Annotated in this window: 47 protein-coding genes and 1 pseudogene (2 of these 48 running past the window's edge); 20 read left to right on the top strand and 28 right to left on the bottom strand. The window is 65.0% G+C overall.

Features of this window, described 5'->3' with window-relative positions:
* From AB4Y35_RS35675 to AB4Y35_RS35665, 3 genes are all read right to left on the bottom strand, one after another.
* Positions 1-363: the 5' end (the start) of a class II aldolase/adducin family protein gene (locus AB4Y35_RS35675; protein ID WP_368708106.1), read on the bottom strand. 420 nt of this gene lie to the left of the window's left edge; only the first 363 of its 783 coding nucleotides appear in the window; its start codon is at positions 361-363; its stop codon lies off the left edge, out of view.
* A 78-nt stretch (positions 364-441) separates the two neighbouring features.
* Positions 442-1374, bottom strand: a complete 933-nt coding sequence (locus tag AB4Y35_RS35670; protein ID WP_368708105.1) for an electron transfer flavoprotein subunit alpha/FixB family protein — start codon at positions 1372-1374, stop codon at positions 442-444.
* 15 nt (positions 1375-1389) lie between these two features.
* Entirely contained in the window at positions 1390-2139 is a 750-nt protein-coding gene (locus tag AB4Y35_RS35665; protein ID WP_368708207.1) for an electron transfer flavoprotein subunit beta/FixA family protein, read from the bottom strand.
* A gap of 513 nt (positions 2140-2652) precedes the next feature.
* On the opposite strand from AB4Y35_RS35665, the gene AB4Y35_RS35660 reads away from it, so the two are divergent.
* From AB4Y35_RS35660 to AB4Y35_RS35630, 7 genes are all read left to right on the top strand, one after another.
* Positions 2653-4764 (top strand): hydantoinase/oxoprolinase family protein, encoded by a 2112-nt coding sequence (locus AB4Y35_RS35660; RefSeq protein ID WP_368708104.1) that lies wholly within the window; start codon positions 2653-2655, stop codon positions 4762-4764.
* Between the two features lie 3 nt (positions 4765-4767).
* Positions 4768-6450, top strand: coding sequence for a hydantoinase B/oxoprolinase family protein (locus AB4Y35_RS35655; RefSeq protein ID WP_133184981.1), 1683 nt, complete (start codon positions 4768-4770; stop codon positions 6448-6450).
* Between the two features lie 10 nt (positions 6451-6460).
* Positions 6461-7291, top strand: coding sequence for an NAD-dependent epimerase/dehydratase family protein (locus AB4Y35_RS35650; RefSeq protein ID WP_368708103.1), 831 nt, complete (start codon positions 6461-6463; stop codon positions 7289-7291).
* Positions 7292-7329: 38 nt separating this feature from the next.
* Positions 7330-8526, top strand: coding sequence for an NAD(P)/FAD-dependent oxidoreductase (locus AB4Y35_RS35645; protein WP_368708102.1), 1197 nt, complete (start codon positions 7330-7332; stop codon positions 8524-8526).
* Between the two features lie 33 nt (positions 8527-8559).
* The gene (locus AB4Y35_RS35640) at positions 8560-9300 is read left to right on the top strand and encodes an SDR family oxidoreductase (RefSeq protein WP_368708101.1); all 741 of its coding nucleotides are present in this window, start codon (positions 8560-8562) and stop codon (positions 9298-9300) included.
* 32 nt (positions 9301-9332) lie between these two features.
* Positions 9333-10085 (top strand): SDR family NAD(P)-dependent oxidoreductase, encoded by a 753-nt coding sequence (locus AB4Y35_RS35635; RefSeq protein ID WP_368708100.1) that lies wholly within the window; start codon positions 9333-9335, stop codon positions 10083-10085.
* 178 nt (positions 10086-10263) lie between these two features.
* Complete coding sequence (locus tag AB4Y35_RS35630; protein ID WP_133184976.1) at positions 10264-11016, top strand: FadR/GntR family transcriptional regulator; 753 nt, start codon at positions 10264-10266, stop codon at positions 11014-11016.
* Positions 11017-11141: 125 nt separating this feature from the next.
* Here AB4Y35_RS35630 and AB4Y35_RS35625 read toward each other — a convergent pair whose 3' ends face one another.
* On the bottom strand, positions 11142-12314 hold the full coding sequence (locus AB4Y35_RS35625) for a branched-chain amino acid ABC transporter substrate-binding protein (RefSeq protein WP_368708099.1): 1173 nt from the start codon (positions 12312-12314) through the stop codon (positions 11142-11144).
* A 312-nt stretch (positions 12315-12626) separates the two neighbouring features.
* Here AB4Y35_RS35625 and AB4Y35_RS35620 point away from each other — a divergent pair.
* A pseudogene (locus tag AB4Y35_RS35620) lies at positions 12627-12913 on the top strand (SDR family oxidoreductase); the annotation flags it as partial.
* Between the two features lie 79 nt (positions 12914-12992).
* Here AB4Y35_RS35620 and ligK read toward each other — a convergent pair.
* From ligK to AB4Y35_RS35590, 6 genes are all read right to left on the bottom strand, one after another.
* Positions 12993-13676 carry a 4-carboxy-4-hydroxy-2-oxoadipate aldolase/oxaloacetate decarboxylase gene (gene ligK, locus AB4Y35_RS35615; protein WP_368708098.1) on the bottom strand — a complete coding sequence of 228 codons (684 nt, stop codon included), beginning with the start codon at positions 13674-13676 and terminating at the stop codon, positions 12993-12995.
* A gap of 2 nt (positions 13677-13678) precedes the next feature.
* On the bottom strand, positions 13679-14704 hold the full coding sequence (locus tag AB4Y35_RS35610) for an amidohydrolase family protein (RefSeq protein ID WP_368708097.1): 1026 nt from the start codon (positions 14702-14704) through the stop codon (positions 13679-13681).
* Between the two features lie 64 nt (positions 14705-14768).
* Positions 14769-15800: a porin gene (locus tag AB4Y35_RS35605; protein WP_368708096.1), complete on the bottom strand. Its 1032-nt coding sequence runs from the start codon at positions 15798-15800 to the stop codon at positions 14769-14771.
* Positions 15801-15968: 168 nt separating this feature from the next.
* On the bottom strand, positions 15969-17327 hold the full coding sequence (gene dctA / locus AB4Y35_RS35600; RefSeq protein WP_368708095.1) for a C4-dicarboxylate transporter DctA: 1359 nt from the start codon (positions 17325-17327) through the stop codon (positions 15969-15971).
* Between the two features lie 68 nt (positions 17328-17395).
* Positions 17396-18307 (bottom strand): hypothetical protein, encoded by a 912-nt coding sequence (locus AB4Y35_RS35595; protein WP_368708094.1) that lies wholly within the window; start codon positions 18305-18307, stop codon positions 17396-17398.
* 48 nt (positions 18308-18355) lie between these two features.
* A complete protein-coding gene (locus AB4Y35_RS35590) occupies positions 18356-19207 on the bottom strand; it encodes an amidohydrolase (protein ID WP_368708093.1) in 852 nt (283 codons plus the stop codon).
* 143 nt (positions 19208-19350) lie between these two features.
* Between AB4Y35_RS35590 and AB4Y35_RS35585 the strand changes: the two genes are divergently transcribed.
* Positions 19351-20586, top strand: a complete 1236-nt coding sequence (locus tag AB4Y35_RS35585; protein WP_368708092.1) for a LysR family transcriptional regulator — start codon at positions 19351-19353, stop codon at positions 20584-20586.
* Positions 20587-20620: 34 nt separating this feature from the next.
* Here the strand turns inward: AB4Y35_RS35585 and AB4Y35_RS35580 are convergent, their stop codons facing one another.
* Positions 20621-21481, bottom strand: a complete 861-nt coding sequence (locus AB4Y35_RS35580; protein WP_324160377.1) for a LysR substrate-binding domain-containing protein — start codon at positions 21479-21481, stop codon at positions 20621-20623.
* Between the two features lie 120 nt (positions 21482-21601).
* Between AB4Y35_RS35580 and mdtD the strand changes: the two genes are divergently transcribed.
* Complete coding sequence (mdtD, locus tag AB4Y35_RS35575; protein ID WP_368708206.1) at positions 21602-23032, top strand: multidrug transporter subunit MdtD; 1431 nt, start codon at positions 21602-21604, stop codon at positions 23030-23032.
* An 8-nt stretch (positions 23033-23040) separates the two neighbouring features.
* Here mdtD and AB4Y35_RS35570 read toward each other — a convergent pair whose 3' ends face one another.
* Genes AB4Y35_RS35570 through AB4Y35_RS35560 form a run of 3 tightly spaced genes read right to left on the bottom strand, consistent with a single transcriptional unit; the run spans position 23041 to position 25710 of the window.
* Positions 23041-23778 (bottom strand): ABC transporter ATP-binding protein, encoded by a 738-nt coding sequence (locus AB4Y35_RS35570; RefSeq protein ID WP_368687763.1) that lies wholly within the window; start codon positions 23776-23778, stop codon positions 23041-23043.
* Positions 23779-23814: 36 nt separating this feature from the next.
* Positions 23815-24834 carry an ABC transporter substrate-binding protein gene (locus AB4Y35_RS35565; RefSeq protein WP_368708091.1) on the bottom strand — a complete coding sequence of 340 codons (1020 nt, stop codon included), beginning with the start codon at positions 24832-24834 and terminating at the stop codon, positions 23815-23817.
* Positions 24835-24858: 24 nt separating this feature from the next.
* On the bottom strand, positions 24859-25710 hold the full coding sequence (locus AB4Y35_RS35560; protein WP_368708090.1) for an ABC transporter permease: 852 nt from the start codon (positions 25708-25710) through the stop codon (positions 24859-24861).
* Between the two features lie 542 nt (positions 25711-26252).
* Here AB4Y35_RS35560 and AB4Y35_RS35555 point away from each other — a divergent pair.
* The 5 genes from AB4Y35_RS35555 to AB4Y35_RS35535 all read left to right on the top strand — a co-directional run bounded on the left by AB4Y35_RS35555 (position 26253) and on the right by AB4Y35_RS35535 (position 32302).
* On the top strand, positions 26253-27803 hold the full coding sequence (locus AB4Y35_RS35555; protein WP_368708089.1) for a PLP-dependent aminotransferase family protein: 1551 nt from the start codon (positions 26253-26255) through the stop codon (positions 27801-27803).
* 151 nt (positions 27804-27954) lie between these two features.
* The gene (locus AB4Y35_RS35550; protein WP_368708088.1) at positions 27955-28359 is read left to right on the top strand and encodes a nuclear transport factor 2 family protein; all 405 of its coding nucleotides are present in this window, start codon (positions 27955-27957) and stop codon (positions 28357-28359) included.
* 166 nt (positions 28360-28525) lie between these two features.
* Positions 28526-30337: a sulfoacetaldehyde acetyltransferase gene (gene xsc, locus AB4Y35_RS35545; RefSeq protein ID WP_368708087.1), complete on the top strand. Its 1812-nt coding sequence runs from the start codon at positions 28526-28528 to the stop codon at positions 30335-30337.
* Positions 30338-30503: 166 nt separating this feature from the next.
* A complete protein-coding gene (gene pta / locus AB4Y35_RS35540) occupies positions 30504-31544 on the top strand; it encodes a phosphate acetyltransferase (RefSeq protein WP_368708086.1) in 1041 nt (346 codons plus the stop codon).
* Entirely contained in the window at positions 31541-32302 is a 762-nt protein-coding gene (locus AB4Y35_RS35535; protein ID WP_368708085.1) for a sulfite exporter TauE/SafE family protein, read from the top strand. The genes pta and AB4Y35_RS35535 overlap by 4 nt, the downstream gene beginning before the upstream one ends.
* 60 nt (positions 32303-32362) lie before the next feature.
* Here the strand turns inward: AB4Y35_RS35535 and AB4Y35_RS35530 are convergent, their stop codons facing one another.
* The 4 genes from AB4Y35_RS35530 to AB4Y35_RS35515 all read right to left on the bottom strand — a co-directional run bounded on the left by AB4Y35_RS35530 (position 32363) and on the right by AB4Y35_RS35515 (position 38166).
* Positions 32363-34090, bottom strand: coding sequence for a cobalt chelatase (locus AB4Y35_RS35530; protein ID WP_368708084.1), 1728 nt, complete (start codon positions 34088-34090; stop codon positions 32363-32365).
* Positions 34087-35076 carry an AAA family ATPase gene (locus tag AB4Y35_RS35525; RefSeq protein WP_368708205.1) on the bottom strand — a complete coding sequence of 330 codons (990 nt, stop codon included), beginning with the start codon at positions 35074-35076 and terminating at the stop codon, positions 34087-34089. The genes AB4Y35_RS35530 and AB4Y35_RS35525 overlap by 4 nt, the downstream gene beginning before the upstream one ends.
* A 62-nt stretch (positions 35077-35138) precedes the next feature.
* Positions 35139-36608 (bottom strand): amino acid permease, encoded by a 1470-nt coding sequence (locus AB4Y35_RS35520; protein WP_368708083.1) that lies wholly within the window; start codon positions 36606-36608, stop codon positions 35139-35141.
* A gap of 142 nt (positions 36609-36750) precedes the next feature.
* On the bottom strand, positions 36751-38166 hold the full coding sequence (locus AB4Y35_RS35515) for an NAD(P)/FAD-dependent oxidoreductase (RefSeq protein WP_368708082.1): 1416 nt from the start codon (positions 38164-38166) through the stop codon (positions 36751-36753).
* Positions 38167-38547: 381 nt separating this feature from the next.
* Here AB4Y35_RS35515 and AB4Y35_RS35510 point away from each other — a divergent pair, with 381 nt between their 5' ends.
* From AB4Y35_RS35510 to AB4Y35_RS35500, 3 genes are all read left to right on the top strand, one after another.
* The gene (locus tag AB4Y35_RS35510; protein ID WP_368708081.1) at positions 38548-39411 is read left to right on the top strand and encodes an IclR family transcriptional regulator; all 864 of its coding nucleotides are present in this window, start codon (positions 38548-38550) and stop codon (positions 39409-39411) included.
* 197 nt (positions 39412-39608) lie between these two features.
* Positions 39609-41246 carry a GMC family oxidoreductase gene (locus AB4Y35_RS35505; protein ID WP_368708080.1) on the top strand — a complete coding sequence of 546 codons (1638 nt, stop codon included), beginning with the start codon at positions 39609-39611 and terminating at the stop codon, positions 41244-41246.
* Positions 41247-41384: 138 nt separating this feature from the next.
* On the top strand, positions 41385-42704 hold the full coding sequence (locus AB4Y35_RS35500) for an MFS transporter (RefSeq protein WP_342922356.1): 1320 nt from the start codon (positions 41385-41387) through the stop codon (positions 42702-42704).
* Between the two features lie 39 nt (positions 42705-42743).
* Here the strand turns inward: AB4Y35_RS35500 and AB4Y35_RS35495 are convergent, their stop codons facing one another.
* The 4 genes from AB4Y35_RS35495 to AB4Y35_RS35480 all read right to left on the bottom strand — a co-directional run bounded on the left by AB4Y35_RS35495 (position 42744) and on the right by AB4Y35_RS35480 (position 47127).
* Positions 42744-43751 carry a GTP-binding protein gene (locus AB4Y35_RS35495; protein WP_368708079.1) on the bottom strand — a complete coding sequence of 336 codons (1008 nt, stop codon included), beginning with the start codon at positions 43749-43751 and terminating at the stop codon, positions 42744-42746.
* Positions 43748-45424 carry an amidohydrolase gene (locus AB4Y35_RS35490; protein WP_368708078.1) on the bottom strand — a complete coding sequence of 559 codons (1677 nt, stop codon included), beginning with the start codon at positions 45422-45424 and terminating at the stop codon, positions 43748-43750. The genes AB4Y35_RS35495 and AB4Y35_RS35490 overlap by 4 nt, the downstream gene beginning before the upstream one ends.
* A 14-nt stretch (positions 45425-45438) precedes the next feature.
* Positions 45439-46851 carry a sodium:solute symporter gene (locus tag AB4Y35_RS35485; RefSeq protein ID WP_368708077.1) on the bottom strand — a complete coding sequence of 471 codons (1413 nt, stop codon included), beginning with the start codon at positions 46849-46851 and terminating at the stop codon, positions 45439-45441.
* Between the two features lie 72 nt (positions 46852-46923).
* On the bottom strand, positions 46924-47127 hold the full coding sequence (locus tag AB4Y35_RS35480; RefSeq protein ID WP_324157821.1) for a DUF3311 domain-containing protein: 204 nt from the start codon (positions 47125-47127) through the stop codon (positions 46924-46926).
* Positions 47128-47380: 253 nt separating this feature from the next.
* On the opposite strand from AB4Y35_RS35480, the gene AB4Y35_RS35475 reads away from it, so the two are divergent.
* A complete protein-coding gene (locus AB4Y35_RS35475) occupies positions 47381-48298 on the top strand; it encodes an NAD(P)-dependent oxidoreductase (protein WP_368708076.1) in 918 nt (305 codons plus the stop codon).
* 98 nt (positions 48299-48396) lie between these two features.
* On the opposite strand, the gene AB4Y35_RS35470 is transcribed toward AB4Y35_RS35475, so the two are convergent.
* From AB4Y35_RS35470 to AB4Y35_RS35460, 3 genes are all read right to left on the bottom strand, one after another.
* Positions 48397-49779: an MFS transporter gene (locus AB4Y35_RS35470; protein WP_368708075.1), complete on the bottom strand. Its 1383-nt coding sequence runs from the start codon at positions 49777-49779 to the stop codon at positions 48397-48399.
* 75 nt (positions 49780-49854) lie between these two features.
* A complete protein-coding gene (locus AB4Y35_RS35465) occupies positions 49855-51522 on the bottom strand; it encodes an AMP-binding protein (RefSeq protein WP_368708074.1) in 1668 nt (555 codons plus the stop codon).
* The gene (locus AB4Y35_RS35460) at positions 51519-52973 is read right to left on the bottom strand and encodes an aldehyde dehydrogenase family protein (protein ID WP_368708073.1); all 1455 of its coding nucleotides are present in this window, start codon (positions 52971-52973) and stop codon (positions 51519-51521) included. The genes AB4Y35_RS35465 and AB4Y35_RS35460 overlap by 4 nt, the downstream gene beginning before the upstream one ends.
* A gap of 217 nt (positions 52974-53190) precedes the next feature.
* Here AB4Y35_RS35460 and AB4Y35_RS35455 point away from each other — a divergent pair, with 217 nt between their 5' ends.
* Positions 53191-53955, top strand: a complete 765-nt coding sequence (locus AB4Y35_RS35455) for an IclR family transcriptional regulator (protein ID WP_246089173.1) — start codon at positions 53191-53193, stop codon at positions 53953-53955.
* A gap of 50 nt (positions 53956-54005) precedes the next feature.
* On the opposite strand, the gene AB4Y35_RS35450 is transcribed toward AB4Y35_RS35455, so the two are convergent.
* The 3 genes in view from AB4Y35_RS35450 to AB4Y35_RS35440 are tightly spaced (at most 52 nt apart) and all read right to left on the bottom strand, a layout consistent with a single transcriptional unit that may run on beyond the window.
* Positions 54006-54959: a dimethyl sulfoxide reductase anchor subunit family protein gene (locus tag AB4Y35_RS35450; protein ID WP_368708072.1), complete on the bottom strand. Its 954-nt coding sequence runs from the start codon at positions 54957-54959 to the stop codon at positions 54006-54008.
* A 52-nt stretch (positions 54960-55011) separates the two neighbouring features.
* Positions 55012-55746 (bottom strand): 4Fe-4S dicluster domain-containing protein, encoded by a 735-nt coding sequence (locus AB4Y35_RS35445; RefSeq protein WP_368694930.1) that lies wholly within the window; start codon positions 55744-55746, stop codon positions 55012-55014.
* 15 nt (positions 55747-55761) lie between these two features.
* Positions 55762-57671, bottom strand: partial view of a molybdopterin oxidoreductase family protein gene (locus tag AB4Y35_RS35440; protein ID WP_368708071.1) — the 3' portion only. The gene runs 1030 nt beyond the window's last position; only the last 1910 of its 2940 coding nucleotides appear in the window; its start codon lies beyond the right edge, outside the window; its stop codon occupies positions 55762-55764.

Raw genomic sequence — 57671 nt, 5'->3', positions numbered from 1 at the left:
GCCGTAGGTCGTGTGCAGATGCACCACGCACTCCACGTCGTGACGCGCCTGGTGAAGCGCGCTGTGAATGGTGAAGCCCGCTGCGTTGACTTCGAAGCGGTCGTCGTCGACGGGATGTCCATTCACATCGATCTTCACCAGCGAGGACGCGGTGATCTCGTCGAAGAACCAGCCGTGCGGGTTGATGAGAAACTGATCGTGCGTACCCGGAACGCGCGCGGAAATATGCGTGTAGATCAGATCGGTGAGCTGGAACTTCGCGGCCAGGCGATATGCAGCCGCCACCTGGACGCGCGCATCCCATTCGGCATCCGAAATATTTCTCGGTTTGCGATTGATGTGTGGGTCGGTCGTCGAAATCATGTTTGAATTGCTCCGCTGATAAGAGTGAAAATGGTTTTCTTTCGGTCGGCTCGCACTGGCGAGCCTTGCGGGAATGTGTCAGAGAGTGGAGATCAAGGCGGGAACGGCTCCGAACAGATCGTCCACCAGACCGTAATCGGCCACGCTGAATATCGGTGCTTCTTCGTCCTTGTTGATCGCGACGATGACCTTCGAGTCCTTCATGCCGGCGAGGTGCTGGATCGCACCCGAGATGCCCACCGCCACGTACAGTTGCGGCGCGACGATCTTGCCGGTTTGACCGACCTGGTAGTCGTTCGGCACGTAACCCGCGTCGACGGCTGCGCGCGAGGCGCCGAGTGCGGCATTGAGCTTGTCCGCGAGCGGCTCCAGCACCTTCGTGTAGTTCTCGCCGCTGCCCAGACCCCGGCCACCCGAGACGATGACCTTCGCGCTCGTGAGTTCCGGACGGTCGAGCTTCGTGACTTCACGGCCGACGAACTGCGTGAGACCGCTGTCCGCTGCGGCTTCGATCTTCTCGACTGCCGCGCTGCCGCCATCGGCCGCGACCGGGTCGAATCCCGTCGTACGGACAGTGATGACCTTGATCGGATCGATCGATTGAACGATCGCGATCGCATTGCCCGCGTAGATCGGACGCTCGAACGTGTCCGGCGAATCCACGGCGGTGATGTCGCTGATCTGTGCGACGTCGAGCTTCGCGGCGATACGCGGCGTGACGTTCTTGCCCGCTGCCGTTGCCGGGGCGAGGATGTGCGTGTAGTTCTTCGCAATAGCGAGGACCGTCGCTTCGACGTTCTCGGCGAGACCCTGCTCGAGTTGCGGCGCGTCGGCCAGCAGCACCTTTGCAACGCCTGCGATCTTCGCGGCGGCATCCGCTGCGGCTTGTGCGTTGTGACCCGCGACCAGCACGTGCACGTCGCCACCAATTTTCTGTGCTGCGGCGACCGTGTTCAGCGTCGCGGCCTTGATCGACTGATTGTCGTGTTCGGCAATAACCAGATTCGTCATTTTGTTTCGCTCCCCTTACAGCACCTTGGCTTCCGTCTTCAGCTTCTCGACCAGCGTCTTCACGTCCGGCACCTTCACGCCTGCGCTACGCTTCGGCGGCTCGGCAACCTTCAGCGTCTTCAGACGCGGCGTGACATCGACGCCCAGGTCTTCCGGCTTCACGATTTCCAGCGGCTTCTTCTTCGCCTTCATGATGTTCGGCAGCGTGACGTAGCGCGGCTCGTTCAGGCGCAGATCCGTCGTCACGACCGCGGGCAGCTTGAGCGACAGCGTTTCCGCACCGCCGTCCACTTCACGCGACACGGTAGCCTTGCCGTCGGCCAGAACCACCTTCGAGGCGAACGTGGCCTGCGGCAGGTTCGCCAGCGCGGCGAGCATCTGGCCGGTCTGGTTCGAATCGTCGTCGATGGCCTGCTTGCCGAGGATGACCAACTGCGGCTGTTCCTTGTCGACCAGCGCCTTCAGCAGCCTGGCCACAGCCAGCGGCTGGAGGTCTTCGTTCGACTCGATGAGGATCGCGCGATCCGCGCCGATGGCCAGCGCCGTGCGCAGCGTTTCCTGCGCTTGCGTCACGCCCGCCGAAACGGCGATGACTTCCGTTGCCACGCCCGCTTCCTTCAGACGCACCGCTTCTTCCACGGCGATCTCGTCGAACGGGTTCATCGACATCTTCACGTTGGCGATGTCGACGCCCGTGCCATCCGACTTCACACGAACCTTCACGTTGTAGTCAACGACCCGTTTCACTGCTACCAGAACTTTCATCATTGTTCCCTTTCGTCCTACCCTTTCACGTCGACCGCAAGATGCACACGGTGCGGCGACACGAATATTTCATTGTCCTAATTCATGCATCTTTCATAGAAACACGCGACTGCTACAGGTGGTGTCGCCGTCCGCCTTAAAATTCCACGAAAAGTTAATTTTTTACGCGACTACAACCTATCAGTGTTTACGCTGAGAACGCCGTCAAAACGAGTCTTCTTTGATGCCGGCGCACGACAAATAATCTATAAAAAACAATGAGCTGCGGAAGTTGTGAGAGACAGCAAGAAACCGTAAAACATGAAAATCTTTTTGTTCGTGTTGACAGCACTGTAAGACGTCACTCATCATATGTCAACGAGCAAAAAATAACGTTCGGAGACGCCAGACACGCATCAACGAGCACGCGAAAATCGAGGTGCGGCACGCACGCCGGCGCCCCTCACAAGGATCGTCAACAGCAGTTCGCGGAACCCGTATTCCGCATACGTTTAGGCTTTGAACAGGAGAGTCATGGTGGCCAGTCACGACAAGGCACGGGTAGGTGTAGATATCGGCGGAACGTTCACCGATGTCGCGCTGGAACTGGGTGGAGAACTTTTTTCCACCAAGGTCCTCACGGATTACACGGCGCCCGAGCGCGCAATCATCAAGGGCGTGGGCATCGTCGCCGCGAAGGCTGGCATCGCGTTGAAGGACATTGGCGTCATCATTCACGGCACCACGCTCGCGACCAACGCACTGATCGAGCGCCGCGGCGCGAAGACGGCCTTCATTACCACGGAGGGTTTCCGCGACACCATCGAGATGCGCACGGAAAACCGCTTCGAACAGTACGATCTGAACATCAAGCTGCCGCCGCCCCTCATCGAGCGCTGCGATCGCTTCACGCTCGCCGAGCGTATCGACGCGCAAGGCGGCGTGCTGCTCGCCCCCGCCGAAGCGCAGATCGAAGCCATCGCGGCTCGCATCGAGCAAGGCGGTTATGAAAGCGTCGCCGTCGGCTTCATTCACGCGTACGTGAACGGCGTGCACGAGCGCATGATGCGCGACGCACTCGAAAAGCGTCTGCCGCACGTGTCGGTGTCGATCTCCAGCGAAGTGTCGCCGCAGATCCGCGAGTTCGAGCGCTTCAACACCGTTTGCGCGAACGCCTACGTTCGCCCGATCATGAAGTCGTATCTCGACCGCCTGGTCGGCGAGGTGCGCGCGGCGGGCGCCGTTTGCCCCATCTTCATCATTCACTCGGGCGGCGGCATCGTCTCGATCGAAAGCGCGTCGGAGTTTCCGGTGCGCCTCGTCGAATCGGGTCCGGCAGGCGGCGCGATCTTCGCGGCGCATATCGCGGCGCGCTACGATCTCAACACGGTGCTCTCGTTCGACATGGGCGGCACCACGGCCAAGATCTGCCTGATCGACGACCTCACGCCGAAAACAGCCAACACGTTCGAAGTCGCACGTACGTATCGCTTCAAGAAAGGCAGCGGGATGCCGATTTCGATTCCCGTCGTGGAGATGGTGGAAATCGGCGCGGGCGGCGGCTCGATCGCTTCGCTCGACGTGATGCGGCAGATTCGCGTGGGCCCGCATAGCGCGGCTTCGGAGCCTGGCCCCGCGTGTTATCAGCGCGGCGGCGTGCAGCCCACCGTCACCGACGCAGACCTGCTGCTCGGCCGCCTCGATCCCGCGAACTTTGCGGGCGGCAGCATCGTGCTCTCCATCGACAAGGCAGCGAGCGCGATGGTCGAACAGGTCGGCGGCGCGATCAATCTGAGCCCCGATGAAACGGCGTATGGCGTCGCCGAAGTCGTGGACGAGAACATGAGCAACGCGGCGCGCGTGCATGCCGTGGAAAGCGGCAAGGATATCGGCGACTACACGATGATCACGTTCGGCGGCGCGGGTCCGCTGCACGCCGCGCGCCTGTGCGAAAAGAGCGGCATCAAGAAGTTCATCGTGCCGCCGGGTGCCGGCGTAGGTTCCGCCATCGGCTTCCTGCGCGCGCCCTTCGGCTACGAAAGCGTGCGCAGTGCAACCATGCGCTTCAACGACTTCGACGCAGCGGTGCTCAATGACATCGTCGGCGAGCTGAGCGAAGAAGCCCTGCGCTTCGCGCGCCAGGGTTCGGGCGACGCCGAGCCCGAAGTCGAAGTCAAGGCGTTCATGCGCTATGTCGGCCAGGGCTGGGAGATTCCCGTTGCGTTCCCGTATCGCAAGTTCACCGCCGAAGATCGCGACGCATTCACGCAAGCGTTCACGCGCGCCTACACGCAATATTTCGGCCGCCCGATCGATGGCCTCGATATCGAAATCGTCAGCTGGGCCGTGAAGGCCAGCTCCCCGCTTCCGCCGGTCGAGCGTTTGAAGCTGCTCACGTCGCGCGACGCCGTGGTGCCGCCGAAGACGCGCAAGATCTTCGACGCCGCGCTGCATCGCTTCGTTGAGGCGGCCATCGTCGAGCGCGCAGCGCTGAAGGTCGGCGAAAGCGTGACGGGTCCGGCGATCATCGTCGAGCCGGAAACGTCGACGCTCGTCACCTCCTCCTTCGACGCCATGGTTCAGCCCGATGGCTGCCTGCTCGTCGTCGCCAAAGAACTGAATGCCGCCAAGGCCAATCAGGAGTAAAGCATGTCGCTCAGCAATCTCGATACGATCCACATGCAGGTCATGTGGAACCGCCTGATTTCCGTCGTGGAAGAACAGGCCATGGCGCTCATCCGCACCGCGTTCAGCACCAGCGTGCGCGAAGCCGGCGATCTATCAGCGGGAATTTTCGACAAGCGCGGCCGCATGCTCGCGCAGGCCGTCACGGGCACGCCCGGTCACGTGAATACGATGGCCGAAGCCGTCGAGCATTTCATGAACGACATCGGCGTCGAGCGCATGTACGAAGGCGACGTGTACCTCACGAACGATCCGTGGAAAGGCACCGGCCACCTGCACGATTTCACCGTGGTTTCGCCCTCTTTTCACAATGGTGAACTGATCGGCTACTTCGCGAGCACCGCGCACGTGGTCGATATCGGCGGGCGCGGCTTCGGTCCCGACTCGCGCGAGATCTACGAAGAAGGTCTGTTCGTGCCGATCATGAAGCTGATCGAGCGCGGCGAAGTGAATCGCGATCTCGTGAACATCCTGCGCAACAACGTGCGCGAAGCCGACAAGGTGGTCGGCGATCTCTACGCCCTCGCCTCGTGCAACGAGACGGGCCACAAGCGCCTGATTGAAATGCTCAAGGAGTTCGAGCTCAAGGACGTGGAAGGCATCGGCGAATTCATTCTTGCGCGCAGCCGCGAAGCGACGCTCGAGCGCATTGCCGCGCTGCCGAAGCAAACGCAGACGAACGAGATGACGCTCGACGGCTACGATACGCCGGTCAAGCTCAACGTCACGCTCACGGTTTCCGACGATCACCTGCTCGCGGACTTCGCGGGCACGTCGCCTTCGAGCCCGTTCGGCATCAACGTACCGCTGCTGTATGCGAAGGCCTACGCGTGCTACGGCCTCAAGTGCATCATCGCGCCAGAAGTGCCGAACAATGCGGCCTCGCTCGAACCGTTCCGCGTGCAGGCGCCTGAAGGCTGCATTCTCAACGCGCAGCGGCCGAGCCCGGTTGCCGTGCGCCATGTACTCGGCCACTTCGTGCCGGACCTCGTGCTCGGCGCGCTCAACAAGATCCTGCCGAACCGCGTGCCGGCCGAAGGCGCGGGCGCGCTCTGGAATCTGCACGTGAGCGCGCGGGCCGCGCAGGAAGGCTCGGGGCTCAAGGGCAGCGAAATCCTCATGTTCAACAGCGGCGGCACCGGTGCGCGCGCCGAACTCGACGGTCTTTCGGCGACGGCGTTTCCGAGCGGCGTGCACGCGATGTCGGTCGAAGCCACCGAGCAGGTCGGCCCGATTGTCGTGTGGCGCAAGGAAATGCGCTCGGGCTCGGGCGGCGCCGGGCAGTATCGCGGCGGCCTCGGCCAGATCGTCGAAATCGGACCGCGCGAAGGCTACCAGTTCCGCTTCAACGCGATGTTCGATCGTATCGATCATCCGGCAAGCGGCCGCTCGGGCGGTAAGGAAGGCGCGGCCGGACAGGTCACGCTTTCCGATGGCACGCGCATGAAGGGCAAGGGTACGCAGTTCGTCGCTGAGCACGAGCGCGTCACGCTCTCGCTGCCGGGCGGCGGCGGCGTAGGCGCACCGGCGCAACGCGATCGCGAAGCGCTGCTGCGCGACATCCGCAATGAGTACATCTCCGAAGCGCAACTGCGCGACGACTACGGCCTCACGCTCGACGCGCTCACGGCGTCGAACCCACAGTAAGGAGTAACGCATGACCGACATCACCAAGCCGCCGTTCAAGAACATCCTGATCACGGGCGCGGGCGGCGCGCTGGGCTCCGTGCTGCGCGAAAGCCTGCGCCCCTATGCACAGACGCTGAGCCTCAATGGGCGTCAGTCGCTGGGCGAAGTGCGCGAGAACGAAAAGCACTTCATATGCGATCTCGCCGATCGCGACGCCGTGTTCGACATGCTCAAGGGCGTGGACATGGTCATCCATATGGGCGGCGCGCCGCGCGAGAACACGTTCCAGGTCATTCTCGACTCGAATATCGTCGGCAGCTACAACATTTACGAAGGCGCGCGCCAGGCCGGTGTGAAGCGCGTGATCTACGCGAGTTCGGTGCACGCCATCGGCTTTTACGAATGCACGCAGACGATCGACGCGCATTCGCCCCAGCGCCCGGACAGTCTCTACGGCGTGAGCAAGACCTTCGTTGAAAACCTCTCGCGCTATTACTTCGACAAATTCGGCATCGAGTCGGTGTGTCTGCGCATCGGTTCGTGCTTCCCGAAGCCGGTCGATCGCCGCATGCTCGCGACGTGGCTTTCGTATGACGACTTCTCGCACCTGTGCGTGCAATCGATCATGACGCCGAGCGTCGGCCATATGATCGTGTACGGCAACTCGAACAACAGCGCGAACTTCTGGGACAACACGCAGGCCGCGTACCTCGGTTACCGACCGAAGGACTCCGCCGATGCCTATCGCGCCGAAGTCTATGCGAACACGGAAGTGGGCGATCCGCGCAACCCGGCTGTGCGCTTTCAAGGCGGCCAGTTCGCGGCGGATGGCCATTTCGAAGACCCGAAGGATAACTGAGCCCCGCTTCCCCACCGATCTATCTGGAACACACTGAGATGGCACAGCATGCACTCAAGCCCCACTATGACGTGGTGATCGTGGGCGGCGCGGTCGTGGGAAGCGCGACTGCGTATTTCCTCGCGGAGAATCCCGACTTCAACGGCTCGGTTCTCGTGATCGAACGCGACTGGACCTATGCGAAGTCGGCGACCGCGTTGTCGAGCGCGTCGATCCGGCATCAATTCTCGAATCCGCTGAACATCCAGATCTCGCAGTTCGGCACGGAGTTCATCCGCGACTTTCATGCGCGCGTCGCCGTGAATGGCGATGCGCCCGAACTCGGTTTCAAGGAAAACGGCTACCTGTATCTCGGCGACGCGAACGGCGCGCCGATGTTCGAGCGCAATTGCGCCACGCAGCAGGAATGCGGCGCCGACGTGGTACTGCTCGATCCGGACCAGCTGAAGACCCGCTTTCCGTGGCTCAACACCGAAGGGCTCGTCAATGGTGTCTACGGCCAGTCGGGCGAAGGCTGGTTCGACAGCTACGGTCTGCTGCAAGGTATGCGCCGCAAAGCGCGCTCGCTCGGCATCGAATACATCGAAAACGAAGTGGTCGACGTGCTGCGCGAAGGTTCGACCATCACGGGCGTGGTGCTCAAGAGCGGCGAGACGATCGGCTGCGGCGTGATGGTCAACGCGGCGGGCACGCGCGGCCCGGCTATGGCGCGCCTTGCCGGGCTGGACATTCCCGTCGAACCGCGCAAGCGCTGCCTGTTCGTATTCGATTGCCGCACGCCGCTGGAAGGCGTCGTGCCGCTCACCATCGACACGACCGGCATCTTCTTCCGCCCCGAAGGCAAGTACTACCTCACCGGCTGCTACCCCGACCCGGACCCGCTCGCCGATGTCGACGACTTCGACGTGATTCATTCGGAATTCGAAGAAGTCATCTGGCCCGCGCTCGCCGAACGCATTCCCGCATTCGAGGCGATCAAGGTCGTGAATTCGTGGGCCGGCCATTACGACTTCTGCATGCTCGATCACAATGCGATCGTCGGGCCGCACTCCGAGGTTTCGAACTTTCTCTTTGCGAATGGCTTCAGTGGCCACGGTTTGCAGCAGTCGCCCGCAGTCGGACGGGGCTTGAGCGAGTTGATCGTGTACGGCGGCTATCGCTCGCTCGATCTCGCGCCGCTCGGTTATGCGCGCGTGGTCGAGAACAAGCCGTTTCTCGAAGAAGGCGTGATCTGATGCCCTCCCCATTCTTCCACGAAGGCTTTTGACATGAGTTCCCATTCGTATCAAACCGCGTTGATTACCGGGGCGTCGAGCGGCATCGGCCGCGCGATTGCCGAGCGCCTCGTCAAGGACGGCATGAAGGTCTATGCGCTAGGCCGCGATGGCAAAGCGCTCGACGCGCTAGCGAGCGCGTGCGGCGTCACGCCCATCGCGATCGATCTGCACGATATCGCGCCACTGCGTGCGTTGTTCGAACGTGAAGCGATCGACGTCGTCGTGAACAATGCCGGGCTGCTGCCCGCTATCGCGAAGTTCGGCGAAACAGCCCCCGCCGATATCGACAGCATGATCGATATTAATCTGCGCGCGCCGCTGCATATTGCACAACTCGCGCTCGACGGCATGGTGCGGCGCAAGCGCGGCCATCTGTTCTTCATCGGTTCGAGCGCGGGCCGTTTTCCGCATCCAAATACCGCGGTTTATGGTGCGACCAAGGCCGCTGTGAGCATGTTCTGCGATTCGCTGCGCTGCGACCTGCTCGGCACGAAGGTGCGCGTCACCGAAATCGCGCCGGGCCGCGTGCAGACGAATCTCTATCGTACGGCGCTCGGCGAGCAAGGCGCGAACGAAAAGCTCTACGAAGCCTATCGCTCGATCCAGCCCGAAAACATCGCGGAATTGATCGCGACGGCGCTCGCACTGCCCGAAGCGGTAGACGTCTCGCGCATGGAAGTCTTCCCCACCGACCAGGCAGCCGGCGGCTCGCAAATCGTCACGGTCGACTGAAACCCTGCTTCAAAACCGGATATCTACGCATCATGAAAAATCAACGAGTGGTGATCGTCGGCGGCGCCTCGGGTCTCGGCCTTGCTGTCGCCAAACTGATGCTCGCCGATGGCGCGCACAGCATCGCGCTGATCGACAAGAACGGCCCATTGCTCGAGGAAACCGTGGGCACCTTGAAGGCGGAAGGCCATACGGTGTTCGGCGCCGAAGGCGATATCACGCGCAAGGAAACCGCGCACGCCGTCTTCGCGAAGGCGCTGGACGCGCTCGGGCGCGTGGATTGCCTCGTCAACAGCGCGGCGATCTATCCGCGCCGCCCTATTCTCGAAATCAGCGACGACGAGTGGGACCTGGAGAACGCGGTCAACATCAAAGGCACGTACCACATGATGGTCGCGGCTATCGAGCACATGCGCGGCCGCGCGAAGGTCGAAGCGCACGTGGCCGGGCGCATCGTGAACATCACGTCCGTGGACGCGTTCAAGGCGCACCCGCAAAACGCGCATTATGCGGCGACCAAAGCCGCGGTCGTGAGCCTCACGAAGTCGTTCGCGCAGGAAGTCGCGAAGGACGGCATTCTCGTGAACTCGGTCGCGCCGGCGGGATTCGCGACGGACCGCGCGAAGAAGCTCGGCTTCCTCGGCGAACTCGCGAGCGCCAATCCGCTGGGCCGTGCCGCCGGACCCGAAGAGATCGCGCAGTGGGTCGTCATGATGGCCAGCGAGCGCAACACCTACGCGACCGGTGAGAACGTGATCGTGAGCGGCGGCTACATCTACGCTTGATGAAAATCAATCCCCGCTTCGGCCGCAACGGCCGGCGGGAGGGGCCTGCGCCGGACTGTGTTACAGTCATAGTATGTCATACGGCGCAGGTCAGACGCGACTAGCAACTGCCGCGCCACGCGGTACGTCTGCATCCGTGAATTGCAGCGCTCTCCTGATCCGGTGTGGAGCACTCGGGATGACTCTGGACGCTGAAACCCTACTGAAGAATGCTGCGAGTTCCGGCAAGCGGCGCAGCCTGACTGAACTCGTCATCCAGGCACTGAACGACAAGATCGACCGGGGCGAATACCCGCCGGGCGGCAAATTGCCGACCGAGCCGGAATTGTGCGAAGAATTCGGCGTGAGCCGCACCGTGGTACGGGAAGCCGTTGCCTCGCTCAAGCTCGGCCGCCGCCTGATCGCGCGGCACGGCGTGGGCGTGTTCGTTTCCGAAGCCACGAATCAACCGGCGAGCCCGGATTTCATCGACGGAACCACGCTCAACAATTCGATGCACGTGCTCGAATTGCGCATTGGCGTGGAAACGGAATCCGCGGCCTACGCGGCGCAGCGCCGGTCCGAAGCGCACCTGCGCGCGCTCAAGGAAGTCTATGCACGCATGGAGATCGTCTCCGTGGAAGACGACGCCGAATGCGCGCGTGCCGATTTCGAATTCCACCTCGCCGTCGCGACGTGCTCGGAGAACCCGCATTTCACGTCTATATTGCGCACGCTGGGTCAGGAAATCACCATCGACCTGCGTCTCAAACATGCGAAAGCGAATGCGAAGGAGCGCAAGACCTATATCCGGCGCATCCAGCGCGAACATGCGGATATTCTCGACGCCATCGAGAAGCAGGACGTGGCGGCCGCGCGCCGCGCCATGCGCCGCCATCTGAACGAGAGCCTCGAGCGGTATCACAATCTGTCGAGTACGCGCGCCGAGTAAACATGTGTGCGGAACGAACGCTCCGCGCACATGCGCCAGTTCGATAGATGGCGAAGCGGGTGTCGAGCCTTCATCTGTATTCCTGATTAATATGACGATAATCAGGCACGACACCCGCTACGCGATCAGTTCTGCAGCGCCGAGACCTTTTCGCCGTACGCGACCGCCTGCGGCACCCACTTCCCGTCGATCACCTTGTAGAACGTCGCAGCCGGGTCTTTCATGTCGCCGTTGGGCATAAAGGCGATGTTGCCCGAAATCCCCGTGAACGCGACCGACTTGATGAACGGGCCGTAGACCTTCGGGTCGGTCGAATTTGCCTTCTTCATCGCGTTGACGAGCACCCATGTCGCGTCATACGCCGCGGGCGCATAGGCCACGACACCCTCGCCGTACTTCGCCTTCATCTTGCTGTCGAATTCCTTGCCTTGCTTCATTTTCGACAGCGGCACGCCGTAGTCCCACGACACTGAACCGTTCGCGCTCTCGCCGGCGACACTGAGGAAGGTTTCGTTCTCGAAGCTGCCGCCGCCCAGCAGCGTTGCGCGCATGCCTAGCTGGCGCATCTGTTTGACGAGCATGCCCGCCTGTTGATCGAGCCCGCCCCAGAACACCACGTCGGGATTGAATGACTTCATGCGGGTCAACTGCGCCTTGAAGTCGACGGCTTTGTCCGTGGCAAACTCGCGATCCACGATCTTGCCGCCCGCCTGGGTCACGCCTTTGACGAACTCGTCGGACATGCCCTGGCCGAATGCCGTCCGGTCGTCGATCACGGCAATGCTCTTGCCCTTGAGCGCCTGCACCGCCGAGTGGCCCGCCAGTTGGCCCATCTGCGCGTCCGAGTTCACCACGCGAAAGACGTTGCCGAAACCCTGCGAGGTCAGCGTGGGGTTGGTCGCCGTGGGCGAGACCATCGGAATGCCCGCCGTGTTGTAGATGCGCGAAGCCGGGATCGTGGTGCCCGAATTGAAGTGCCCCACCACGCCCGCCACCTTCGCGTCCACCATCTTCTGCGCCACCTGCGAGCCCACGCGCGGGTCGGCCTGATCGTCTTCCGCGTCGAGCACGAAATGCACGGGCTGCCCGCCGATGACGAGCTTCTGTGCATTGGCGTCGTCGAGCGCCAGTTCCGCGCCGCGCTTCAGATCGATGCCGTAGTGCGCCGATCCGCCGGTCAGCGGCGCGGCGAAGCCGATCACTACGTCTCCGGCGAAGGCGGCTGCGCTGAACGACGCGGCGCCCGCCGCCACGGCAACGGCGAGCGCGACGCGCTTGTATGCAAACGGTACTTTCATGGGAAACCTCAACGTGTTGTGGTCAGGGAGAACTATTCGGTCGAACCGCTTTTGCCAGACAAAACCGGCTCGCCAGCTCCAGATGACCTGGACGTGCGCTGACCTTCCAGAGAAGCACGAGGTCTGCGGCGACCGCCGTCATCGAGTCGGCTTAGTCGTCAAGGTATTAGGTGAGACGTCATATGTCAATCGGTCAAAAAGAGCCCGCTCACCAGGGATTTCATGGGGTGTCTGCGCCCCTCTGTTCGCCCGCGGAATCTGACGGCGTCGTCAAAATATTGATCGAATCGATCATTTCGAGGGTTTTCCCGTAGTTGTATTGGCGCGATTGACGGACTCGTGCACGCGGCTGGTCTCATGAAAACGGCGCCCATTGGGAACACGACGCAGCGAGCGGCGAGGCGATGTGGCGTCCACACGCCACCGCCACGCCCATGTTGAACGACCCGAAGCGCACGTCCAGCGCGCCGGTCATGCCGCCGATCGGGCGCTACGTGACGGTGGAGGAAGTGGCCTCGATGGTCGCGTACCTGCTCGACCCGCAAGCCGGCGCGATCACAGGGCAGCAGATCATGATCTGCGGGGGGAGTTCGCTGTAGTGCGCGCGTGGGTGCGTTGGCAATCTCGCCGCGCATAGCTAACAGCGAAGGTGACAGGCGCACCTGATCGCGGCGCGAGTCAGTCTATGTAGCGCAGTCCCAGTTTCTCCAGCGGCTCACGCATCTGGTACATGTCGAGCCCCAGTACGCCCGAGGCAAGCAGCGCACGCTTCTGACCTTCGTTCGCCTCGCGCTTGCGGGCGCTTTCCAGCGTTCGCGCCGCCATGGCCTGCGGCACCACGACCACGCCGTCGTGATCCGCCACGACGACATCGCCGGGCGTGACCAGCGCCCCCGCGCAAACCACCGGCACATTGACCGAACCCAGCGTCGCCTTGATCGTGCCTTTCGACGAGATCGCCCTGCTCCAGACCGGGAAGCGCATGTCGGAGAGTACGCTGACGTCGCGCACGCCCGCATCGATAATCAGCCCCCGCGCACCACGCGCCTTGAAACTGGTGGCGAGCAGATCGCCAAAGTAGCCATCCGTGCAATCGGCGGTCACCGCGGCCACGACGATGTCGCCGGGCTGAATCTGTTCGGCGGCGACATGGAGCATCCAGTTGTCGCCGGGGTGCAAAAGCACCGTGACGGCCGTGCCCGATGCGCTCGCGCCGGCATAGATCGGCCGCATATAAGGCTTGAGCAAGCCGGTGCGCCCCATTGCTTCGTGCACGGTGGCGCTGCCGAACGCGCCGAGCGAGTCGGCAAGACGGCCATCGGCGCGCATGATGTTGCGATATACCACGCCAAGCTCATACATGTTCAACGTCCTTGCGCAGTGAGTGCAGCGTCCAGTCGCGGATAGACACGGCGGGCGTTGCCTTCGTAGATCTTGAGCCGCTGATCGGGGTTCATGTCCGCGGCTTCGATATAGCGTTTCGTGTCGTCGAAATAGTGCTGCGTGTATGGATCGATGCCGCGCACCGCGCCGATCATCTCGCTCGCGAACAGGATGTTGTCGACGGGAATCACTTCGGTTAGCAAATCGATGCCGGGCTGGTGATAAACGCAGGTATCGAAAAACACGTTGTTGAGCAGATGCTGTTCCAGCGGCGGCTTTTTCATTTCCTGCGCGAGGCCGCGAAAGCGTCCCCAGTGATACGGCACCGCACCGCCGCCATGCGGAATCACGAAGCGCAGCGTGGGAAAATCGTGAAACAGATCCGACGTCAGGCACTGCATGAACGCCGTCGTATCCGCGTTGAGGTAATGCGCACCGGTCGTGTGAAAACACGCGTTGCAGCTCGTGCTCACGTGAATCATGGCCGGCACGTCGTATTCGACCATCTTCTCGTAGATGGGATACCAGTAGCGGTCGGAAAGCGGCGGGCTCGTCCAGTGCCCGCCGGAGGGATCGGGATTCAGGTTGATGGCGACGTTGCCGTACTGCTCGACGCATTTCACGAGTTCGGGGATGCAGGTCGCCGTATCGACACCGGGACTCTGCGGCAACATGGCGGCGGGAATGAAATGCTGCGGAAACAACTGGCTCACGCGGTAGCACAGCTCGTTGCAGATCGCCGCCCAGGTGCTGGACACCTCGAAGTCGCCGATGTGATGTGCCATGAAACTCGCGCGCGGGCTGAACACGGTGAGATCGAGCCCGCGTTCGCGCATCAGGCGTAGCTGGTTGGTCTCGATCGATTCGCGCAGCTCGTCGTCGCTGATATTCAGCCCGGAAGCGCTCGGGCCGCGCGACGGTTGACCGATCGCTGCGATCTGCCGGTTGCGCCAGTTTTCCAGCGCTTTGGGCGCCGTCGTATAGTGGCCGTGGATGTCGATGATCATGATGGGCTCCTGGGTAGTTCGGCGCGTGCATCGCTCACGCGCGTCAAGCTGTGTATGCGGGCGGCTAGAACAGCACGTCCAGGCCGACGGTCACGGCGGTCTGGCTCGACGCGCCGGCCGGGTTCAGCGTACTGACCACCGCGTGCTTGTACGACGTGTAGTCGATTTCGCTATAGAGCGTCGTGCGCTTGGAGAGCAGATACGCGAGCGAGATGATCGAAATGCCCCGGCGGCTTGCCTTGTCGGTCGATACGGTGGTCTGGTAATAACCGCCGTCGAAAATCAGGTTTGGCAAAATGGTCCAGGAGAGGCCGCCGAACGCATTGTTCGTCACCTGGTGCGGTGCCGCCGGGTTCTGCAGATCCTCGGACATGAAGCCGCCCGAAACGCGCACCGGGCCAATGCGGTAGGCAGCGGCGGCCAGGTAATAGCTGTCGGGGACATAGGCCGTGCCAGTCAGTATGCTGCGATGTCCGTACACGCCGCCTACGCTGGCCGGGCCCATGCTGTAGCTCATGCCGACCGAGCGCGTCGCGCCGCTGGCGAAATTGCCCGCCACGCCGCCGAACGAGTTGTCCGCCTCGAACAGCAGCGGGCCGAAGTGATTCTTGTACTTGATGGCATTGTTGTTGCGCGTGCCGTCGGACGCCTGGGTGAGCGGCAGGATCGGCGTGTAGTGAAAGCCGAACGGGTCGTAAATGCTGATGATGTCGTGCGCGATCGTGTACTGCCGCCCGAGGTCGATCGACCCATATCTCCTGTGTCCGATGCCGACGAACGACTGGCGGTTGAACAGCGTATTGGTGGTGTTGTCCAGTTGCCCGTTGCCGAGGTTGAAGCCGCTTTCCAGCCGGAAGTGCGCGTTCCAGCCGTCACCCAGGTCTTCCGTGCCCAGAAAGCCTAGCTTGTTCGAACTGTAGTAGCCGTTCGAGTTCATGGTCACGACGGTACCGCCGCCCTTTACCGCGTTGGTCTGGTAACGGACGCCGCCGTCTGCCGTGCCGTAAATCTGCACGCTGCTCTGCGCAAAGGCGGGCGACGCGCCGGCAACCAGTGACAGTCCAACCCCAACACTCCTCCAAGCGGCTATTTTCATAACAAGTCTCCAAGATTGTGGCTTTTTATTTGCATCGCATGAGAGATGCGAGATCTCTCATTTAATTCGCATGACTAACTACATGATGTGACTTCACCCATTCGACGCGATGACTTCGCGCTGGCGGAACCGGTCCAGTCGTTCCGCCAGCTTTGCGCTCACGCGCGGCTAATTCCCTGCGTGGCCGCCGCTCGCCTGATTGAGACGTCCCGTCGAAGTGGCGACGGGCTTGAAACCGGCTTTCAGTTCACGCCGGAGCGCGACGCGATCCAGCGCCTTTTCCCAGTTCGCCACGACAATGGTCGCGACGGTGTTGCCGATGATGTTGGTGAACACGAACCCGCTCGACAGCGCCTTGTGGATGCCGAGAATCAGCGCGATGGATTCCACCGGAATGGTGTTCGAAGCGGTGAGCGTGGCCGCGAGCACGGCAATGGCCGCACCGGACACGCCCGCCGCGCCTTTCGAAGTGAGCAGCAGGACCGCGAGCAGGACCAGTTGATCGTGCCAGTTCATCGGTGTGTTGGTGGCCTGCGCGAGAAACACCGCCGCTGCGGCGAAATACAGGCACGTGCCGTCGTGATTGAACGTATAGGCCGTCGGCAGAACCAGACCGACCACCGACTTCTCGCAGCCCAGCCGTTCGAGCTTGTCGATCAGTTGCGGGAACACAGTTTCCGACGAACTCGTGCCGATCACGAGCAGCAGCTCCGCACCGATATAGCGCATCAGCCGCAGCAGGCTGAAGCCATTGACCTTCGCGATCGGCCACAGGATCAGCAGGATGAACAGCGCGCAGGTCAGATAGAACTCGATCAAGAGCTTGCCGAGCGAGAGCAGCGTGCCGAAACCGAACTTGCTGACCGTGAAGGCAATCGCGCCGAACGCCGCGAGCGGCGCGATTTTCATCGTCAGGCCAATGATCCAGAAGAGCGCGCCCGAAACCGACTCGATCAGATTCAATGCGGGCTGTGCACGCTCGCCGATGGCGGCGAGTCCAAACGCGAACAGTACCGAGAAGAACAGCACCTGCAGCACGTCGCCGCCAGCGAATGCGCTGATCGCAGTATGGGGAATCACATTGAGCAAAAATTCACTCGTCGTGACGACGTGATGCGCCTTGGCGACGTAGGTATCGACAGTGGCCGAGTGGATGCCGTGCAGATCCACGTTCATGCCCACTCCGGGCTTGAGCACATTGACGACCACGAGGCCCAGCACCAGCGCGAGCGAGGTCACCACTTCAAAGTAGAAGAGCGCCTTGATCGCGACCCGGCCAACCTTCTTGAAGTCATTGACGCCCGCAATGCCGCTGCACACGGTACAGAAAATGATCGGGCCGATCAGCATCTGGATGATGCGGATAAAGGCGTCGCCAACGGGTTGCAGATTAATGCCTAACTTCGGAAAGAAGTAACCCGTGGCGACACCCAGCGCCATGCCAGCCAGGACCTGGAACGACAGGTCGAGATAGAACGGCCGACGTTCCCTGGATGTTGCGGCGGTGGATTTGCCCGGCAGGCTCATGGTGTCTCCTTGACAGACTGCGGCGAATTCAGGTTCGCTCAAAAATCGTGAAGCGGACGAAGGCAGCGTCAGCGCGCGGCGTCGCCCAGAATGTCCATGCTGTCGGCAAATATTTCATCGACCGTCAGCTTGCGCGGCAGCAGGCGCTGCTGCTCGCAAAACGCAAGCGTTTCTTCGAGCGGCCCGCGCAGTGCGTCATAACCGAACAGCAGCTTGTCCGCTTTCCCGGCGTTCGCGGCGGCGACCGATTCCTTGCCGCGCTTGAGCAGGCCGTACACCGCGCGAACGGCTTGCGGGTTCGACCCGGCCAGCGCGCGCGTCACTACCACCACGTGGTTGATCGGCACATAGCGGTGCAGCCCGTACCATTCGAGGTCGGCGGCGGCCGCGTTGTCGATCAGCGGCTTGAATTCCGGCCCTTCCGGGAGATCGTTGCCGAGGATCGCAGCGTCGATCTCGCCCGCACGCAGCATCGGCAATAATTGCTTGCCCGCGTCGGCGCGATGCACGAAAGACGGATCGGCATATTCTTCCAGGTGGCCGCCCTCGATTGTCACCCATTCGATCTGTTCGAGCGGCACGCCGTAGGTTTCATGGAGAATGGCGCGCACCCACATGCCCGTGGTCTGCGCATAGGTGCGCACGCCAATTCGCTTGCCCGCGAGATGCCCGATGTCCGGTTTGGCGCGCTGCGCATCATAAATCAGGCAGCCCTGTTGAAAGCGCGCGGCGACGACCGCGGGCAGCAGCACGACCGGCTTGCCATACGCTTTCGCCTGCAGATACGTGACGATGGCCAGCTCGCTGACATCGAATACCTGGCGGCGCGCCATCGGTGCGAACGCTCGGTGAATGGGTTCGACGTCCTCGAAACGAAGCTCGACGGCCGGATCGGTCAATGCGCCCGCTTTCAGCGCCTGCGTGTGCGGATAGGTTTTCAGCGCGGTCTTCAAGACCAGCGGTTGCGTGGGTGTGCTCACGATTCGGGTATTCCTGTTGCAAACGAAATCTGCGTCGCGCTCGGCGCGTCAAGCGGCGAGCGCCGGATAAACGGTGCGCGCCGTGCCGCCGAAGATCGCCTCTTGCGCTTCGACTGGCAGCATCGAAAGGCTCTCGCGCGCCTGGGCAAGCAGTTCGGGCAACGCGCCTTCGGCAGCCGGAAAATTGGACCCCCACGCAATCCGTTTCGCGCCGAACGCGTCGAGCACGCGCGGGAAAAACGCGGCTGGCGTCGAGGCGCCGCGCCCGGCTTCGGCGATCGTGCGGTTCGTGAGCTTCAGGTACACGCCCTCATGCGACGCGAGGCTGAAGAGCGGCGCTGCGGCTTCATAGGGCGGCCCGCCGGCCAGTTCGGGACGCGCGAGGTGGTCGAGCAGCACACGGATGTCCGGAAAGCGCGCCAGCATGTTCAGCAGCGCGGGAATGCCCTGCGCGGTCATCTGCAGACAGATCGACACGTTGTGGCGCTGCGCGTATTCCCACACCGGGAGCGAGCGCTCGTCGTCGAGCCACCCTGCCTGACCGGGCATCGTGCTGCCGGTCGTGAAAAGGCGCAGACCCGAGAGACCCGCGTCGAGCCAGCGCTGCATTTGCGTGACGGCGTCGCTTGCCAGCACGTCGATCGAAAACACGCCCGCGAACCGATCCGGATGGTTGCGCACTGCCTCGACCACATAACTATTGTCGTTTCCATACACCGTCGAGGCTTGCACTACCACCGCGCGGTCAATGCCGGCATCGTCCATCGACGCGAGCAAAGCCTCGAAGCTGACGGGGCGTTTCGCCGACCATTCCGACTGATGGCCGCCGATCGGCGCGAGCGGATAGCGTTGTTTATCTGGGGAAATTGCGTGCGTGTGCGTGTCGATGACGACGGACATGAAGGGGCTCCTGGCTGGAAATGTCCTGCTGAATTGAACGTAACTGTAAGCGCGATAGCGTCCAACGCCTCAATATGTAGTGAGGCCCTGCCCATAAATTTCCGTTAAGCTAGGGGTTTTGGAATGGTTATTCCGGAGGTGCGATGGGGGCGGACGGTCATGCATCGTCGGAAGACGACCTGGCGCGATTAAGGCGTCTCTTCCTGTTCGACGCGGTGTGCGAAGCCGGTGGCATCGGGCAGGCGGCGGTGCGCGCAGGACGCACGCAGCCGGCGGTGAGCGTGGCCATCAACAAGCTCGAGGCGAGCTTTGGCGGTCAACTGTTCGAGCGCGGCTTCGGCGGCAGCGATTTGACGAGCGAAGGGCTGATCGTGCAGCGGCGCGTACGCCGCATGCTCGACCAGATGGAGCGCGCCGTGATGGACCTCACCGGCCAGGCGGCGGCGAACGCCGCGAAGATCTGCCGGCGCCTGACCGACGCGCAGGTGCGCTGCCATATTGCGATTGCCGAGGCAGGGTCGGCCGCCGAGGCCGCGCACGCATTGGGCATCTCGCAACCGGCAGTCCATCGGGCGGCGCGGCAGATCGAGCAGAACGTCGGCGTATCGCTTTACCGGCGCCGTGTGCATAGCGTGTCGGCCAACGCCGCGGGCATCGAGTTCGCGCGGTGTTTGAGTCTCGCGCTCTATGAAATCACCCAGGCGGTGGAGGAACTGGCGTACGCGCGCGGGCGACTCACCGGCAAGGTTGCGATCGGCGTGTTGCCGTTGTTGCCGCCGCGCCTCGTCGCGCGCGCCATTCAACGGTTGCGCGAGCGGTATCCCGAGGCGCGCGTCACGGTCGAAGAAGGGTCCCATGCGCATTTGCTGCGCGAACTGCGCAGCGGCGGGCTCGACATCATCGTCGGTGGGCTGCGCGAGCCCCGCCTCGCAGGATCGGTGCAGGAAGCGGAACTGTTTGCCGATCCCTATGTGGTGGCCGTGCGCAAGGGGCATCAACTGGCGAAGCGCAAGGTCGTCGCCCTTGCCGAACTCGCCGATCACGACTGGGTCATGCCGCAGCACAAGGTGCCGCGCCGCGCGGTGATCGATTCGATCTTCGCGCAATTGCCGGTCAAGCCGCCTTTGGTGCTCGAGACCAGTTCGCTCGCGATGATGCTGGCCATGCTGATGGAAAGCGATTGCCTCACCCTGCTCTCGCGCGCGCAGATACGCGACGCCTACCCGGGGCGCGAGCTGGTCGCGCTGGATCTGGCGTTGCCGGGGGCAAGCCGCGCGGTCGGCTACACGGTGCGCACCGACTGGCTCGGCACGGCCGTCCAGCAGGCGTTCGTCGAAGTGCTGCGTGCGGAAAGCGCGTTCGAATCCGGCGACACCTGATCCGCGCACCACGCTGCATTCCCCGCCCTCCCGCTCACTCGCCAATCCACGAGCCGCGCAAGTCGCTGTCGTGCATGAGCTGCAGCAGCGTTTGCGCCGGGCGGGAGAGCCGCTTCGCTGCGAGCGCGATGAATTCGACATTGGGCAGCGCCGGCAGGCTCGCGACGTTCACGGGCGGCGCCAGCCCGCGCGCGGCAAGGTATTGGGGCCGCACGGTGACGCCGAGTCCGGCGCGCGCCGCCGCCACGCAGCCCGAATGGCTGCTGCTCGTGCACACCACTTGCCAGCGGAAATCAGTCTGCGCCAGCGCGTCGAGTACCACGGCCCGCGTCACGCTCGGCTCGGCGACGAGGATGAGCGGCAGCGGTTGCGCAAGATCCATGGTCGTGCCGGCGCGCGCGAGCCATTCGAGCCGTCCGGTGAAGAGCACCGTGCCGCGTCTGTCGCCCAGCCGCCGCTTGCCCACCATCAGGTCAATGGCGCCGGAGTCGAGCAGCTCGTAAAGCCGGCCCGTCATGCCGATGGTGATCTCCAGCTCCACGTCGGGATGGGCATTGCGAAACGCCGTCAGCACGGCGGGCAGCGGGCCGAGCGCGACGTCGTCGGAACAGCCGAGCCGCACCCGCCCGCGCAGGCGCGGCGCGCGAAACTGCGACTCGGCGCGGTTGATCGCCTGCAGGATGCTGCCGGCATGCGCCAGCATCGCCTCGCCATCGGACGTGATGGCGAGCGAATGCGTGTCGCGGATAAACAGGCGGCGCCCGATCGCCTCTTCGAGCCGGCGCACGTGATCGCTCACGCTCGACTGCGTAAGCCCGAGCTGGCGCGCCGCTTCGGTGAAACTGTGGCAGCGCGCGACTGCTTCGAAAGTCCTGAGCCAGATGGGATTGAGCATGGCGGATGGTTATCGGCAATGCCGATGACAGTCAAAGTCTCTACTGGGGTTCCCGATGAGCGATGGTAACAATATCATGACGCCATTGATGACAATTGCGCCGCAAAGCCGTTCCCGCCCCTGACGCGGCGCGCCGAGAAGTTCCAGATGAACAAAAATTCGAGCCACACGGCGCTGCTATGGATCGTCGCCGCGGGCTTTTTCATGCAGACGCTCGACACGACGATCGTCAACACCGCGCTCCCCTCGATTGCGCACAGCCTTGGCGTGCGACCGCTCGTGATGCAGCCGGTCATCGTCGCGTACACGCTGACCATGGCCATGCTCACGCCCGCGTCGGGCTGGCTTGCCGACCGCTTCGGCACACGCCGGGTCTATTTCGTCGCGATTCTGATCTTCGTGCTCGGCTCGCTGTGCTGCGCGAGCGCGCACACGCTCGCGCAGCTCGTGGTCGCGCGCGTGCTGCAGGGTATCGGCGGATCGATGCTGATGCCGATCGGCCGGCTCGCGGTGCTGCGCGCGGTGAGCGGCGAGCAGTACGTCTCCGCGCTCGCGCTCATTTCGGTGGCGGGCCAGGTGGGGCCGATCGTTGGGCCTACGCTCGGCGGCTGGTTCGTGCAGGCGATCTCGTGGCACTGGATCTTCCTGATCAACGTACCGATCGGCCTCGCCGGCGTGTTCGCCGTGCACCGCTATCTGCCGAACGCGTCGAGCACTGCGGCGCCTCCATTCGATCTCGCCGGCTGCGCACTCGTGTCGCTGTGCATGATTGCGTTCTCACTGGCCTTCGACACGCCGGTCCAGACGCATCGCGCCGCGTGGTCTGCCGGGCTCTTCGCGCTCGGCATCGCGGCGGCCTTCGCTTACGTGGCGTATGCGCGCGTCCACCGCGAACCACTCTTCAAGCTGCGCTTGTTCGGCGAGCCGAATTTCAGCGTCGGCCTGATCGGCAATCTCGTCTGCCGCGTCGGCTCGAGCGCCGTGCCGTTTCTCGTGCCACTGCTCATGCAGCTCGAACTCGGCTACTCGCCGCTGCGCTCGGGCCTCATGATGCTGCCCGCCGCGCTCGCGGGAACGGTCGCCAAACGCTGGATTGCGCCGCTGATCCGCCGTTACGGCTACGAGACGTTCCTGCTGGTCAACACGCTGATCGTGGGCGCATCGATCGTTGCGTTCGCACTGATCTCGCGCGGCACGCCTGTCGCCGTGGAGATTGCCGTGCTGGCCGTCTTCGGCGCGGCCAACTCGATGCAGTTCGCCGCGATGAACAGCGTCACGCTCAAGGACCTCTCGCACGAAGACGCCGGCAGCGGCAACAGCCTCTTTTCGATGGTGCAAATGCTCGCAATGGGACTCGGCGTCACCATTGGCGGCGCGCTCGTGAGTCTTGGCGAGGCGCAGTGGGGATCGGTTGCGCCCGGCTTTCGCATGAGCTTCGCGGGCGTGGGCGCGATTACGCTGATCTCCGCCCTGGTCTTCCGCCGCATCGATACGCAGGCGCGCGTTGCCGCTGCGCCTTCCGCGATGGCGTCGACGGCCGCTCGCCGCTGAGCGCGCGCTCAGTGCGCGAGAATCCCCATCGCGCGTTTCTTGAGATCCAGAAAGTGTGGTTCGAACGCGACCTCTGGCGTACGCGGCCGGTCCAGTTCGATGGGTACGTCGAGTGCCACCCGCCCCGGCCGCGCCGAAAGTACGACGAGGCGCGTCCCGAGAAAGATCGCTTCGTCGATGTCATGGGTGATGAAGACCACAGTGCAGTGGAGCTGCTCCCACAGCGCGGTCAAGAACGTCTGCATGGAACTGCGCGTCTGCGCATCCAGTGCGCCGAAGGGCTCGTCCATCAGCAGCACCTTCGGCTTCATCACGAGTGCCCGCGCGATCGCCACGCGCTGCTGCATGCCGCCCGATAGCTCATAGGGCTTGTGCCGCGCGAACGACTCCAGACCGATGATGCGCAGAATGTCCGCCGACTCCTTGTGCCGTTGCGCCTTGGGCACGCCATGCAATGACGGCCCGAACTCGATGTTTTCTTCCACGCTGAGCCACGGAAACAAGCCGGCCTGCTGGAACACCACGACACGGTCGGCCCCTGGCTGGTCCTTGATCTCGCCATCGACATAGATGTTGCCCCTGGTGGGCGAAGTGAGACCGGCGAGCAGATGCAGCAAGGTCGTCTTTCCGCAGCCCGAAGCGCCGAGCACGGTGATGAATTCGCCGCCCCGGAACTGCAGATTGATGTTTTCCAGTGCCGAGGTGGCGCCGAAGGTCTTGTACAGAGAATCGATGACGATGTTCAAGTTCGTCTCCCGCTCGACAGTCAGACAGTCAATGGATCAATGGGCCAGATGCTTCGAGTACTGCGGCGCGACGTTGTTGTCGAAACTCGCCGGCACACTCGGAATGCGGCCAATCGAGTTGAGCACCTTGGCCGTATTCACCAGAGTCAGGTACGTGGCGGAGGTTTTGACGCCCGCGTCGAGGCCCATGACTTTCGGCGTGGTCTGGTCGGCGCCGGAAAACAGCTCGTAGCCGGCGAGTTCGCTCGTCGCCACCGGCACCGTCACGCCCGTGGCTTTCGCCATCTCGGCGAGCGCCTTGTCGCGATCCTTCATCGTCACCTGATAGCCCTGGTCGAGCGCCGCGACGAAACCGCGGACCAGGTCCGGATGCGCCTTCGCCCACTCGGAGTTGGCAATACAGACGTTGTAGCTCGAGGCTTCGCGCGGCAAATCGCCGTCCGTCTTGATCGCCTTGCCGCCAGACGTACGCAGCGCGCTGAATACCGGATCCCAGACGATCGCCGCGTCGATCGCACCGGTCACCCACGAAGTGCGCATCTGCGGCGGCGCCATGTTGATCTGCGTGACGGACGCATACGGCACATGTGCAGCGGCCAGGAAGGTCGCGAGTTCGAACGAGGCCTGCGAGCCGGCAACGATCGCGATCTTCTTGCCTTGCAGCCCCGCGACGTCGTGGATGCCGCTATCCGGCTTGACCACGATGCCGGCCGCATTCGTATAGCGCTCCTGGTTGTACACGATGGTCATCGGCAAGCCCTGAGCAATAGCCGTGACGAGCGGCGGCACGCCCAGCCCGCACATGAACGTGAGGCTGTTCGATGCCAATGCACTCATCGCCGCCGGCCCCGAACTGAAGAGCTTGTACTGGACATCGGCGTTCATCTGCTTTTCGAACAGATGCTCGGCCATCGACACCATGTACGGATCGGCGCCGTTGTCCTCGTAGCCGATGATCACCTCGGGCTTGCTCTGCGAATACACCACGCCCGGAACCAGGCAACTGCTCGCCAGCACAGCCGCGCTCATGCCATAGACCCATTGCATCTTTTTCATTTGTCGTCTCCTCCAGTCACCCGATCAGTTATGTCCGCGCCACGGTACGACGATGTTTTCGATTTTTCGAATCGCCAGCTCCATTGCATATCCGATCAACCCGATGATCACGATGCCGACGATCACGATGGCAACCTGCAAGGCCTGTCCAGCGAACTGCACGAGCCAGCCGAGGCCGCTGCTCGCCGCGATCAGTTCCGCGGCGACCAGACAGGTCCACGCCACGCCGATACCCACGCGCATGGCGGTGAAGATCTCCGGCATGGCCGAGGGCAGCACGACCTTGCGGAAGATTTGCGCGTTGGTCGCGCCGAGCGTGCGGGCAACCTCGATGCGCAGCGGCGGCGTGCTTTTCACGCCCGACATCGTGCCGATGATGATCACCGGGATGGTGCCGACCAGAATCAGAATGGCTTTGGGCAATTCGCCGATGCCGAACCACACCACCAGCAGCGGAATATAAGCAAGCGGCGGAACCGGCCGGACGAACTGCAGCAGCGGATCGATGATGTCGAACACGATCTTGTTGCGTGACATCAGCAGCCCGATCGGTACGCCGATCGCAATCGCGCCCACAAAACCAATAACGATGCGAAAGCAACTAATCAGGATGTCGCTGACGAGCGACTGGCCGCCGTAGCCGTTGTGGACGATTTCGACGAAGGCCTGCCACACCGCCACCGGCGAGGGCAGCGCGAACGGCGGGAAGATGCGCGCCATCGATACGGCCTGCCAGAGCACGACGCACATCACGAGCACGGCAGTGGTCAGCCACCAGGCATTCATTTTCCCGTGGCCGCGGCGGATCTTGATGACCGGCTCGATCGACGAATCCGCGTGATGCTTCATCATCTTTAGTCTGGGTAGGGCTCTCACCGCCGTCTCCTCAAGTTGAAAAACAATGCGCACACCAGCACGAAGTTCCGCGTCCGGTTCGGGTTCCGTCTCAATTCAAGTATAGTCAGCGGCTACCCGGGCGAATTTTGGCTTCTTTTATTTCGCACTCGCGAACTCGCCCGTTTAGTCAAGCATTCTCAATCAATAAAGCGGCGGGTAGTACCAGGCAGGAAGTTCCGATGGGGCCAGTCGCGGATGACCGCTGTCCGCCGCTTTCCCGAAGCGCCGCAAGCACCGTCCAGCCGATTTCTTCCGATTATTCGAACGCCCGGCGCTCGCAGCCGCAAGGCCCGCCAGCCGGTCGCGCTGCGCCGCAGCAAGGGCCTGGCGAGCGCGCGCACGTCGAGTTTCTTTCGGCAAGCGGGGTGCTGACCGTCTCGTCGCGAACAGTCGCTCCGAAATTTACCTAATCGACTCGGACGCCCGGTGTTGAATATCGTGTGTTGATTGACTGGCCGATTTTGCTGCAATACGGTTGCTCAAACGTCCTCTCGCCGCTGTCATCAATCACAGGAGCAAGCATGCCGACCCGTACCCCGTCCGCCCTTTGGGCACAGCAATTCCGACGGTCACCGGAGTCGAAGACAAGTCTGCAGCACCAGATCCGCGAGATGCTGGTGGCCTCCATCCTCGACGGGCAACTGCCGCCGGACTCCGCCTTGCCTTCGAGCCGCGAGCTGGCCGAGCAGCTCGGCGTGGCGCGCAATACCGTGGTGCTCGCCTACCAGATGCTCGTGGAGGAAGGCTATCTGGTCTCGCGCGAACGCAGCGGCCACTTCGTCAACCCCGAAATGCTGGAGGGCCTGCACGGCGTAACGGTCCAACAGCGGGTCCAGCAGCGGGTGCAGCAGCCCGACGTCGTCGAGCCCCATGACGCCCGCTTGCCTGCCCCGCCCGCGTGGAAATCGCGCATCGTGCGCCCGCCCTCCGCCCAGCGCAACATCGTCAAGCCCGCCAATTGGCAGAACTACGCATATCCCTTCATCTACGGGCAATTCGATCAATCGCTCTTTCCGACCAACGACTGGCGCGAGTGCTGCCTGAAAGCGCTCTCGATCATGGAGATCCGCAACTGGGCGCCCGACCTGATCGAGCGCGATGACGAGTCGCTGATCCAGCAGATCCGCACGCGCGTGCTGCCGCGGCGCGGCGTGTTCGCCATGCCCGAGGAGATCATCATCACGAATGGCTGCCAGCAGGCGCTCTATCTCGTCGCCGACCTGCTCTGCGGCAAGAACACGACCGTCGGCTTCGAGAATCCGGGATATCCCGATGCACGCAATATTTTCGTGAATCGCAACGCGCAGCTGCTCGAATTGCCGATCGACGGCGAAGGGATCGACCCGGTGCGCCTGCGCGAGTCGCTCGCCCGCTGCGATTACGTGTTCGTCACGCCGAGCCACCAGTGCCCGACCACGGCCACCATGCCCATCGCGCGCCGCCAGGCGCTGCTCGAACTCGCCCAGCAGCACGACTTCGTCATCATCGAAGACGACTACGAGAGCGAAAACACCTTCTCCGGCACGCCGCATCCGGCCTTGAAGAGCCTCGACACGGCCGATCGCGTGATCTACGTGGGCAGCCTTTCGAAGACGTTCGCCCCCGGCCTGCGTCTCGGTTACGTGGTCGGCCCGCAGGAACTCGTGCGCGAGCTGCGCTCGCTACGCCGCCTGATGGTCCGGCACCCGGTGGCCTATATCCAGCGCGCGTTCGCGACGTTTCTCGCGCTCGGACACCACGACGCGCTGCTGCGCCGGCTCGCGCATGCCTACAAGGAGCGCGCCCGCGCGTTGATGGCGGCGCTCGACACCCATCTGCCCGAGGTGCGTTACGTGCCGATCGGCGGTGGCGCCTCGTGCTGGGTCGAGGGCCCGGCGTGGCTGGATTCCGCGCGCCTTGCCGACGACGCGCGCGAGGCCGGCATCCTGATCGAGCCCGGCGGCGTGTTCTTCGCCGACGAAGCCGAACACAGTCCATGGTTCCGCATGGGATTCTCCGCCATCAAGCTCGAGAAAATCGAACCCGGCGTGCGCGCGCTCGCCGAGGTCGTGCGCAAGCAGCGGCCCGCCTGAGCCTCTCAGGAAGCATCCGGGCGCTGGCCCAGGCGAAAGCTCCGCACTGGTGCTACCGCCGTCGAGAGGCAAACCCTAACGTGTCGATATACCGTGCCGCGCGCGAGTCCTCGCGCACCGGCCGGCGCCGGCTTTTCCACTGGAGACACGTATGGCAGACACGCTCAGCGCCCAACCCGCCGTCACGGCCGACACGCTCGCCGCCTTTTCCGACGCCTTCAACCGCCATGACGCCGACGCGCTGATGGGGTTCATGACCGAAGACTGCGTGTTCGACGCGGCCGGCGGCCCCGAGGTATACGGCGCCCGCTTCGTCGGGCGTGAGGCGGTGCGCGCCGCTTTCGAAGCGGTCTTCCGCACGTTCCCCGACGCCCATTGGGGCGACGGCCGCCACTACGTCGCGGGCGAACGCGGCGTATCCGAATGGGTGTTCAGCGGCACGCATGCCGAAGGCTGGCGGATCGAAGCCGAAGGCTGCGATCTCTTCGAATTCCGCGACGGCCTGATCGCCGTGAAGCGCGCGTTCCGCAAGGAGCGCCCGAAGCAGGCCGCCTGACCCGCGTGCAGCGGCGCACCGGCGCATCGGTCGCCCAGTGTTTTGAAACGAAACGTTCCATTCCATTTCAGATTCACCCATCAAGGACGGAATCCCTTGACCCTCATTGGGTGCCGAATAGCATTCAAAACACGGCGTTCCGTCAAACGATAACCGGAGACAGTTGATGAGCGAAAAGACCCCCACTCAGACGGCCAGCGGCCCGCAGGACATGACCCCGTCCGAGGCCTTTGTCGAAACCCTCGCGGCCAACGGCGTGACCGACATGTTCGGCATCATGGGCTCCGCGTTCATGGATGCGATGGACATCTTCGCGCCCGCCGGCATTCGCCTCATTCCCGTCGTTCACGAGCAGGGCGCGGGGCACATGGCCGACGGCTACTCGCGCGTATCGGGCCGCCACGGCGTCGTGATCGGCCAGAACGGTCCCGGCATCAGCAACTGCGTGACGGCCATCGCAGCGGCTTACTGGGCCCATAGCCCGGTCGTGATCGTCACGCCCGAGGCGGGCACGATGGGCATCGGCCTCGGCGGCTTCCAGGAAGCGAATCAGCTGCCGATGTTCCAGGAGTTCACGAAGTACCAGGGCCACGTGACGAACCCCGCGCGCATGGCCGAGTACACCGCGCGCTGCTTCGACCGCGCCATGTCCGAAATGGGCCCGACCCAGCTGAACATTCCGCGCGATCACTTCTACGGCAAGATCAAGGCCGAGATTCCGCAGCCGCGCCGACTCGACCGCGGCCCCGGCGGCGACGAAAGCCTCAACGAAGCGGCGGATCTGATCGCCGGCGCGAAGTTCCCCGTCATCATCTCGGGCGGCGGCGTCGTGATGGGCGATGCGATCGAGGAATGCAAGGCGCTCGCCGAACGCCTCGGTGCGCCCGTCGTGAACAGCTACCTGCACAACGATTCGTTCCCGGCGAATCATCCGCTCTGGTGCGGCCCGCTCGGCTACCAGGGATCGAAGGCCGCGATGAAGCTGATCTCGCGCGCCGACGTCGTGATTGCGCTGGGCTCGCGCCTCGGACCGTTCGGCACGCTGCCGCAGCATGGTATGGACTACTGGCCAAAGGACGCGAAGATCATCCAGATCGACGCCGATCACAAGATGCTCGGCCTCGTGAAGAAGATTTCGGTGGGCATTTGCGGCGACGCGAAGGCTTCGGCGCAGGCGCTGACCGAGCGCCTCGCGAACCGCACCCTCGCGAGCGACGCCAACCGCGCCGAGCGCGCCGACCAGATCGCCACCGAAAAGGCCGCGTGGGAAAAGGAACTCGACTCGTGGACGCACGAGCGCGACGCCTACAGCCTCGACATGATCGAAGAGCAGAAGCACGAACGCACGCCTACCGGCGGCGAGTATCTGCATCCGCGCCAGGTGCTGCGCGAACTCGAGAAGGCGATGCCCGAGGACGTCATGGTGTCGACCGACATCGGCAACATCAACTCCGTGGCGAACAGCTATCTGCGCTTCAACCAGCCGCGCAGCTTCTTCGCCGCGATGAGCTGGGGCAACTGCGGCTATGCGTTCCCGACCATCATGGGCGCGAAGGTGGCCGCGCCCCACCGCCCCGCGATCTCGTATGCGGGCGACGGCGCCTGGGGCATGAGCCTGATGGAAACGCTCACCTGTGTGCGCCACAACATTCCGGTGACGGCCGTCGTGTTCCATAACCGCCAATGGGGCGCCGAGAAGAAGAACCAGGTGGACTTCTACGATCGCCGCTTCGTCGCGGGCGAACTGGACAGCCCGAGCTTTGCCGGCATCGCGAAGGCGATGGGCGCGGAAGGCATCGTGGTGGACAAGCTGGAGGACGTGGGCCCGGCGCTCAAGCGCGCCATCGACCTGCAGATGAACCAGGGCAAGACGACCATCGTCGAGATCATGTGCACGCGCGAACTCGGCGATCCGTTCCGCCGCGACGCGCTCTCGAAGCCCGTGCGCCTGCTCGACAAGTACAAGGACTTCGTCTGAAGGGCCAGCCGCGGCCCGCGCGCGCCGTAAGTTGCAGGCAGGCGCGCGCGGGCTGCGTCCGATCGCCGGCCGCAGGCGGGGCACCCGCTTGTGGCCGGTTTTCGTCTGGACACGCCATCTGCCGGCGTGAGTCCACCCGTTTGTGCGTCCATGAGCCCATGACACCATGAAAGCCCTTAACCGTATCGTCGAAAGCGCACGCCTCGCGCCCATGCGCATCGTCCTGTGCGAAGCCGATGACCCACGCGTGCTCGCCGCCGCGGCGCGGGCGCACCAGGAGGGCATTGCTCGCATCATGCTCCTCGGCGACCCGGGCGCGATCCGCGCGGCCGCCGCGCGCGAGTCGGTCGAGCTCGGCGAGATCACGCTGATCGATCCGCAAAAAAGCCCATGGCGCACGGCCTTCGCCGACGAACTGGTCACTCTGCGCGGCGCCAAAGGCATGACGCCCGCACTCGCGTGGGAGGAGGCCGCGAAGCCGCTCGTCTTTGCCAACCTGATGGTGCGTCTCGGCCACGCGGACGGGTCGGTGGCGGGCGCCGTTCATACCAGCGCCGACGTGGTGCGCGCGGCCATCCAGCTGATCGGCGTCGAGCCGTCGTTCAAGCTCGTCTCGAGCTTCTTCCTGATGATGCTGTGCGAGCCGTTTCATCGCTACAAAGGCGGCCTGATCTTCTCCGACTGCGCGCTCGTGGTGGACCCCGACGCCGCACAGCTCGCCGAGATCGCCATGGCCGCCGCCGACAGCGCGCGCAGCCTGCTGATGGAAGAGCCGCGCGTCGCGATGCTGTCGTTCTCGACCAGCGGCAGCGCCCACCATGCGAGCGTGGACAAGGTGATCGAGGCGACGCGGCGCGTGCACGAGCAGCGCCCCACCCTTTGCGTGGACGGCGACGTGCAACTCGACGCGGCGCTCGTGGCGGAGATCGCCGAGCGCAAGATCGAGCATTCGCAGTGCGGCGGCCACGCGAACGTGCTGGTCTTCCCGAATCTCGACGCGGGCAATATCGGCTACAAGCTCGCCGAGCGTCTTGGCGGCGCGAAGGCCATCGGCCCGCTGATGCAGGGCCTGAACCGGCCCGCCAACGATCTCTCGCGCGGCTGCTGCCCCGAGGACATCTATTACGTGATCGCCACGACGGCGGTCCAGGCGCAGACGGCCCGCCAACGCGACGTCACCCACTCGAAGGAACCCCACGCAGCATGACGCATGAGAAGGTCCTGGTGCTGATCGCCGTGATCGGCGCAGCCAGTTATTTTCAGACGATCACGGGCTTCGGCCTCAGCATGATCGTCATGGGCGCCACGAGCGGCTTCAGCCTCGCGCCGCTCGCAAGCATCGCCACCTTGCTGAGTCTGGTCACGCTCGCGAACAGCGCGACTGCGCTGCCCGGCAAGCTCCACCATATCGACTGGCGGGCCGTGGGCGCGGCGACGCTCGGCGTGCTGCCTTCGGTCGTGGTGGGCGTGATGGTGCTCGACTACCTGAGCGCCTCGGCCTCCGGCATGCTGCAATTGCTGCTGGGCGCCGTCGTGCTATATGGCGGACTGAGCGCCGCGCTGCGGCCCGTGCCGCTCGCGCAACGCTCGGGCGACCGCAGCTTTTTCGTGAGCGGCGTGTGTGGCGGCCTGCTGAGCGGCATGTTCGGCGTGTCCGGGCCGCCGCTCATCTTCCAGTTCTATCGCCAGCCGCTCAAGCTGATCGAGATTCGCTGCGCGCTGATCCTGCTCTTCACGGTCACGTCGCTTGTGCGCGTGCTGTTCAGCGCCTGGGAGGGCGAGCTTCCCGCTTCGATCTGCATCGAGGCCGCGCTCGCCGCGCCGGTCGTGATGCTGATGACGCTGGCGGCGCGCCACTACCCGCCGCCGCTGTCTTCCCTCGCGATGCGCAGGCTGGCATTCGGCGTGCTGATGATCATCGGCGCTTCGCTCGTGCTGTGCGCGGTGAAGGAGCTGATGGTGTGATGTGAGCGGGTGATGGCCCGCGCAGGAATCGATGACTGTGCGCAGCCCGCCGCCATTGCGCTAACGCGGCGCCCCAATCCATTGCGCGAGATCGATCAAGCGGGCCATATCGAGCGGCTCGCCGGAGTCGAGCGCGACGCAATGCCGGTAGTACGGACTGAGGTCCAACCCGACGCCCAGCCCGATCACGTCGACGTCGCGCATTGCCTCGTGGCGCGCGACCACCTCCTTCAGGTGATTGTCGAGATAGAAGGCGTCGTTCGTCTGCGCCGTGGCCGTGTCCATCGGGCTGCCGTCCGAAATCACGACGAGAATGCGCCGCGCCTCGGTGCGGCCCGCGAGCCGCGCGCACGCCCATTCCACGGCCTCCCCGTCCACGCCCTCGCGGAACAGGTCCGCCTTGAGCAGCGCGGCGATGGCCGGGCGAGCGCGCCGCCAGCTCTCGTCGGCGGACTTGAACACCATGTGGCAGGTCTCGTTCAGGCGTCCCGGATGCGGCGGCCGCCCGCCCGCGAGCCAGTCCGCGCGCGCCCGGCCGCCGTTCCAGGCGAGCGTCGTGAAGCCGAGCACTTCCGTCGCGATTCCCGCCTGCTCGCATGCGCGCGCGAGCAGATCGACCATCATCGCAACGGGCTCGATATGCGCCTTCATCGACCCCGAGCAATCGATCAGGAAGCCCACCACACAATCGCTGCGCGGCTCGTATCGCTCGCGCCTGAACACGCGCCGCTCGGCGGGCGAGCTGACAACCTGCGCGAGGCGTCTACCGTCGATGCGGCCGTCCTCTTCACCAAAGAGCCAGCCATCGCGCTGCGGTACCGCAATCGCCATCTGCAGCGCGCGCGCCAGGCGCGCGACATTGATGCCGCACGCGGCGATGCGCCCGTCGAGCCGCTCGCGATACTCGCGCAGCAGCACTTCGCGCACGCGCGTGGCGGGCCGGATCTCGCGGTCGTACTGCGTCGTGTATGCGCGATAGCCATTCGCCGCCTCGGCCAGCACGCGGCTCACGCCGGTCGGCGCGAGCGCGGGCAGCTCGACGCTCGTTTCGTCGAAGTCGACCCATAGCGAGAACGACGTCAAGGCGTCGTCGGCTGCGCGGGCTTCCTCGGCGTCGTCCCCTGCATGTGCCGCGCGCGCGTCTTCGAGCATCGTCGCGACGCGGCGCGCCAGCTCGCGGGCATGCGCCGCATAGGCGCGCTGATCTGCGCGAGTCACGCGCAGCCCGGCAAGCTGCATGCCGATCTCGGGCACGATGCCGGCGCGCGTCGCTTCGATCAGGTCTTCGGTCTCGTCGAGCACGGGCCAGCCGCTCACGCGCGACCAGACGATCTGCGCCACCGTATAGAGCAGGATGCCGAGATGGCCTTCGGTCAAGCCCGCCCGGCAATACGCGCGCGACCACGTTTCGAAGCGGTGCCGCAGGTTGTGCGCGAGTCCCGGCATGCCGGGCGGCAATTGCGCCTCGCAGCGCACCTGCTCGAACAGCTCGAACAGCAGGCGCTCGATCGGGGCGTCGGGAGCCAGCAGCCGGTGCAGCGCCGCGTCGGAATGGAGAAGCCGCTGTGCGGCGGCGTCGGCGGCGCCACGCAGCGAGGCGAACTCGTCCTCGTAGACGTTGCTGCGCAGATGCGGCGCATAGAGCGGCAAGGGCCGCGATTCGCGGCAAAGCCGGCCGCCGCGGTAATGCAGCGCGGCGTCGCCGGTGAGCGCGCGCACGGCGGCCGCGCAGAGCGACTCGCGCCGCAGCGCGGTGCGCACGGCCTCGGGCGTGGGCGTGGCACTCACGCGCGCGGCTCCCGCGGTTCGCCGCCCTCGCCGCCCTTCGCGGTGGACGCTGGGTCCAGCTCGACGCCAAAGCAGCGCTGGTAATACTCGGCGACGATCGGCCGCTCCGCCTCGTCGCACTTGTTGAGGAACGTGAGCCGAAACGCCAGCGCGGGATCGCGGAAGATCTGGCAGTTCTCGGCCCAGTCGATCACGGTGCGCGGCGACATCAGCGTGGAGAGATCGCCGGTTGCGAAGCCTTTGCGCGTCATCGCCGCCATGCTGATCATCGAATCGACGAGTTGCCGGCCCGCGTCGTCGGTCATCTCCGGCACGCGGGCGAGCACGATGCCGGCCTCCTCTTCGCGCGGCAGGTAGTTGAGCGTGGCGACCACGTTCCAGCGGTCCATTTGCGCGTGGTTCAGCATCTGCGTGCCGTGATACAGGCCGTTGAGATTGCCGAGGCCGATCGTATTGGTGGTCGCGAAGAGGCGGAAGTGGGCGTGCGGGCGGATCACGCGATTCTGGTCGAGCAGCGTGAAGCTGCCGTCGCGCTCGAGAATGCGCTGGATCACGAACATCACGTCGGGGCGACCCGCATCGTATTCGTCGAAGATCAGCGCGACCGGACGTTGCAGCGCCCACGGCACGATGCCCTCCTGGAACTCCGTGACCTGGCGGCCATCGCGCACCACGATCGCGTCCTTGCCGACGAGATCGAGCCGGCTGATATGGCCGTCGAGATTCACGCGCACGCAGGGCCAGTTCAGGCGCGCGGCGACCTGTTCGATATGCGTGGACTTGCCGGTGCCGTGCAGCCCCTGCACCATCACCCGCCGGTTGCGCGTAAAGCCGGCGAGTATGGCGAGCGTGACTTCGGGGTTGAAGCGATAAGCCTCGTCCACGTCCGGCACGTGGGCGTCGCGCTCGCTGAAGGCCGGCACCATGAGGTTCGAATCGAAGCCGAAGCGCTCGCGCACCGACACCATGCGGTCCGGCCCCTCCATCGCGCGTTCCGTGGTCATCGCGTCCTCCTTGTCGCGTTCATGACTGCATGCAGACTGCGGCTTCATTTGCCGAAGCGGCCCGCGCCCGATTCTGTCGTGGCGGGCGTCCACGTCGCGAAGGACGGCGCGTAGTCGCGGGCACGCTCGCGGATGCGCGCGCGGCGCTGCAGCCATGCGTAGGTGACGAGCAGCACGGCGAGGCTCGCCACGCCGAGCCAGAGCGGCTTGCGCTGCTCGGGGATGAACGCCATCGCCACGAGAATACCCACCATGCCGGCAATCGCCACCCACGTGAGGTAGGGGAAGCCCCACATCTTCACGCGCAGCTCGCCAACGGCCGCCGGATCGAGGCGCTTGCGCAGGCGCAGTTGCGACAGGGCGATCAGCAGATAGACGAAGATCGCGACCGTGCCATACGAGTTGACGAGGAACGCGAACACCGTATCCGGCGACACGTACGACATCACGACCGACACATAGCCGAACACGGTGCCGAGCAGGATCGCGCGCACCGGCACGCCGCGGCGGTTGACTTTCGCGAGCGCCGCGGGTGCGTCGCCGTGGCGGGTCAGTGCGAACAGCATGCGCGAGGCCGCATAGAGCCCCGAGTTGAGCGCGGAGAGCACGGCGGTCAGCACGATCGCGTTCATGATGTTCGCGGCGGCGGGCAAGCCCATCACCTGGAGCGCGCTCACATAGGGCGTCGACATGGCCGGCGAATTCCACGGCACGAGCGCGACCACGAGCAGCACGGAACCCACGTAGAACACGAGCACGCGCGTGATGACCGAGTTCGTGGCCTTCGCGACGGCCTTGGCGGGCTCGCGCGCCTCGGCCGCCGCGATCGTGACGATCTCCGCGCCGAAGTAGAAGCCCGTGGCCGCGACGGCGCCGCTCAATACCGGCCCGATGCCCTTCGGCATGAGGCCGCCATGGCCGAGCAGCGTCGGCAATACGGCGGTCGTGTGCAGCGACGATGGCCACAATCCAAGCACATAGAGGCCGCCGAGAAAGAGGAAAACGATGATCGCCGCCACCTTGATCGAGGAGAACCAGAATTCGAATTCGCCGTAGCTGCCCACCGAGATCAGGTTCGTTGCGCTCAGGAGCACGAGCAATACGAGACTGATGAGCCAGGCGGGCGCGTCGGGTAGCCAGAACTGGACGAGCTTGGCGCCCGCCACCGCCTCGACGGCGACCACGATTACCCAGAAGTACCAGTACATCCAGCCGGTGAGGAAGCCGGCCAGCTTGCCCGGTCCGCGCCAGGTGGCGAAGGCGAGACGTGCATATTCGTAGAACGAACCGACTGCGGGCATGGCGCAGGCCATTTCGCCGAGCATGCGCATCACGAGTACGACGAGGCCGCCGGTGATGAGGAAGGAGAGGACGGCGGCCGGGCCTGTTTGCTGGATCACGACGCCGCTGCCGACAAAGAGACCGGCGCCGATTACGCCACCGAGGGCGATCATTGTCATGTGGCGCTGTTTTAGGCCGCACTTCAGTTGCTGGTTGTCCATCGGGGGTTGCATGTCACCTCCACAGATATCGGATTCGATTTTCTGGTGCGCCTTTTTGGGTGGCGCTTTTTTTTGTTTGTTTTTTTGTTTTGTGGGTTTTCTTGTTTTCGCGTCGGTACGGACGCGAACACAAGAAAACCAAAAAAACCAAAACTCAAGCCTTCTCATCCCGCCTGAAATACTGCAAATAAAGCATCCTCTGCCCAATCCGCCGGAAGGGCGCAAACGGATGCCCAGGCAACGGCGTAGTAAAAATCGGCAGCGTAAGCTGTCCACCCTTACCTGCGATACGCTCAGCAAGCCTTCTCCCAGCCTGCTGCGAATAAGACACCCCATTCCCCCCATAGCCAAGTGCATAAAACACCGATTGCCGGGGATCGGGCTGACACACCCGAGGCATCATGTCGTGGCTCACATCCACCCAGCCCCACCACGAATAGTCGATCTGCACGCCACGCAGCGCCGGAAACTTGCGCGCCATGCCCTCCTTGAGCAGATCGAGATGCCGCGGATTAGGCGCATCCTCACCGGTAATCGCGCTGCGGCTGCCAATCTGCAACCGCCCATCGGGCAAGAACCGATAGTAAAAGCGCAGCGTGCGCGTATCCGTGAGCACCTGCGTCGTGCGAAAGCCGCACGCGGCGATCTCGGCTTCGGTAAGCGGACGCGTAACCATCGAGTTCGAGAGAATCGGCATGACCTTGCTGCGCAGCGTGGGATGCAGCGTCTGCGCCGTGTACGCGCCGGTCGCGATGCCCACCGCGCGCGCCCGCACCACGCCGCCCGGCGTGCGCAGGTGATGCACGCCGTTGATGGTCTCCCATCCCATCACCGGGCTGCTCGTGTGGACCTTCGCGCCAGCAGCACGTGCGAGGCGCAGATACCCGAACGCGAGCTTCAGCGCATGGATGCCGATCCCTTCGGGCTCGTGCAGCGCGCCGGCCGCCTCGTGGTCGTCGACGAATTCGCGGCGAAACGTCTGCGCGCTCAAAAGCTCAGACGGGTAGCCGAATACGTCCTTCCAGACCTTCGCCTCGGCGGCGAGCTTCGCCATGATGCGCGGCCGGTGTGCGATCAGGAAGTGGCCGCCCGGCTGCGGATCGCAATCGATCTCGGCAACGAGTTCCTTGAAATGATCGAAGCCCTGCTGGATCTCGTCGTGCATTTTCAGGGCGACATCCTTGCCCCAGCGCTCGATCCATTGCGAGCGCGACAGGCGGCCCGAGGCGTTCTGCCCCTGTCCGCCATTGCGGCTGCTGCAGCCCCAGCTCGTGCGGTTCGCCTCCAGCACCACGGCCTTGATGCCATGCTCGCGTGCGAGGCAGAGCGCCGTGGCGAGCCCCGTGTAGCCCCCACCGATGATCGCGACATCCACGTCGAGATCCCTCGTGACGGGGCCGTCGTCGGCAGGCGGGCTGCCCGCCGTCGCGACCCAGTAGGTCGGCGCGTAATCCTTGCCGACGCCAGGGCCCGGCGAGACGAGCGGATCGTACCTGGGGTCGTACTTCGTGGAGCCGGTATCGCTCGCGGCAAAGCCGGCGGCGGCGGGATCGACTGTGCTGTATCCCATGATCATTGCTCCACAGGCTTCGTGAAGACGCTTGCACGCTCCGCTACGAAAGCGGTTCCTGCCGACTGCCTGTTCGTCATGCCTGTCTCCTGTCGAATAGAGTTGGCGCCTGGCGCGTCACTCTGATTCCATGCAAAGCTGTCGTCGTTTTTGGCGCTCTGTTGGGAAAAATTCTAGGCAGACCCGCATTTCGGAGGTAGAGCCAGTGGCCCGCTATCGCCTGGTACAGCCTGGTCCAGCGGCCTCATCCAGCAAGGGGATCATTCGCATGACATATCGGGGTAATCCGCTACGTAACGCCGCGAACTTTGCGCTCATACTGAAAAAAGCCCGGAAACTCGAACAATTCGTTTCATTTCCACGCCCTTCAGGAGGAGACCGATGCGCGACACAGCGCGAGAGACGACGCAACCCCCAACGCCAAACGGGGCGCACGACCACGCCCCCGCGCTGCGCGAAGAATCGTCGGCGGACGACGCCCGCGTGCTGCGCGCGCTCGTGGTGCTGGAGCAACTGGCGTCCGCGGGCCAGCCGTACACGCTTTCGCAGTTGTCCGCCCGGCTGCATATTCCCAAGGCGACATTGCTGCGGCTCATCGATTCGCTGGAAGCGCGCGGCTACGTGATCCACATGCCCGATTCGCGTGGCCACGACCGCAGCATCGCGCTGGGCCCGCGCGCGGCGCAGCTCGCGCTCGCCACGCTCGCCAACAACACCTTCACGCGCTCGTGCCGCGTGTTGCTGCGCACATTGGTGGAGTCGCTCGGCGAAACCTGCAATCTCACCGCGCTCGACGGCGACCGCGTGCTCTATATCGAGCGCGTCGAGACGACCGAGCCCTTGCGCATGGAGATGCGCCCGGGCATGCACGTTCCGCTGCACTGCACCGCGAGCGGCAAGCTGTTTCTCTCGCAGATGAGCGTGCTCGAGCGCAACGCGCTGCTCGAACGCCTCGTGCTGACGAAGATGACGCACCGCACCCTGACCGCCCCCAAGGCGCTCGCGGCCGAGCTTGAACAGCTCGCGGTGCGCGGCATCGGCATCGACAACGAAGAGTTCGTGCGCGGCATGGTGGCGATTGCGGTGCCGGTGCGCGACCCCGCCAGCAAACGCGTGCTCGCCGCGCTCGCCGTGCATGCCCCGACCGCGCGCGCGACCCTCGAGGAACTGCTTGAGTCGGTGGGCCGCATGAAGCAGACGGCGAGCCGACTTGCGCCGCTGCTTCAGGGGCTCTCGCTCGCCTGAGCGGGCCCCGGCGCGTCGCCCCTTCGGCGGTAAAACGGGCGCGCTTCGTTATGGCTTTCTGATTCCGTTTCGGCAGTTTCCGTTTCACTTTCGGCCCGCGCGCACGGTCGCCGCTTGCGGTCGGCATCCCCTTCCCCGACATTGATCCGAAAACGCGGCGCGTCATGCCGCCCCTGGATTTCGAGGAGACGGGATTCATGGACCATGAGGTCGACTACCTGATCGTCGGCGCCGGATCGGCCGGTTGCGTGCTTGCCCACCGGCTCAGTGCCGACGCGCGCAACGCCGTGCTGCTGCTCGAAGCGGGTGGCGAGGACAACAATCCGTGGATCCACGTCCCGGTCGGGTACTTCAAGACCATGCACGACCCCGCGCTCGACTGGTGCTACCGCACCGAGCCGGACGAAGGCGTGGCCGGCCGGCAGATCGACTGGCCGCGCGGCAAGGTGCTCGGCGGATCCAGTTCGCTCAACGGCCTGCTCTACGTGCGCGGGCAGCGTGAGGACTACGATCGATGGGCGGCGCTCGGCAATCGCGGCTGGAGTTATGCCGACGTTCTCCCGTATTTCAGGAAGTCCGAGGATCAGGAGCGCGGCGCAAACGCCTGGCACGGCGTCGGCGGACCGCTGAAGGTCTCCGACCTGCGCCTGCGCCGGCCCATTGCCGATCACTTCATCGCCGCCGCGCAGGAGATCGGCATCCCGCTCAATGAGGACTACAACGGCGCGGTCCAGGAAGGGGTCGGCTACTTTCAGCAGACGGCCTATAACGGCTTTCGCTGGAGCACTGCGAAGGGTTTTCTCAAACCCGCGCGCAAACGCAGCAATCTGATCGTGGAAACGCGGGCGCAGGCGAGCCGGATCCTGTTCGAAGGGCGCCGCGCGGTCGGCGTGGAGTATCTGCAGGACGGTGTGAAGAAGACTGCGCGGGCGCGCGTCGAGGTCATTCTCGCTTCGGGCGCGATCGGCTCGCCGCAAATTCTTCAGCACTCCGGAGTGGGTCCGGCGCACGTGTTGCGCAACGCAGGCGTTGCCGTGCTGCACGACCTGGCGGGCGTCGGCCAGAACCTGCAGGATCATCTGCAGGTGCGGCTCGTGTTCCGCACGCGCGAACGCACGCTCAACGACGAGGTCAACCATCCGTTGCGCAAGGCGTGGATCGGCTTGCAATACGCGCTCTGGCGCACCGGGCCGCTCACGCTGGCGGCCAGCCAGGTGGCGATCTTCACGCGCTCGAACCCCGCGGTCGAGCGCCCCGACATCCAGTTTCACATGCAGCCGCTGAGCGCCGACAAGCCCGGCCAGGGCGCGCATCCGTTCTCGGCATTCACGGCGTCCGTCTGCCAGTTGCGGCCCCATAGCCGCGGCAGCGTCGAAATCCGCTCCACCGACCCGCTCCAGTACCCGGCCATTCGCGCCAACTACCTGTCCGATCCGCGCGACCATCCCGTCGTGATCGGCGGCATTCGCGTGGCGCGCCGCATTGCTGCCGCGCCGGCGCTTGCGCCGCATATCTTGTCCGAGTTCGTGCCCGGCGAGCAGTATCAGAGCGATGCCGAGCTGCTCGATGCTGCACGCCAGTTCAGCCAGTCCATCTATCACCCGGCGGGCACCTGCAGGATGGGCCGCGACGCGACCGCGGTCGTCGACGAACGCCTGCGCGTGCATGGCCTCGCCGCGCTGCGCGTCGTCGATGCGTCGATCATGCCCGAGCTCGTCTCGGGCAACACCAACGCCCCCGTGATCATGATCGCGGAGAAAGCCGCCGACATGATTCTCGAGGACCACGCGAGCCTCACCGAGCCGCAACGGGAGCATGCCGAGGCCCACCCCTGAAGTCACCACGCTCAGGGGCACAAGCAAGTAGTCCAAGCAGCACTGAAACGATACGCAGCAAACAAAGGATACCTGACGAAAATACCTGCTTTTCAAGGAACCGCACCGCACCAGGTGCGCCCCAACAAGGAGACAGCCATGAACGCATTGCCCCGCACCGACGCCAGGCAGATGAGGCGCGTGGTCGTCGCGAGCCTGATCGGCGCGACCATCGAGTGGTACGACTTCTTCCTCTACGGCGTCGTAGCCGGCATCGTCTTCAACAAACTCTATTTCCCGAGCGGCGATCCGCTCATTTCGACGATGCTCGCCTACGGCACCTTCGCGGTGGGCTTCCTGAGCCGTCCGCTCGGCGGCATCGTGTTCGGTCACTTCGGCGACCGGCTCGGCCGCAAAAGCATGCTGATCATGACGCTCTCGATCATGGGCGTCGCCACCGTGCTGATCGGCACCGTGCCGACCTATGCGCAGATCGGCCTGTGGGCGCCCGCGCTGCTGCTCATCCTGCGCGTCGCGCAGGGCCTGGGCCTCGGCGGCGAATGGGGCGGCGCCGTGCTGATGTCGTTCGAATACGCGCCCGAGGGCAAGCGCGGTCTCTATGCGAGCATTCCGCAGATCGGCCTCGCGATCGGGCTCTGCCTCGCGTCGGGCGTGGTCGCCCTGCTCTCCTCCGTGCTCAGCAACGCGCAGTTTCTCGCCTGGGGCTGGCGCGTCGCGTTCTTCCTTTCCTTCGCGCTGGTGGCGATCGGCATGTATATCCGCCTGCGCGTGCTGGAAACACCGGAGTTCGAACGCGTGAAGCAACAGGGCGCAGAAGTCCGTGTGCCGATCGCCGAGGTGCTCTCCCGCTATCCCGGCAACGTGCTCGCCGGCATGGGCGCACGCTTCATCGACGGTGTGTTCTTCAACGTCTTCGCCGTTTTCACGATCGCCTATCTCACGCAGACGCTCAAGCTCTCGCGCACCGACGCCCTGCTCGCCGTGATGGCCGCCGCTTTCACGATGATCTTCACGATTCCGTTTTTCGGCCGTCTTTCGGACCGCATCGGCAGGACCCGCATCTATTTCTGGGGCTCGCTCTTCACGGGCTTGTCGTCGTTCTTCGGCTTCTGGCTCATGAAGCACAGCGGCGGCTCGCCTGTGTTCGTGTGGATCGCCGTGATCATTCCGCTAGGCGTCATCTACGCGTCTGTGTACGGACCCGAGGCGGCGCTCTTCGCGGAGCTGTTCGACGCCAACGTGCGCTACTCCGGCATCTCGTTCGTCTATCAGTTCTCCGGCATCTTCGCGAGCGGCATCAGCCCGATCATCGCGACCTGGCTCTTGCAGCGCAACGGCGGCGATCCGTGGCTCATCTGCCTCTACACGATGTTCGCGGGTCTCGTGAGCGCGCTCTCGGCCGCCTGGGTGGGCCGCCGCCATCACACGCGGCATCTGGCCATCAGCGGTGTACGGTGAAGAGTTCGCCGCGCTGCACGCGCGGCCTTGAATGTGGCGCTACGCGGCGGCATGCACGCAACACGCGAGCAGTCCGTCGCGCAACATCGCTTCGGTTTCCAGATCGATGAAGCCGATGAAGACGATGACACTCTCCGCGCTCGCCGCCGCATGCTCGCTCTGCGCGGGCGGCGTCATGCGCAGCCGGCGGGCAGCGACCTGGCACACGCGGGTGCTGATGCCGCCATCCGCATCGGCCACGCGCACGAAACCCTTCGCGCGCAGGATCGTGCGCGGCAGCGCCTTGAGCCACGCACGCAGGCGCGCCTTGTCCAGCACGTCGGGCGCGGCAAGCGTCACGCTTGCGAAGGCGGGCAACACGCCGGCGTTCGACCCGAGCGGCTGGTGCTGCCAGCGCCTGGCATCGGCGAGCGCGCGCGTTTGCGGCAAACTCGCGTCGAACAGCAGCGCGGGCGGGACGCGGCCGTGATCCGCGGCCACGACGATGTCGGTGGGCGCAAGCGCGCGCACGTCCGCGACGGCTCGCTCGCGCGCACCGGCCTCGATCAGATCGAGCTTGGTGACGATCACGGCGCTCGCGCTGTCGATCTGCTGCTGCGCCATCGCGCCGACCAGCGGATCGGCGAGCGTGTGCACGAACTCGAGCGCATCCGCAATCACGAGCACCGCCGTGAGGCGAAACGCGCCGTTGAGCAAACCCACCTGGGCGATCTTCGCCGGGTCGGACACACCGCTCGCTTCGATCAGCAGGAGGTCTGGCCGCTCTTCGCGCGCGGCGAGGCGCGCGAGTGCATCGACGAGCGCACCGCCGATCGTGCAGCAGATGCAGCCGTTGTCGAGCTCGATCACGTCGTCGCTGTGCGCGCGCACGAGCCGGGCGTCGATATTCACGGCGCCGAAGTCGTTGACGAGCACCGCGATGCGCTTGCCGTGCGGCGCCTCCAGCAGCTGGTTGACCACCGTGGTCTTGCCCGCGCCGAGGTAGCCGCCGATCACCGCGAGGTCGATCGGCGCGCGCTCGGTCGCGGGCGTGGCGGCGGGATTCATCGCGGGGCGCGCATGACGCGTCCGCCGAGCACCGTGCCCCACACCGGCACGTCCTTCAGCCGCTCGGGCGCACAGGTGCTCGGGTCTTCGTCGAGCACCGCGAAATCGGCGAACTTGCCCACCTCGATGCTGCCGATCAGGTGATCGAGGCACAGCGTGTACGCGGCGCCGAGCGTGATCGCATGGAGCGCCTCATCGACCGTGAGCCGCTCCGCCTCGCCCAGCACGCGGCCGCTGGCCGTTTCGCGCCGCACCGCGCACCACGCGGTAAACAGCGGGCTCAACGCCGTGATGGGCGCGTCCGAATGCAACGCGTAGGGAATGCCCATGCGCTGCGCCGAGCCGGCCGGGTCCATGCGGTTCGCGCGGTCCGGGCCCATGGTCTGGCCGTAGTGCGCATCGCCCCAGTAGTAAATGTGGTTCGCGAAGAAGTTCACGCACAGGCCCAGCGCGCGGATGCGCCGCAACTGCGCCGCGTCCGCCATCTGGCAGTGCTGCAGCGTGTGCCGGTGGTCGGGCCGCGGATGACGCGCGAGCAGCGTCGCAAGCGCGTCGAGCACGACCTCGGTCGCTTCGTCGCCGTTCGTGTGGATATGCAGCTGCAACCCTGCGCAGTGGTACGGCTCGAACACCTCGACCAGTTGCGCGGGCGGAATCAGCCACAGGCCGTTGGGCTGCCCGCCCGCATAGCCTGGCCAGCGCACACGCGCGGTGAAGCCCTGGATCGAGCCATCGACGATGAACTTCACCGGCCCGAAGCGCAGCTTGTCGGTATTGCCCGCCATCGCCTCGAGCACGCCGGCCGCGCTCTGCGCGGGATTACGCTGCGGCGCGAACGCGGGCACGATGCGCACCGGGTAGTCGGGGTCGGCCGTGACGCTGTGCAAGGTCCGGTTGCCCTGGGGCGAGAGGTCGTTGACGAGATCGGTGGCGGTCGTCACACCCGCGAGTTGCGCAACGCGGCCGAAATTCCAGACCGCGTGCGGCTTCTCGCTGGCCGCGATCGCGAGCTTGCCGCCAATCACCTGGTAGATCGGGAACATCGCCGCGAACTCCTGCAGCTCGCCCGTGGGCCGGCCCTGCGCGTCGCGCGCGATGCCGTCCACGTCGGTGTCCTCGTCGATGCCGGCGAGCGCGAGCATCGCGCTGTTCACGTTCATCAAATGCACGCTCGCATGGAGAATCGCGATCGGGCGGCTCGCCGAGACCGTGTCCAGTTCGCGTGTCGTCAGACGCGCCGCACCGAAGTAGATCGGATCGAAGCCCCACGCGAGCAAAGGGCCGTCTTCGGTCATGGCGCGTTCGGCTTCCGAGAGGCGTTCGAGCACCGCGTCGAGCGTGCGCAGCCCGTGCCACAGCTTGCCGTCCGGCCCGCGACGGTCGTAGTAGCCCACGTAGACCGCATCCCATACCGCGCCTTCCATCAGGTGGCAATGCCCTTCGACGAGCCCCGGCATCAGCACCTTGTCGCGCAGCGTGTCGTCGCGCGTGCAGGCGCCGTATTGCGTCTCCCACCGCGCGGCATCCTCGCTCGTGCCGACCGCGAGAATGCGCCCCTCGCGCACGGCCACGTGCGTCGCGTGCGGCTGGCCGGGGTTGAGCGTGAGGATGCGGCGCGCCGCGAAAACCGTGACCGGCTGACCGGCAGATGAAGACGAGGCTTGCGGATTCATTGACAGCTCAACTCCTATGAATGATGGTGAAGCGGATCGGGCATGCCATAGCGCCGCCCGGACGGCCGCAACAGGATATGTCCCACGAAGACGACGAGCACGTTCACAGCCAGGCACACGAGCCCGAGATTGATGCCGCCGAAGCCGATATGCAGCACGTAGCACACGATCGCGAGGCCCTGGCCGCAGACAATGCCGGCCGCCACCGCACCTGGCCGCACCTGGCGTCCGGCGAGCAGGATCAGCATGCCGGGCAGGAACTGCGTCACGCCGTAGTAGGTCAGGTTGATGAGCAAGAGCATGAGGTTCGGCGTGAGCAGCGTGGTGGCGATCGACACCAGCAGATAGGCCACGATCACGAATTTCGCGGTGCGCTTCTGGCGCGTCTCGGGCAGGTTCGGAATCAGGTTGCGCGTGACGATCGGCCCGATCGCGAGACAGATGCCCGCCAGCACGAGCAGCCCCGAGAGCGCGGCGCCCGCCGCGACGAGGCCGAGCAGCCAGTCGGGCAGCAGGTGGACGGCGGCCGCGAAGAACGCGTCGTTGGGCGAGGCGAGCTTGAGGTTCGCGCTGATCGCATAGTACGAGGCCACCACGAGGAACGGGTACATCATCATGTAGAGCGGCATCGCGATCTGGGTCCGGCGGATCGTGTTGGGCCCGCGCGCCGTGAAGAAGCCCTGCGCCGCGAACGGCATCATATAGAAGCCGAGCGACTGGAACAGCATCGTGCTCATCGAAAAGCGCAGTTGCGGCGGCGTCATCGCGTTGCTCACCTGGTGGCTCGCGGCCTGGAACACCTCGTGCGTGCCGCCTGCCATCCACGCGGCGGCCACGCCCGTCACGATGATCGCGAGCAGCATCAGGATGTCCTTGAGCACGGCGATCCAGGCGGAGGCGCGCACGCCGGAAATGGCGATATAGGTGAACGCGAGCGCGGCGCAGACGACGATCAGCCAGAACGGCTGAACGTGCCAGCCGAGCCCCTTGAGTGCGGACACGAGGCCCGTGAACTGCAGCTCGCCCCAGGGGATCAGGAACAGGATGGACGAGCCCGCGACGATCAACTCGAGCGCGCGGCTGCGATAGTGGCCCTTGAAGAGGTCCGCCTGGGTAATGGCGTTGTGCCGCTTGCCGGCCTCCCAGATGCGCGGCCCGATGAAATAGCCGATCGGGTAAGCCAGCAGGATGTAGCCGAGAAACCAGATGCCGTAGGTCGGCCCTTTCGCATAGATGCCGCCCGGAAAGCCGACCATCGTGCCGATGCTGTAGATCTCGCCGGCCGTGAGGAAGAACACGAGCGCGACGCCGAACTGGCGCGACGCGACGAAGAAGTCGTGCACGCTCTGCTTGCCGTGGCCGCGCCGGGAGCGGATGGCGAGATACAGCGAAAAGGCGATCAGGAGCGAGAAGACGAATGTGGACATGCGCGGCTCTCCAGGGTGGAGACGATGGGATGGGCGGTGGCGCGCGGATGCGGTCTGCGCCGCGGGCGCTCGCTAGTGCTCGTTCGCGTAGCGGTGCCGGTCGAAGCAGCGCCAGCAGATGAAGAGACACCCGGAGGTCAGCAGGAACCAGGCGAAGATCCACGCGTAGATGAAGGGCACGCCAAAGACGTAGCGGTCCTGCTGTGCGGCCACCCACGGCAGCGCGCCGATGACGCCCAGAAAAGGGAGGCCGATTCCGATCAGATACCTGAGCATCCTTGTCTCCTTTTGGGGACCCGGGCGCGCTGCTCCAGTCGCGAGCGAGGCCGGCCAGGCCGTCTTGTTGTACCGAGTATCGGCTGACAAAAACGCGCGCGGCTAGTGCCAGACGCGCCTTATCGTTGAGTCCAGGCCGCGTCCAGCTCGCGCCCAGGCCGGCGCCGCCTCGTGCGGACGCCGCCCAGGCGCCGCGCCGATAGCTGAGATAATGAAACCGCCCCAGCCTCAAACCCCACCCCAAGGAGCCACTGTGAGCCAATCCGCATCCTCGTCCGCCCCCAATCCGGTACGCCGTGTCGCGTTCCTGGGCCTCGGCGTGATGGGCCATCCCATGGCCGGCCATCTCGCCAAGGCCGGGCTCGACGTCACGGTCTACAACCGCACCGCCGCAAAGGCCGCGCAATGGGTCGCCGAATACGGCGGCCGCGCGGCCGCCACGCCGCGCGAAGCTGCCCAGGGCGCCGATCTGGTGCTCGCCTGCGTCGGCAACGACGACGACCTGCGCAGCATCGCGCTCGGCGCGGACGGCGCCTTCGCCGGCATGGCGCGCGACGCCGTGTTTGCCGACCACACGACCGCCTCCGCCAACGTCGCGCGCGAGCTTTCGGCGCAAGCCGGCGAGCAGGGCCTGCATTTCATCGACGCGCCCGTGTCGGGCGGCCAGGCGGGCGCCCAGAACGGCAAGCTCACGATCATGTGCGGCGGCGAAGCCGCGGCCTTCGAACGCGCGAAGCCGACGCTCGCCCACTACGGGGCGGCCGTGACGCTGGTGGGCGCAGCGGGCGCCGGCCAGCTCGCCAAGATGGTCAATCAGATCTGTATCGCGGGCCTCGTGCAAGGGCTGTCCGAGGCGATCAACTTCGGCGAGCGCGCCGGGCTCGACATGGCGCTCGTGCTCGACGTGATCGGCAAGGGCGCCGCCGCGAGCTGGCAGATGGACAACCGCGGCCAGACCATGATGGCCAACAAGTTCGACTTCGGCTTCGCCGTGGACTGGATGCGCAAGGACCTCGGCTTCTGCCTCGACGAAGCGAAGCGCAACGGCGCGGCGCTGCCGGTCACGGCGCTCGTCGATCAGTTCTACGGCGACGTACAGCGTTTGGGCGGCAGCCGCTTCGACACGTCGAGCCTCATCTGGCGCCTGCGCAAGCTCGACGGCGGCGCATAAGGCGTACCTGGGCGACGGCCCCCGCAAGGCACCGGAAGCCCCCGGACGCCTTCAGGGCCGCCGCATGTAGTGCCTCACGCCTCGCCCCCCTGCGAGGCTCAACGCCACCAGCGCAGCGGCCGCCGCAGCGTGTGCCGCTCGAGCCGCACGGTCGGCATGCTGTCGAGGAACGCGAAGGCCCCTGCCTCTTCCGGGCCCATGCGCCGCTCGCGTTCCTCGTCGGCCTCGACCGTTCGTGAGGTATCGATGAAGAGCGCCGCGACGATGCCCAGCGCCAGCAACCCGGCCGAGATCAGGAACGGCACGTTGTAGCTGCCGGTGTGCTGGATCAGGTAGCCGAACACGACCGGCGACACCATCCCCGCAATGCCGAAGCCCGTGTTCATCATGCCGCCCGCCGTGCCCGCGTACTTGCCGGCGATATCGAGCGGCAGTGTCCACAGCACCGGATTCGTGATCTCGAGGAAGAAGAACGAAGCGGAGAGGAACAGCACCGCGACCATCGGGTTCGAGACGGACACCATGGGCAGCAGGAAAATGAGCGAGCCGCCCATGCCCGTCACGAGCACCGAGCAGCGCGCGAAGCGCAGCCGGCCCGTCCACTTGTAGATGCGGTCGGAGACCACGCCGCCGAGCGTGTCGCCCACCACGCCGGCGAGCAGCGGCAGCGCCGTGAAGAGCGCGAGCTGCTTGAGGTCGAAGCCGCGCGACTCCTTCAGATACGACGGCAGCCATGTGAGATAGACCCACAACAGCCAGCCATAGCAGAAGTCGACGAACGTGACGAGCCACATGCGCCGCACGAGCTTGCGCCACGGCGTCGCCGCGCGCTTCGCCCGGTCGCAGTCGCCCTTGCAATAGCCGATCTCGGCGGTCTCTTCAGGCGTGACGCGCCGGTTCTGTTCCGGCGAGTTCGTGAACACGAAGAGATAGAGCACCGTCCACATGAGGCTCGCGATGCCGAGCAGGATGAACGCGTCGCGCCAGCCGCCTGCCACGACCACCGCGAGCACGAGCGGCGGCGTGATCGCGCCGCCCAGGCGCGCGAAGCTGTGTGTGATGCCCTGCGCGAAGCCGCGTTCGCCCACCGGCATCCAGTACGTGAAAGCGCGTGTGGCCGTGGGAAACGCCCCGCCCTCGCCCACGCCGAGCGCGAAGCGCAGCCCCACCAGCATCGCGACACTACCGGCAAAGCCCGTGGCGAGCGTCGCCGCGCCCCAGATCAGCGAGAGCACGGTGAGCACGATCTTCGGACCGAACTTGTCGGAAAGCCAGCCGCCGATGATCTGCATGACGGCATAGGGATAGGCGAATGCGGAAAATACCAGGCCGAGCTGCACCGCGCTCAGGCCCATTTCGTGGCGGATCAGCGGTCCCGCGACCGCGATGTTGACGCGGTCGATGTACGAGATGAAATACATCAGACACATGACCGCGAGAATGATATGGCGCGTCTTGACGCGCTGCGCGTGCTGCTTCATGTCGTCGTCTCCTGAGTCTCTCTTTTGTGTCGCCGGGTCGGATGCGCGCATTGGCGCGCGAGGCGCAGTCGTGTATCAGCCCGAGGGCGTCACGAGCTTCAGCCGTTGGACCTTGCCCGAGGGGCCGCGCGGCAGTTCGTTCACGAAGCGGATCTCTTTCGGCGTTTTGTAGCGGCCCAGTTCGCGCAGGCAGTGCTCGCGCAGAGCGTCCGGGTCGGGCGCGCCCTGCCAGTGCGCCTCGCGCGCCACCACGAACGCGACGATCTCCTGCCCATAGGCGGGATCGGGCACGCCGACGGCCGCCGCGTCGAGCACGCCCGGATGGCGCAGCAGCGCCTCGTCGATCTCGCGCGGCGCGATGTTCTCGCCGCCCTTGATGATCAGTTCCTTCGAGCGGCCGTTGATATAGAAGTAGCCTTCGTCGTCGCGATAGCCGAGGTCGCCGGTACGCAGCCAGCCGTCGGCGGTGAAGGCCTTGGCCGTGTCCTCGCCGCGCTTGTAGTAGCCGCGCATGAGCTGGGCGCCGCGCAGCACGATTTCGCCGCACTCGTTCGGTCCGCATTCACGGCCGTCACGATCGATAACGCGCGCTTCGCCGCCCGATGGCAGGCCGATGCTGCCGATGCGGCGCCGCGATGTATCGTACGGATTGCTAAAGACCGGCGCGGCGGTCTCGGTCATCCCCATCGTTTCGATGACGCCGACGCCGAAGCGCGCCTCGAATGCGCGATGATGGTCGGCGGGCAGCGCGGCCGACGCGCTGCGGCAGAACTTGAGCGCCGAGAGGTCGAGCCCGCTCGGTTCGTCGCCGTTGAGGAGATAGGCGACGATGGTCGGCACCACGTTGATCCATGTGCAGCCGTAGCTGGCGGCGTCGCGCCAGAACGTGCGCCCGGAGAAGCGCGGCGTGAGCACAACCGAGCCCGCGTGCCAGAGCGGCGCAAGCAAGGTCACGACGAGGCCGTTGATGTGATAGAGCGGCAGCGATGCCAGCACGCGGTCGTCGTCGGCGAGCCGGTGCTCGAGGCTGATGTTGCGCGCGTTCGCATGGAGGCTGGCGTGGCTGAGCAGCACGCCCTTCGGCGCACCGGTCGTGCCCGAGGTGTACATCAGCAGGGCGATGTCGGCCCCATCGGGCCCGGACCGGGCTTCTTCCACGGGCGCTGATTCCAGGACCGGGAGGCCTTCGAGGCTCGCCGCCGCCGGCACAACGCTCGCCTCATCGGCGGCCGCCGTTTCGAGTACGGGCAGCACCGGCAAGGCAACGGCATCGGGCTCCGTGCGCACGAGCGCGATGTGGCGCGACATGCCCTGCTCGCGCAGCGCGGCGAGCGCCGCCGCGAGCGCGCCGCTGGTCTGCGCGCTCGCGAAGATCATCCGCGTATCCGAATGCTCGACGATATAGGCAAGCTGCGACGCCTGGCAAAGCAAATTGAGCGGATGCGCGATCAGTCCGCTGTACATCGCGCCGAGCAGCAGCGTGGCAGTCTGGATGCCGTTGCCCATCAGCACGGAAACGACGTCGCCCGGCTTGAGGCCGGCGTCGCGAAAGCGGCTCTCGAGCGTGCGGCAACGCTCGAGCAACGCGCCGAAGGTCAGCGTCGCGCCTGCCGTGGCGTTGCCGGCGGCTGCGCCGGCATCTGCGCTGGCGCCTTCGTCGGGCGCGGCCAGCAGGAAGGGCTTGTCCGGGTACTGCGCGGCGCGGGCTTCGATCAGCGCACGGATCGTGGCGGGCGCGCTCATTGGCCGAACCTCCGGAAATAGTCGCCGAGCAAGGTGTCGAGTTCCGGAACATGCTCCGCGATCGGGTACGCCACGCGCGTGATGTTCAGGTACTGGCGAAAGCCGAGATTGTCCGAGAAGTTGTTGCGCCCCCAGGTCCCGCAGCCCATCGAGAGCGAGAACGGCAGGCCGTTGTCGAAGTTGCCGCCCGTCGCGAAGCAATGCGCCTGGTTGACGATCACGCGCGCCACCGGCAGCGTCGAACCCAGCGTCACGGCTTGATCCGGGTCGTCCGTGTGAAGACCGACCGAGTGACCCGCGCCCATATACGCGTAGAGGCTGCGCACGATATCGGCCGCCACGCCGAAATCGCGCGCGCGGTAGACGGTGAGCACGGGTGCGAGCTTTTCGCCCGAAAACGGATGGGCCGCGCCGAAGCCGCTCTCCTCGACCATGAGGAACGCGCCTGTGTGCGCCGCGACCTCTGCCAGTTCGTCGAGGCCGGCGGCGCGCGCGATCTGTTCCGCGGATTTTGCAGTGCAACGCGAGGAGAGCTTGCCGTCGGTCCACATCGCCGGCTGCAATTGCGCCTTTTGCTGCGCGTCGAGCAGCACGCCGCCACAGGCGGCGAGTTCGTGCAGCATCGCGTCGTAGACCGCCTCGTCGATCACGACGCTGTTCTCCGACGAGCAGCTCGTCGCGTTGTCGAAGGTCTTCGACGCGGCAATCTTGTGCGCCGCATCGCGAAGGTTCGCCGTGCGCGTGACGATCGACGCCACGTTGCCGGCCCCCACGCCGAAGGCCGGCGTGCCGCTGGCGTAGGCCATGCGCACATTGGCCTGCGAGCCCGTCGCGACCACGAGGTCGGCTTCGCGCATCAGCGCGGCGGTGGCAGCCTTGTCCACCGGCGCGGGCAGCATCTGCACGAGCGCCGGGTCCAGCCCCGCTTTGGCGAACTGCGCGTGGATGAAGCCGATGAGCGTCTCGCACGCGCCATAGCCCTTCGGCGAAGGCGCGACGATCACCGCATTGCCGCATTTGAGCGCGTTGACGATCTTGTTGGCGGGCGTCGCGGCCGGATTGGTGGACGGCGTGATCGCCGCGACCACCCCGACCGCGCGCGCGATTTCGACGATGCCCGTGGCCTCGTCACGCGCGATCACGCCGCAGGTCTTTCTTCCATGCAGGTCGCGCAGCAACCCGAGCGTCTTGCGGTAGTTCTTGCGGAACTTGTCGTCGGCGTTGCCGAGCCCTGTGTCGCGCACCGCCAGTTCGGCCAGCTCGCGGTTTCGGCCGGGCTCCATGATCGCCCACGCAGCGGCCGCCGCGGCGGTATCCAGGGTTGCCTGCCCGGCGAACTCGAACGCTTGCTGCGCCGCACGCGCACGCGCCACGAGCGCGGCGATCTGCGGCGCGGGCGCTTCGGGTTTGCCCGCACCGGCGGCGTTGGCGACGGTCTCTCTCACATTCATCGGCGCGCTCCGATCAAATAATTGGCTGTACTGCCAATCTATTCATCGGCGCGCGAGTGCGAGTCCCGATTCCCGCGCAATCGCAGACACACGACTACCAAGGCGCGGAATATGCGATTTTCGGGACTTTCACCAGTCCCGAAAATCGCATTGGGAGATGCACAATGACGGGAAAGCTGGCGTCGACCGCACAACGCAACCGACGCAGGAGACAAGCGTGTCCACATCGAACCAATCGAATGCGGCGGCAGTCCGCGCGTTTCGCGTGCTGGAAACGCTAGCCCAGGCAGGCCGTCCTTTGGCGATGATGGATCTGGTGGATGCGCTCGGTTTGCCCAAGCAGACCGTGCACCGCATCCTGGCGCAGCTCACCGACGCGTGGCTCGTCACGCGCGGCGCCAACGACAAGCTCTACGAGTGTTCGGCCCGCGTGAGAATGATGGCGGTGAACGTGCTGATGCATGCGGGGCCGGCGGCGGCGCGGCATCTGCTGCTCGAGCAGCTCGTCGAGAAGATCGGCGAGACCTGCAATCTCACCATGCTCGCCGGTAACGACGTGGTCTATGTCGACCGCGTGGAGACCGAATGGCCGCTGCGAATGCATCTGCAGCCGGGCTCGCATGTGCCGCTGCACTGCTCGGCGAGCGGCAAGCTGCTGCTGAGCTTTCTGCCCAAGGAGCGGCGCGACCGCATGATCGACACGCTGCCGCTGCGCGCGCATTCGGAGCAAACGATCACCGACCGCGAAGCGTTGCGCAAGGAACTGGCGGTGACACGCCGCCGCCAGCTCGCGATCAATAATCAGGAGCATTTACAGGGCTTGATCGCGATCGCCGTTCCCGTGATGCTGGACCGCAACCGTGCGTGCGCGGCAATCGCCGTGCAGGCGCCGGTGGGGCGCGTCGCGCTCGACGATCTGCTCGCCTTCGTGCCCGACCTGAGGCATGCCGCAACGGAAACCGCGAAGACGTTCCGCGAGTAGCGTGCGTGTAGCCGCCGGCTAAGGCTCGAGTCTGGATGCCTCCCACTCCACTAGGAACGCTGATAGTAGAGATTCTGCGGATGCCGCGCTTCGGCAAAGAAAAACCAGCGCTCCGCCACCAGTCCCGCGTACTGGATCACAGCCGCCAGGCAAAACACCGCGAACGAGAGCCCAACGGATCGAATGCCGCCGCCGATCGCCACGAGGCAGAAAGGAGCGAGGAACGCCGCGATCAGGAACGTCCACTTGATGCGTTTGAGCGCGCCTGGCGTCTTGCCGTGAAAGAACTCGCGCAGATTGAAAGCGCCCGCCGTAAATCCCCGCGACTTCTGCTCGACATGTGCCGCACGAATGCCGGTCGCGCTTTGCACGGTCGATTTCGGGCGCAGGCGCGCGTTGCGGACCAGCGAGGCCGTACGCGACGCGCAGCCCGCCAGCGTCAACACGCAGGCGCAGACGGCGAGCGGCACCGCCATGGCCGGTGCGAACTTTGCGGCGCACGCGGTCGCGAGCGTGAAGCCGGACGCGCAGCCGAGCAAGACGAAGTTGACCAGCGTGAGCGGCGTCGCCCATTCCTGCAGAAAGCGCAGACACGCGTAGATCATCGCGGTGCACACGAACAGCAGCAGGCTCGCGACGACAGCCACGCCCCCTATTGCGAGGGAATACGAGGCCCCAAGCAGGTGCGCGAGACCATAGGCGAACGTGCAGGCCAGAAACGCGGGAAGACACAGGCATTCGCGCGACAGCCACGAGGTGCGCCACATCGCAATGGCCCGCCATGCCCGCTCGGGATGGCCGAGATGGAAGAACGACGCCACGAGCCCCAATGCGCCCAGCGCGCACGAAAGCGCCGCGCCGACGACATAGAACATCGCCGGAACCGCCGCCACGTCGCCGAAGCCGAGCCGCTGCGCCAGCTCCACGCCGACGAGCGCGATCAGCAACCCCTGGCCCGCACCGCTCAGCGTGGTGAGAAACACCACGGAAAATGCCGGATTCATACCGTTCTCCACTCTTTGATTCGGGGCGCGCCATGCGGGCGCGCTGACGTGCTCATACGCGCGTGGCGATCGACGCGAGATTGAGCGCGCCGTGTTCGACCTGCGTTTCCAGCGTTTCGGTCTCCCCCGCGCCCGCTGTCTTGCACGAACACGAGCCGCTGCCGCAGGACGTCACCGGTTGACGCGGCAAATAGTGATTCGACGGCCGGGTTCCCCACTCGGGCATCAGCTGATAGCCGCCCCGTTCGCGGATCGCCTTCGACACGACCGACTCCGGATCGTGAATGTCGCCGAAGAGGCGCGCCGAGGTCGGGCACGCCAGCACGCACGCGGGCTTGCGGTCGCGCTCCGGCAGCGCTTCGTTGTAGATGCGGTCCGAGCACAGCGTGCACTTGGTCATTTCCTTGCGCGCTTCGTCGATTTCGCGCGCGCCGTAGGGGCAGGCCCACGCGCAGTACTTGCAGCCGATGCAGCGGTCGTAGTCGACCAGCACGAGGCCGTCTTCCTTGCGCTTGTAGCTTGCCCCGGTCGGACAGACCGGCACGCACGGCGGGTCCTCGCAGTGCAGGCACGACTTGGGAAAATGAATGGTGTCGGCAAGCGGATACTCGCCGGCTTCGAACGTCTGCACCCGGTTGAAGAACGTGCCCGACGGATCGGCGTCATACGGGCGAAAGTCGGCAAGACTGCCCGCCTCGCCCGACGTGTTCCATTCCTTGCAGCTCGTCACGCACGCGTGGCAGCCCACGCAGACGTTCAGATCGATCACGAGCGCCATCTGTGTCATAGCATGCTCTCCGTTTCACTTGCGTTGCGCGGCTTTCGCAAGACGCGCGGCAAACTCGCCGCGCCCGGCGAAATACGTCTGCACGACGCGATGGATGAAGCCCCCCGCGCCACCGGTGCCGACGGCGCCCGGCAGCGCGGGCATGGGGGCGAACTGCGGCAGCGTGTGGTCGGCGTGCGCCTCCGCCGGGTAGATGCGCACGCGCACGTCGTACCACGCGGCTTGCCCCGTGACCGGATCGGAGTTCGAGGTGCGCGTGTGATCGGCGCGCTTGACGGGAATCTCGTCGGCGATCAGGTGGTTCAGCAGGAAGCCGCGCTGCGATTCGTTGGCGTCGGGTCCGAGATTCCAGGCGCCCGCCGACTTGCCGATGGCGTTCCACGTCCAGACCGTGCCCGGCTCGACCGCTTCGCTGTAGCGCGCGAGGCAGCGCACCTTGCCCCACTGCGATTCGACGTAGATCCAGCCGCCGTCCTCGATGCCCTGCGCCGCCGCCGTGCGCGGATTCATGTACAGATAGTTCTCGCCGTGAATCTGCCGCAGCCAGGCGTTCTGCGAGTCCCACGAGTGGTACATCGCCATGGGACGCTGCGTGACGGCCGCGAGCGGATACTGCGCGTGATCGGTCGCGTCGTGCTCGAGCGGCGCATGCCAGAACGGCAGCGGGTCGAAGTATTGCTCGATGCGCGCGCGCAAATGCTCGGGCGGCTGCCGGCCCTTGGTCTTGCCCTGGGCGGCGAGCCGGAACTTCTGCATCACGTCTGAGTAAAGCGCGATGACGATCGGCTCGTTGAACTTGCGAAAGCCCTTTTCGACGGCGAAATCCAGATAAGGCCCGTTGCAGTTGCGCATGTACTGCAGCGACTCGGGCAGCGTGTAGTGGTAGACGCAGTTGTGCTTCGCGTACTCCTCCCACTGCCGCGGGTTCGGTTCGCCGACCAGCGCCTTGTCGCCGTCCTTGCCGCGCCAGCCGATCAGGAAGCCCACGCCGGAGCCCGGCGCCGTCTGGTGATTGATGATGAAGTCCGGATAGTCGCGGTATTTGCGCGTGCCTTCGGGCGTCGTGAAGGCCGGCAGCTTCAGGCGGCTCGCCAACTCGACGAGCACCTCCTGGAACGGCTTGCATTCGCCCGTCGGCGGAACGACGGGCACGCGCACGGAGTCCACAGGACCATCGAATTCGGAAATGGGCCGGTCGAGCATCGACATCGCGTCGTGGCGTTCGAGGTAGGTCGTGTCGGGCAGAATCAGGTCGGCGAAGGCCGTCATCTCCGACTGGAACGCATCGCACACCACGATGAACGGAATCTTGTACTCGCCGTTCTCGTGCTTGTCCGCGAGCATCTTGCGGACTTCCATCGTGTTCATCGACGAATTCCACGCCATGTTGGCCATGAAGATCAACAGCGTATCGATGGGATAGGGATCGCCGCGCCACGCGTTCGTAATGACGCTATGCATCAAACCATGCACGGCGAGCGGGTACTCCCACGAAAACGCCTTGTCGATGCGCACGGGCTCGCCCTTGGCGTCGATAAACAGATCTTCCGGCGCAGCGGGCCAGCCCAGCGGACCGTTCGCGAGCGGCGTGTTCGGCTTCACGTCGTCGGGGCTGTTGGGCGGCTTCGCCGAGGGCGGCACGGCGCGCGGATAAGGCGACTTGTGGCGGAAACCGCCGGGCCGGTCGATGGTGCCGAGCAGCGACATCAGCACGGCGAGGCCGCGTATCGACTGAAAGCCGTTCGAATGCGCGGCGAGCCCGCGCATGGCGTGAAAGGCAATGGGCGCACCCGTCACGGTTTCGTGCGTTTCGCCCCAGGCGTCGGTCCACTGAATCGGCAAGGTGACCTTCTGATCGCGCGCGACATCGGCCATTTCCTGAGCCAGCCGGCGGATCGTCGCGGCGGGAATGCCGGTGATCTGCG

It is taken from the genome of Paraburkholderia sp. EG286A, assembly GCF_040965375.1.
Classification (GTDB): domain Bacteria; phylum Pseudomonadota; class Gammaproteobacteria; order Burkholderiales; family Burkholderiaceae; genus Paraburkholderia.
This window is presented reverse-complemented; position numbering and strand designations above follow the sequence as displayed.

Bases quoted from the DNA above. Each gene is read 5' to 3' on its own strand.
- AB4Y35_RS35580 (WP_324160377.1), bottom strand. From the start codon at position 21,481: ATGCTCAATCCCATCTGGCTCAGGACTTTCGAAGCAGTCGCGCGCTGC.
- AB4Y35_RS35445 (WP_368694930.1), bottom strand. From the start codon at position 55,746: ATGACACAGATGGCGCTCGTGATCGATCTGAACGTCTGCGTGGGCTGC.
- AB4Y35_RS35665 (WP_368708207.1), bottom strand. From the start codon at position 2,139: ATGAAAGTTCTGGTAGCAGTGAAACGGGTCGTTGACTACAACGTGAAG.
- dctA (WP_368708095.1), bottom strand. From the start codon at position 17,327: ATGAGCCTGCCGGGCAAATCCACCGCCGCAACATCCAGGGAACGTCGG.
- AB4Y35_RS35465 (WP_368708074.1), bottom strand. From the start codon at position 51,522: ATGAGCGCGCCCGCCACGATCCGTGCGCTGATCGAAGCCCGCGCCGCG.
- AB4Y35_RS35640 (WP_368708101.1), top strand. From the start codon at position 8,560: ATGAGTTCCCATTCGTATCAAACCGCGTTGATTACCGGGGCGTCGAGC.
- AB4Y35_RS35610 (WP_368708097.1), bottom strand. From the start codon at position 14,704: ATGATCATCGACATCCACGGCCACTATACGACGGCGCCCAAAGCGCTG.
- AB4Y35_RS35650 (WP_368708103.1), top strand. From the start codon at position 6,461: ATGACCGACATCACCAAGCCGCCGTTCAAGAACATCCTGATCACGGGC.
- AB4Y35_RS35605 (WP_368708096.1), bottom strand. From the start codon at position 15,800: ATGAAAATAGCCGCTTGGAGGAGTGTTGGGGTTGGACTGTCACTGGTT.
- AB4Y35_RS35635 (WP_368708100.1), top strand. From the start codon at position 9,333: ATGAAAAATCAACGAGTGGTGATCGTCGGCGGCGCCTCGGGTCTCGGC.
- AB4Y35_RS35630 (WP_133184976.1), top strand. From the start codon at position 10,264: ATGACTCTGGACGCTGAAACCCTACTGAAGAATGCTGCGAGTTCCGGC.
- AB4Y35_RS35485 (WP_368708077.1), bottom strand. From the start codon at position 46,851: ATGTCCACATTCGTCTTCTCGCTCCTGATCGCCTTTTCGCTGTATCTC.
- AB4Y35_RS35550 (WP_368708088.1), top strand. From the start codon at position 27,955: ATGGCAGACACGCTCAGCGCCCAACCCGCCGTCACGGCCGACACGCTC.
- ligK (WP_368708098.1), bottom strand. From the start codon at position 13,676: ATGTATGAGCTTGGCGTGGTATATCGCAACATCATGCGCGCCGATGGC.
- AB4Y35_RS35555 (WP_368708089.1), top strand. From the start codon at position 26,253: ATGCCGACCCGTACCCCGTCCGCCCTTTGGGCACAGCAATTCCGACGG.
- AB4Y35_RS35565 (WP_368708091.1), bottom strand. From the start codon at position 24,834: ATGAAAAAGATGCAATGGGTCTATGGCATGAGCGCGGCTGTGCTGGCG.
- xsc (WP_368708087.1), top strand. From the start codon at position 28,526: ATGAGCGAAAAGACCCCCACTCAGACGGCCAGCGGCCCGCAGGACATG.
- AB4Y35_RS35460 (WP_368708073.1), bottom strand. From the start codon at position 52,973: ATGAATGTGAGAGAGACCGTCGCCAACGCCGCCGGTGCGGGCAAACCC.
- AB4Y35_RS35590 (WP_368708093.1), bottom strand. From the start codon at position 19,207: ATGTCCGTCGTCATCGACACGCACACGCACGCAATTTCCCCAGATAAA.
- AB4Y35_RS35495 (WP_368708079.1), bottom strand. From the start codon at position 43,751: ATGAATCCCGCCGCCACGCCCGCGACCGAGCGCGCGCCGATCGACCTC.
- AB4Y35_RS35510 (WP_368708081.1), top strand. From the start codon at position 38,548: ATGCGCGACACAGCGCGAGAGACGACGCAACCCCCAACGCCAAACGGG.
- AB4Y35_RS35490 (WP_368708078.1), bottom strand. From the start codon at position 45,424: ATGAATCCGCAAGCCTCGTCTTCATCTGCCGGTCAGCCGGTCACGGTT.
- AB4Y35_RS35625 (WP_368708099.1), bottom strand. From the start codon at position 12,314: ATGAAAGTACCGTTTGCATACAAGCGCGTCGCGCTCGCCGTTGCCGTG.
- AB4Y35_RS35585 (WP_368708092.1), top strand. From the start codon at position 19,351: ATGGGGGCGGACGGTCATGCATCGTCGGAAGACGACCTGGCGCGATTA.
- AB4Y35_RS35450 (WP_368708072.1), bottom strand. From the start codon at position 54,959: ATGAATCCGGCATTTTCCGTGGTGTTTCTCACCACGCTGAGCGGTGCG.
- AB4Y35_RS35505 (WP_368708080.1), top strand. From the start codon at position 39,609: ATGGACCATGAGGTCGACTACCTGATCGTCGGCGCCGGATCGGCCGGT.
- AB4Y35_RS35535 (WP_368708085.1), top strand. From the start codon at position 31,541: ATGACGCATGAGAAGGTCCTGGTGCTGATCGCCGTGATCGGCGCAGCC.
- AB4Y35_RS35500 (WP_342922356.1), top strand. From the start codon at position 41,385: ATGAACGCATTGCCCCGCACCGACGCCAGGCAGATGAGGCGCGTGGTC.
- AB4Y35_RS35470 (WP_368708075.1), bottom strand. From the start codon at position 49,779: ATGAAGCAGCACGCGCAGCGCGTCAAGACGCGCCATATCATTCTCGCG.
- AB4Y35_RS35655 (WP_133184981.1), top strand. From the start codon at position 4,768: ATGTCGCTCAGCAATCTCGATACGATCCACATGCAGGTCATGTGGAAC.
- AB4Y35_RS35660 (WP_368708104.1), top strand. From the start codon at position 2,653: ATGGTGGCCAGTCACGACAAGGCACGGGTAGGTGTAGATATCGGCGGA.
- AB4Y35_RS35670 (WP_368708105.1), bottom strand. From the start codon at position 1,374: ATGACGAATCTGGTTATTGCCGAACACGACAATCAGTCGATCAAGGCC.
- pta (WP_368708086.1), top strand. From the start codon at position 30,504: ATGAAAGCCCTTAACCGTATCGTCGAAAGCGCACGCCTCGCGCCCATG.
- AB4Y35_RS35645 (WP_368708102.1), top strand. From the start codon at position 7,330: ATGGCACAGCATGCACTCAAGCCCCACTATGACGTGGTGATCGTGGGC.
- AB4Y35_RS35480 (WP_324157821.1), bottom strand. From the start codon at position 47,127: ATGCTCAGGTATCTGATCGGAATCGGCCTCCCTTTTCTGGGCGTCATC.
- AB4Y35_RS35515 (WP_368708082.1), bottom strand. From the start codon at position 38,166: ATGGGATACAGCACAGTCGATCCCGCCGCCGCCGGCTTTGCCGCGAGC.
- AB4Y35_RS35525 (WP_368708205.1), bottom strand. From the start codon at position 35,076: ATGGAGGGGCCGGACCGCATGGTGTCGGTGCGCGAGCGCTTCGGCTTC.
- AB4Y35_RS35520 (WP_368708083.1), bottom strand. From the start codon at position 36,608: ATGCAACCCCCGATGGACAACCAGCAACTGAAGTGCGGCCTAAAACAG.